At 62.3% G+C, this 55,916-nt stretch carries 46 protein-coding genes (1 of these 46 only partly in view); 34 read left to right on the top strand and 12 right to left on the bottom strand.

Features of this window, described 5'->3' with window-relative positions:
• Window positions 1–129: 129 nt before the first annotated feature.
• Window positions 130–1,155, bottom strand: coding sequence for an alpha/beta fold hydrolase (locus CNQ84_RS14855; protein ID WP_096005624.1), 1,026 nt, complete (start codon window positions 1,153–1,155; stop codon window positions 130–132).
• 151 nt (window positions 1,156–1,306) lie between these two features.
• Here CNQ84_RS14855 and glnT point away from each other — a divergent pair, with 151 nt between their 5' ends.
• From glnT to CNQ84_RS14840, 3 genes are all read left to right on the top strand, one after another.
• A complete protein-coding gene (gene glnT / locus CNQ84_RS14850; protein ID WP_096005623.1) occupies window positions 1,307–2,668 on the top strand; it encodes a type III glutamate--ammonia ligase in 1,362 nt (453 codons plus the stop codon).
• 93 nt (window positions 2,669–2,761) lie between these two features.
• Window positions 2,762–3,856: a putative urea ABC transporter substrate-binding protein gene (locus tag CNQ84_RS14845; protein WP_245841417.1), complete on the top strand. Its 1,095-nt coding sequence runs from the start codon at window positions 2,762–2,764 to the stop codon at window positions 3,854–3,856.
• A 51-nt stretch (window positions 3,857–3,907) separates the two neighbouring features.
• Window positions 3,908–4,519 carry a TetR family transcriptional regulator gene (locus tag CNQ84_RS14840; RefSeq protein ID WP_096005622.1) on the top strand — a complete coding sequence of 204 codons (612 nt, stop codon included), beginning with the start codon at window positions 3,908–3,910 and terminating at the stop codon, window positions 4,517–4,519.
• A 62-nt stretch (window positions 4,520–4,581) separates the two neighbouring features.
• On the opposite strand, the gene CNQ84_RS14835 is transcribed toward CNQ84_RS14840, so the two are convergent.
• The gene (locus CNQ84_RS14835; RefSeq protein WP_096005621.1) at window positions 4,582–6,546 is read right to left on the bottom strand and encodes an alkyl/aryl-sulfatase; all 1,965 of its coding nucleotides are present in this window, start codon (window positions 6,544–6,546) and stop codon (window positions 4,582–4,584) included.
• A gap of 274 nt (window positions 6,547–6,820) precedes the next feature.
• Here CNQ84_RS14835 and CNQ84_RS14830 point away from each other — a divergent pair, with 274 nt between their 5' ends.
• Together CNQ84_RS14830 and CNQ84_RS14825 are read left to right on the top strand one after the other, a co-directional pair.
• A complete protein-coding gene (locus CNQ84_RS14830) occupies window positions 6,821–7,918 on the top strand; it encodes a carboxynorspermidine decarboxylase (RefSeq protein ID WP_096005632.1) in 1,098 nt (365 codons plus the stop codon).
• 47 nt (window positions 7,919–7,965) lie between these two features.
• Window positions 7,966–9,204 (top strand): saccharopine dehydrogenase family protein, encoded by a 1,239-nt coding sequence (locus CNQ84_RS14825; protein ID WP_096005620.1) that lies wholly within the window; start codon window positions 7,966–7,968, stop codon window positions 9,202–9,204.
• A 48-nt stretch (window positions 9,205–9,252) separates the two neighbouring features.
• Here CNQ84_RS14825 and CNQ84_RS14820 read toward each other — a convergent pair whose 3' ends face one another.
• Window positions 9,253–10,941: a VOC family protein gene (locus CNQ84_RS14820; protein WP_096005619.1), complete on the bottom strand. Its 1,689-nt coding sequence runs from the start codon at window positions 10,939–10,941 to the stop codon at window positions 9,253–9,255.
• Window positions 10,942–11,168: 227 nt separating this feature from the next.
• Between CNQ84_RS14820 and CNQ84_RS14815 the strand changes: the two genes are divergently transcribed.
• From CNQ84_RS14815 to recD, 4 genes are all read left to right on the top strand, one after another.
• Complete coding sequence (locus CNQ84_RS14815) at window positions 11,169–12,518, top strand: glutamine synthetase family protein (RefSeq protein ID WP_096005618.1); 1,350 nt, start codon at window positions 11,169–11,171, stop codon at window positions 12,516–12,518.
• 71 nt (window positions 12,519–12,589) lie between these two features.
• Entirely contained in the window at window positions 12,590–16,072 is a 3,483-nt protein-coding gene (recC, locus tag CNQ84_RS14810) for an exodeoxyribonuclease V subunit gamma (protein WP_096005617.1), read from the top strand.
• On the top strand, window positions 16,069–19,704 hold the full coding sequence (gene recB, locus CNQ84_RS14805; RefSeq protein ID WP_096005616.1) for an exodeoxyribonuclease V subunit beta: 3,636 nt from the start codon (window positions 16,069–16,071) through the stop codon (window positions 19,702–19,704). The genes recC and recB overlap by 4 nt, the downstream gene beginning before the upstream one ends.
• Window positions 19,694–21,757 carry an exodeoxyribonuclease V subunit alpha gene (gene recD / locus CNQ84_RS14800; protein ID WP_096005615.1) on the top strand — a complete coding sequence of 688 codons (2,064 nt, stop codon included), beginning with the start codon at window positions 19,694–19,696 and terminating at the stop codon, window positions 21,755–21,757. Before recB ends, recD begins: the two co-directional genes overlap by 11 nt.
• On the opposite strand, the gene CNQ84_RS14795 is transcribed toward recD, so the two are convergent.
• Together CNQ84_RS14795 and CNQ84_RS14790 are read right to left on the bottom strand one after the other, a co-directional pair.
• Window positions 21,758–22,348, bottom strand: a complete 591-nt coding sequence (locus CNQ84_RS14795; RefSeq protein WP_096005614.1) for an NADPH-dependent FMN reductase — start codon at window positions 22,346–22,348, stop codon at window positions 21,758–21,760. It lies immediately after the preceding gene.
• Complete coding sequence (locus tag CNQ84_RS14790) at window positions 22,345–23,199, bottom strand: sterol desaturase family protein (protein ID WP_096005613.1); 855 nt, start codon at window positions 23,197–23,199, stop codon at window positions 22,345–22,347. The genes CNQ84_RS14795 and CNQ84_RS14790 overlap by 4 nt, the downstream gene beginning before the upstream one ends.
• A 70-nt stretch (window positions 23,200–23,269) precedes the next feature.
• Between CNQ84_RS14790 and CNQ84_RS14785 the strand changes: the two genes are divergently transcribed.
• From CNQ84_RS14785 to CNQ84_RS14740, 12 genes are all read left to right on the top strand, one after another.
• A complete protein-coding gene (locus tag CNQ84_RS14785) occupies window positions 23,270–24,220 on the top strand; it encodes an AraC family transcriptional regulator ligand-binding domain-containing protein (protein WP_096005612.1) in 951 nt (316 codons plus the stop codon).
• 90 nt (window positions 24,221–24,310) lie between these two features.
• Window positions 24,311–24,508, top strand: a complete 198-nt coding sequence (locus CNQ84_RS14780; protein WP_245841415.1) for a helix-turn-helix domain-containing protein — start codon at window positions 24,311–24,313, stop codon at window positions 24,506–24,508.
• Window positions 24,505–27,363 carry an SNF2-related protein gene (locus CNQ84_RS14775; RefSeq protein ID WP_096005611.1) on the top strand — a complete coding sequence of 953 codons (2,859 nt, stop codon included), beginning with the start codon at window positions 24,505–24,507 and terminating at the stop codon, window positions 27,361–27,363. The genes CNQ84_RS14780 and CNQ84_RS14775 overlap by 4 nt, the downstream gene beginning before the upstream one ends.
• Window positions 27,360–28,607: an RNA-binding domain-containing protein gene (locus CNQ84_RS14770; RefSeq protein WP_096005610.1), complete on the top strand. Its 1,248-nt coding sequence runs from the start codon at window positions 27,360–27,362 to the stop codon at window positions 28,605–28,607. Before CNQ84_RS14775 ends, CNQ84_RS14770 begins: the two co-directional genes overlap by 4 nt.
• Window positions 28,604–30,010, top strand: a complete 1,407-nt coding sequence (locus CNQ84_RS14765; protein ID WP_096005609.1) for a DUF6880 family protein — start codon at window positions 28,604–28,606, stop codon at window positions 30,008–30,010. Before CNQ84_RS14770 ends, CNQ84_RS14765 begins: the two co-directional genes overlap by 4 nt.
• Window positions 30,011–30,180: 170 nt before the next feature.
• The gene (locus tag CNQ84_RS20805; protein WP_228246972.1) at window positions 30,181–30,297 is read left to right on the top strand and encodes a nucleotidyl transferase AbiEii/AbiGii toxin family protein; all 117 of its coding nucleotides are present in this window, start codon (window positions 30,181–30,183) and stop codon (window positions 30,295–30,297) included.
• A 169-nt stretch (window positions 30,298–30,466) separates the two neighbouring features.
• On the top strand, window positions 30,467–30,736 hold the full coding sequence (locus CNQ84_RS20800) for a hypothetical protein (protein ID WP_245841414.1): 270 nt from the start codon (window positions 30,467–30,469) through the stop codon (window positions 30,734–30,736).
• A gap of 18 nt (window positions 30,737–30,754) precedes the next feature.
• A complete protein-coding gene (locus tag CNQ84_RS20795; RefSeq protein ID WP_228246973.1) occupies window positions 30,755–30,970 on the top strand; it encodes a hypothetical protein in 216 nt (71 codons plus the stop codon).
• Window positions 30,967–32,427: a DUF3375 domain-containing protein gene (locus CNQ84_RS14755; RefSeq protein WP_096005608.1), complete on the top strand. Its 1,461-nt coding sequence runs from the start codon at window positions 30,967–30,969 to the stop codon at window positions 32,425–32,427. The genes CNQ84_RS20795 and CNQ84_RS14755 overlap by 4 nt, the downstream gene beginning before the upstream one ends.
• 8 nt (window positions 32,428–32,435) lie before the next feature.
• Complete coding sequence (locus tag CNQ84_RS14750; RefSeq protein WP_096005607.1) at window positions 32,436–33,290, top strand: DUF4194 domain-containing protein; 855 nt, start codon at window positions 32,436–32,438, stop codon at window positions 33,288–33,290.
• The gene (locus CNQ84_RS14745) at window positions 33,290–36,664 is read left to right on the top strand and encodes an ATP-binding protein (RefSeq protein WP_096005606.1); all 3,375 of its coding nucleotides are present in this window, start codon (window positions 33,290–33,292) and stop codon (window positions 36,662–36,664) included. The genes CNQ84_RS14750 and CNQ84_RS14745 overlap by 1 nt, the downstream gene beginning before the upstream one ends.
• The gene (locus CNQ84_RS14740) at window positions 36,657–37,895 is read left to right on the top strand and encodes a Wadjet anti-phage system protein JetD domain-containing protein (RefSeq protein WP_096005605.1); all 1,239 of its coding nucleotides are present in this window, start codon (window positions 36,657–36,659) and stop codon (window positions 37,893–37,895) included. Before CNQ84_RS14745 ends, CNQ84_RS14740 begins: the two co-directional genes overlap by 8 nt.
• Here the strand turns inward: CNQ84_RS14740 and CNQ84_RS14735 are convergent.
• Entirely contained in the window at window positions 37,858–38,529 is a 672-nt protein-coding gene (locus CNQ84_RS14735; protein ID WP_096005604.1) for a gamma-glutamyl-gamma-aminobutyrate hydrolase family protein, read from the bottom strand. The two genes, CNQ84_RS14740 and CNQ84_RS14735, sit on opposite strands and share 38 nt — an antisense overlap.
• On the bottom strand, window positions 38,526–39,521 hold the full coding sequence (locus tag CNQ84_RS14730; RefSeq protein ID WP_096005603.1) for an amidoligase family protein: 996 nt from the start codon (window positions 39,519–39,521) through the stop codon (window positions 38,526–38,528). The genes CNQ84_RS14735 and CNQ84_RS14730 overlap by 4 nt, the downstream gene beginning before the upstream one ends.
• 191 nt (window positions 39,522–39,712) lie before the next feature.
• Here CNQ84_RS14730 and CNQ84_RS20405 point away from each other — a divergent pair, with 191 nt between their 5' ends.
• The 9 genes from CNQ84_RS20405 to CNQ84_RS14685 all read left to right on the top strand — a co-directional run bounded on the left by CNQ84_RS20405 (window position 39,713) and on the right by CNQ84_RS14685 (window position 48,106).
• A complete protein-coding gene (locus CNQ84_RS20405) occupies window positions 39,713–39,901 on the top strand; it encodes a hypothetical protein (RefSeq protein ID WP_118131527.1) in 189 nt (62 codons plus the stop codon).
• A 14-nt stretch (window positions 39,902–39,915) separates the two neighbouring features.
• Window positions 39,916–40,569, top strand: a complete 654-nt coding sequence (locus tag CNQ84_RS14720; RefSeq protein WP_096005601.1) for a TetR family transcriptional regulator — start codon at window positions 39,916–39,918, stop codon at window positions 40,567–40,569.
• A gap of 244 nt (window positions 40,570–40,813) precedes the next feature.
• Complete coding sequence (locus tag CNQ84_RS14715; RefSeq protein WP_096005600.1) at window positions 40,814–42,481, top strand: BCCT family transporter; 1,668 nt, start codon at window positions 40,814–40,816, stop codon at window positions 42,479–42,481.
• Window positions 42,482–42,708: 227 nt separating this feature from the next.
• Window positions 42,709–43,293 carry a TetR family transcriptional regulator C-terminal domain-containing protein gene (locus CNQ84_RS14710; protein ID WP_217350108.1) on the top strand — a complete coding sequence of 195 codons (585 nt, stop codon included), beginning with the start codon at window positions 42,709–42,711 and terminating at the stop codon, window positions 43,291–43,293.
• A gap of 109 nt (window positions 43,294–43,402) precedes the next feature.
• Entirely contained in the window at window positions 43,403–44,338 is a 936-nt protein-coding gene (locus CNQ84_RS14705; protein WP_096005598.1) for a PDR/VanB family oxidoreductase, read from the top strand.
• Window positions 44,339–44,362: 24 nt separating this feature from the next.
• Window positions 44,363–44,836 (top strand): RidA family protein, encoded by a 474-nt coding sequence (locus tag CNQ84_RS14700; protein ID WP_096005597.1) that lies wholly within the window; start codon window positions 44,363–44,365, stop codon window positions 44,834–44,836.
• Window positions 44,836–45,684, top strand: a complete 849-nt coding sequence (locus tag CNQ84_RS14695; RefSeq protein ID WP_096005596.1) for a creatininase family protein — start codon at window positions 44,836–44,838, stop codon at window positions 45,682–45,684. The genes CNQ84_RS14700 and CNQ84_RS14695 overlap by 1 nt, the downstream gene beginning before the upstream one ends.
• A 42-nt stretch (window positions 45,685–45,726) precedes the next feature.
• The gene (locus CNQ84_RS14690) at window positions 45,727–46,728 is read left to right on the top strand and encodes an ABC transporter substrate-binding protein (RefSeq protein ID WP_096005595.1); all 1,002 of its coding nucleotides are present in this window, start codon (window positions 45,727–45,729) and stop codon (window positions 46,726–46,728) included.
• A gap of 28 nt (window positions 46,729–46,756) precedes the next feature.
• Window positions 46,757–48,106: an FAD-binding oxidoreductase gene (locus CNQ84_RS14685; protein ID WP_096005594.1), complete on the top strand. Its 1,350-nt coding sequence runs from the start codon at window positions 46,757–46,759 to the stop codon at window positions 48,104–48,106.
• A 1-nt stretch (window position 48,107) separates the two neighbouring features.
• On the opposite strand, the gene CNQ84_RS14680 is transcribed toward CNQ84_RS14685, so the two are convergent.
• The 3 genes from CNQ84_RS14680 to CNQ84_RS14670 are packed head-to-tail and all read right to left on the bottom strand — an operon-like array spanning window position 48,108 to window position 51,736.
• Window positions 48,108–48,839 carry a 3'-5' exonuclease gene (locus CNQ84_RS14680; RefSeq protein WP_096005593.1) on the bottom strand — a complete coding sequence of 244 codons (732 nt, stop codon included), beginning with the start codon at window positions 48,837–48,839 and terminating at the stop codon, window positions 48,108–48,110.
• Window positions 48,836–50,749, bottom strand: coding sequence for a DUF294 nucleotidyltransferase-like domain-containing protein (locus CNQ84_RS14675; RefSeq protein ID WP_096005592.1), 1,914 nt, complete (start codon window positions 50,747–50,749; stop codon window positions 48,836–48,838). Before CNQ84_RS14675 ends, CNQ84_RS14680 begins: the two co-directional genes overlap by 4 nt.
• A gap of 54 nt (window positions 50,750–50,803) precedes the next feature.
• The gene (locus tag CNQ84_RS14670) at window positions 50,804–51,736 is read right to left on the bottom strand and encodes a LysR family transcriptional regulator (RefSeq protein WP_096005591.1); all 933 of its coding nucleotides are present in this window, start codon (window positions 51,734–51,736) and stop codon (window positions 50,804–50,806) included.
• 86 nt (window positions 51,737–51,822) lie between these two features.
• On the opposite strand from CNQ84_RS14670, the gene CNQ84_RS14665 reads away from it, so the two are divergent.
• The 4 genes from CNQ84_RS14665 to CNQ84_RS14650 are packed head-to-tail and all read left to right on the top strand — an operon-like array spanning window position 51,823 to window position 54,198.
• Entirely contained in the window at window positions 51,823–52,278 is a 456-nt protein-coding gene (locus CNQ84_RS14665) for a DoxX family protein (protein WP_096005590.1), read from the top strand.
• Window positions 52,279–52,300: 22 nt separating this feature from the next.
• Window positions 52,301–53,110: a DODA-type extradiol aromatic ring-opening family dioxygenase gene (locus tag CNQ84_RS14660; protein ID WP_096005589.1), complete on the top strand. Its 810-nt coding sequence runs from the start codon at window positions 52,301–52,303 to the stop codon at window positions 53,108–53,110.
• 47 nt (window positions 53,111–53,157) lie between these two features.
• Entirely contained in the window at window positions 53,158–53,919 is a 762-nt protein-coding gene (locus CNQ84_RS14655; RefSeq protein ID WP_096005588.1) for an SIR2 family NAD-dependent protein deacylase, read from the top strand.
• A 12-nt stretch (window positions 53,920–53,931) separates the two neighbouring features.
• Window positions 53,932–54,198 (top strand): DksA/TraR family C4-type zinc finger protein, encoded by a 267-nt coding sequence (locus CNQ84_RS14650; protein ID WP_096005587.1) that lies wholly within the window; start codon window positions 53,932–53,934, stop codon window positions 54,196–54,198.
• A 41-nt stretch (window positions 54,199–54,239) separates the two neighbouring features.
• Here CNQ84_RS14650 and CNQ84_RS14645 read toward each other — a convergent pair whose 3' ends face one another.
• Both CNQ84_RS14645 and CNQ84_RS14640 read right to left on the bottom strand, forming a co-directional pair.
• Window positions 54,240–55,121: a cache domain-containing protein gene (locus tag CNQ84_RS14645; protein WP_096005586.1), complete on the bottom strand. Its 882-nt coding sequence runs from the start codon at window positions 55,119–55,121 to the stop codon at window positions 54,240–54,242.
• Window positions 55,122–55,377: 256 nt separating this feature from the next.
• On the bottom strand, window positions 55,378–55,916 hold the 3' portion of the coding sequence (locus CNQ84_RS14640; RefSeq protein ID WP_096005585.1) for an AraC family transcriptional regulator. The gene runs 256 nt beyond the window's last position; the window shows 539 of its 795 coding nt (coding positions 257–795); the start codon falls outside the window, past its right edge; it ends in the stop codon at window positions 55,378–55,380.

Here is a 55,916-nt window from a genome sequence, read left to right as displayed (position 1 = left end):
CAGGGTGTTCTTCTTTGTGCGTGCGGAAAAGACTCTCCGACGCAGCAGTGGGTTTCACGCTTGCGCTATCGGACGTTTTGCTCTGCTGTGGGCTGGCCGGGTGCTGACGGCGCCGACAAATACCGGTTTTCACTCTTCAGCCATTAATGCTGCCAGAGAAGCCAGAATCATCTCAGTATCAGCGGCGTTACGCCCAGGTGCTCCGGCGCAATGCCCCCAATCTGATTCCAGAGGTGTGAACCTCGCATTGGGTATTTGCTTCGCTTCGGTGCTGGCATCCTCAGCAGTGAAGTAGAGGTCAGTGCTGCCTGGCATGATCAGGCACTTGGCTTTAATTCCGCTCAACGCTGCGCTGAAGTTGCTATTCCAGACGGCGTTGGCGCTGATATCACCATGCTGCCACGTATGCAGGACGCTCAACAGGTTGTTGGCGTCCTGTTCCTGGTGGTCGTCTTCCCAGTACTGCAGCAGCGCATCGATGGAGTCGAAGCCTAGCTCCCGATACAGCTCTCGGCGAAAGAACGCCTGGCTATAGGCCCAGCCGGCATAGACTCGTCCGAATGCTCCCAGCCCTGTGGTCGGGGGAGAAAGATAGCGCCCCTGTTGCCAGGCGCTGTCGCACATCAGTGCCGCTTTAACACCCTCCAGAAATACGTAATTGTGCGGCCAGCAACGCGCTGTCGCGCAAATGCTGGCAACCCTTTTTACTTGCTGCGGAAACAGGCAGCCCCATTGCAGGGCCTGCATGCCGCCCATCGACCAGCCAGCCACCAGCTGGATCGTCGCCCCCTCAAAGCACTGCTCAATCATCCGGCGCTGCAGCATAACGTTGTCGTAAAGCGTGACGGATGGAAACTCCGGGCCGCGCTGGCTCTCGTGCGCGTTGCTGGGTGACGTCGACTGGCCGCTCCCCAGCAGGTTGGGTATCAGGATGCAGTAGCGTTCCGGGTCGATCGGGCCGGGCGCACCAATCAAGGGCAGATTACCGCTGTGTGTTCCACCGTAGTACGTGGGTAGCACGATCAGGTTGTTCCGTGACGGGTTCAGTTCACCTATCTGCAGGTACTTCAGGCAGGTGTCGCGTAGCACCTTACCACTCTGCAGGATCACATCTCCTGCCCGGAAAACCTTCTCAACTGCTTGATATTGCGACATGTGAGCCTCGTTGGCGGCTGTATTCGGCCGAATAGATCAGGCGCAAGTAACGCCGGCGAAATAGTTAAATATGCATGCTGGCATGTATGTTGAATGAAAGATTCATACCAAGCGCCGCAGCGGGTGCGGACAGAATCAGCGGAGTAGCAACATGAGTCAGCAAGTGAGCACCGAACAACTGAAGCAGTCCCTGCAGGACAAAGGCGTTAAATATGCGTTGGGTGGTTATGTGGATCTGCATGGCGTGATCAAGGGCAAGTTTGTACCGCTCAACCATCTGGACCGGATGATGAAGGGCTCCGAGCTCTACACCGGGGCTGCGCTGGACGGTGTTCCACAGGACATCAGCGACAATGAAGTGGCGACCATGCCCGATTCTGCGACTGCCACCATCTGTCCGTGGAATCCTGAGCTGGCCTGGTTCGCCAGTGACCTGTACCTGGACGGCGCGCCCTTTGAAGCCTGCTCGCGCAATATCCTCAAGCGTCAGGTGGCGCAGGCCGCCGATATGGGCCTGACCTTCAACCTGGGGATCGAGACCGAGTTCTTCCTGTTTCGTGATTCAGAGGATGGCGGGTTCGAGCCGATCAGTGCCCGCGATACCTTGGCCAAACCCTGCTACGATCCACGCGGCCTGATGGACAACATGCCCATCGTCGGCGAGCTGGTCGAAGCCATGAATGCCATGGGCTGGGATGTTTACTCCTTTGACCATGAAGACGCCAACGGCCAGTTTGAGACCGACTTCACCTACACCGACGCCCTCGGCATGGCTGACCGCTTGGTGTTCTTCCGTTTGATGGCGAACGAGATTGCGCGCAAGCACGGCGCTTTTGCCAGCTTTATGCCCAAGCCGTCGGCTAACCGCACCGGCAGCGGTGCGCACTACAACATGTCGCTGGCGGACCGCGAGACCGGGCGTAACCTGTTTGATCCTGCCAATGGTGAGGACACTCACGGTTGCGGCGTCACGCAGATGGCCTACCACTTCATCGCCGGTGTGATGAAGCATGCCAAGGCGATCAGCGCGGTGATTGCGCCGACGGTTAACAGCTACAAGCGCCTGGTGCGCAAGGGCAGCATGTCCGGCTCTACCTGGGCGCCGGTGTTTGTCTGCTATGGCAATAATAATCGCACCAACATGCTGCGCATCCCGTCGCAAGGCGGTCGGGTCGAGTGCCGTGCGGCAGATATCGCCTGCAACCCCTATCTTGGTGCCGCGATGATGCTGGCTGCCGGTCTGGAAGGCATCCGGGAAGGCATGGACCCCGGCAAGCCGCACCGCGAGAACATGTACAACTACACCGACCAGCAAGTTCGCGAGATGGACATCGAGCTGCTGCCGCAGACCCTCGGGGAAGCCATTGATGCCTTTGAGGCGGACCCGCTGGCTCGCGCGGTATTCGGTGATGCGATGTTCGACAGCTTTGTCAGCTTCAAGCGCCAGGAGTGGACCGAGTATCACACCCACGTCTCCGACTGGGAGCTGCAACGCTACCTGAAGTTTTTTTAGGTTGGTGCCGCGCCGGCGACGGCGCGGTTCTTGCTGCTGCGTTCTTGCCAAGACTTCACCTCACTGCCAATGAAAACCATCTGGAGTTGAACCATGAAAAAGTCCGTTCCTTTTGCACGACGTTTCAAGCAGGTTGTTTCAGGCGCCATGATTGCACTGGCGGCATCGGTTGCCGTGATTCCCGCAGCCCAGGCTGAAGAGAAAGACAGCTTCAAACTGGCCTGGAGCATCTACGCTGGCTGGATTCCGTGGAAGTACATTGACGAGTCAGGTCTGATGAAAAAGTGGGCCGACAAGTACGGCATCAGCGTCGAGATCGTGCAGATCAACGATTACATCGAGTCGATCAACCAGTACAGCGCCGGTCAGTTTGATGGTGTAGTAGCTACCAGCATGGACGCGTTGTCTATCCCCGCTGCCGGTGGCGTGGATACCACCGCGCTGATCGTTGGCGACTACTCCAATGGCAACGACGGCATTGTCATGAAGGACAGCACCAGCGTCGCCGATATGAAAGGCCAGCAGGTCAATCTGGTTGAGCTGTCGGTGTCGCATTATCTGCTGGCCCGCGCGCTCGACTCGGTTGGTCTGAGCGAGAGCGATGTGACCGTGGTTAACACCAGCGACGCCGATATGGTCGCTGCTTACAACACTGAAGACGTGCGTAACGTGGTGACCTGGAACCCGCTGCTGGACGAAATCCTCAGCCAGCCGGGTGCCAACCGTGTGTTCGACTCCAGTCAGATTCCGGGTCACATCAAGGACCTGACCATCGTCAACTCCGAAACCCTGCGCGACAACCCCGCGCTGGGCAAGGCGCTGGTCGGTGCCTGGTTCGAACTGATGACGGAAATGGGCACCGACAGCGAAGCGGGGCAGAAGGCCAGAGCGTTCCTCGGCGAAGCTTCTGCGACCGATCAGGCCGGGTATGAAGCACAGCTGGCCGGCATGAAGATGTTCTGGCAACCGGCTGACGCCGTCGCCTTTATTGGCAGTGATGAGGCCTACGAGGCGATGGACAGCGTTCGCCAGTTCTCGTTCGAGAAGGGGTTGCTGGGCGAAGGTGCTGACTCGCCTGACTTTGTCGGCATCGCGATGCCTGATGGCAAGACCCTAGGTGATACCGCTAGCATCAAGCTGCGGTTCGATACCGAGTATATGCAGATGGCCGCTGACGGCGCTCTCTGAGTTGGTTTATCGCTGCGGGAGTACGCTCCCGCAGTTCTTGCTGGAACACCCATGCGCAGAACCAAAGAAGACGCGGAAAAAACCCGCCTTAAAATTATAGAAGCCGCGCTGACGCTGTTCAGCCGCAATGGCTACTCGAACACCACTCTGGCGATGATTGGTACCGAAGCCGGTTTCAGTCGTGGCCCCATTTACTGGCACTTCAAGAACAAGGATGACCTGTTCGAAGCGGTGCTGGCCTACTCGCAACAGCCGCTGGAGCAACTGGTTGCGCAGGCGCGCAGCGCCGGCACCTCAGCGCTGGTGCGTATCGACGCCTTTGTTCGTGACTGGTTTGCCCTGCTGGTGGAGGACGCCTGGTTTCGGCAGTCCTTTGAGATTCTGCTGAACAAGACCGAGTTGACTGACGCCATGTCGACCACGCTGGAGCGTGAGCGGCGGCTGACTCAAAGCATGATCGAGACCCTGCAGGGCCTGGTTGAAGACGCCCAGCAGCAGGGCGACATCCCCGCGGATCGGTCAGCCGGGCAACTGGCGCTGATGATTTACACCCAGTTGATGGGCGTAACCCAGACTTGGCTATTTGCGCCGGGCTTGTTTGACTTGAACGAACAGCGAGACTTTTTTGCCGAGCGCGTTTTGCGAGCTTTGCAGCAGCCTTGATGAAAAAGGCCCCGGTCGCCTGAAGCGAGCGGGGCCAGAGGGGGACGCGATGCGTTTGCGGGTTAGTTGCTGACCGGCGTCACGATCGGGAAGTCTCCCGAGGGCACTTCCAGCATTTGCAGCAGACCGAAGAAGGCATTCGGCTCGCCGCTGATGCTGATTTGCCCAGCCTTGACCGCTTCCGGGAAGCTGGTGCGGCGCAGCAGGATCTGGTCCAGCGTATCGCGGGTCATGCTGACCGTTGCCTGTGCGTTGTCATCCTGAGTATCGGCGCGATAGGTCAGCGTCGAGTGCTCCAGGTTCAAGCGGTAGTTCTCGTCGGTGTCTGTCAGCTGCCAGTTGATTACCAGATGCTTGCCTTCGGCCTTAGCTGCATCCAGGCGTACGCCCATCAGGTCGAAGAACATCCCGGTATCCAGCGCTTGCAACACGTCCGGCGACAACGAGCCGACGGTCGGCGGCAGGGTGCCGTTACGCAGTTCCTGAGCGCCCATCAGGTAAGCTCCGCGCCAGGTGCCGGCTTCAGCCTGATATCCCAGTTGTTCCAGTGCATCGGCGCCCAGCTCGCGGGCGGCCTGATTGCTCGGGTCGGCAAAGACCACCTGATTCATGACGCTGGCGACCCAGCGATACTCGCCGTTGTCGTAATCCTTGCGTGCCTGCTCGATCACCTTGTCGGCGCCGCCCATGTAGTCGATGGTTTTGGCGGCGTTCTGTACCGGTGGCAGCGGGTTCAGGTTGGCCGGGTTGGCGTCGTACCAGCCCATGTAGCGCTGGTAGATGGCTTTGGCGTTGTGGCGCAGGGTGCCGTAGTAGCCGCGGGCGTACCATTGCTGGTCCAGACTGGCTGGCAGTTTCAGCTGCTCGGCGATATCGCCCGGCAGGTAGCCCTTGTTGATCATGCGCACGGACTGATCGTGCAGGTATTTGTACATGTCACGCTGTACCGACAGGAAGCGTTTGGCATCTTCCTGGGTCCAGATTGGCCAGTGGTGCTGACCCACCACGATATCGGCGCGGTCACCGAAACGTTCCAGCGCTACATCGATGTAGTGGGCCCAGGCGCTGGCGTCGCGCACGGCAGCACCGCGAATGGTATACACGTTGTGCATGTGCTGGCTGGTGATTTCCGCGGTGTTCAGGACCTTGAATGCCGGGAAGTACATCATCATCTCGGACTCGGCCTCGGTGCCGTGAGCCATCTGAAACTCGATTTCTACACCATCGATGGTCAGAGTGCCGTTGTCCGGCACGGTATCGGTCGGTGCGATCAGTGAACGCTCGCCCTTGGACAGCGCCTTGCCCAGACCGGTGTCGACGTGGCCGCGTTCGCCCGGCGGCAGCATGGCGCCGAACTGGTAGATTGCGCGGCGACTCATGGCCGGTCCGGCAATGACATTCTCGGATACGGCGTGTTCCATAAAACCGGCCGGCGCATAGATATGGGTTTTGCCCGCCGCGACATCCTCATTGCTGGTCACGCCCTTGACGCCGCCCCAGTGGTCGACGTGGTTGTGGGTGTAGAGCACGGCGACGACCGGCTTTTGCGGGCGGTTCTGGTAGTACAGGTCCAGACCGGCCTTGGCGGTGGACGGGGAAAGCAGCGGGTCAATGATGATCAGGCCGGTGTCACCTTCAATGATGGTCATGTTGGCCAGATCCATGCCGCGGATCTGGTACATGCCTTCGGTCACTTCAAACAGGCCGTGTATGGCGTTGAGCTGGGCCTGACGCCACAGGCTGGGGTTGACCGTGGCGGGTGCGGTTTCCTGATCAAGGAAGTCATATTCACTCATGTCCCAGGCGACCGAGCCGTCGGCGTTGGTGACCTTGCCATCAGGTAATTGAGCAATAAAGCCGCGACGGGCGTCTTCAAATGCCTGCCGGTCGGCGAAGGGCAGGTTGTCCAGCACGGCATGGTTGGTAGCCGCCGTGGTGTCGGTTGCAGGATTGGGACTGGGGGCGGCGGTGACGGTCAGGCTGATGGCAGCGGCCAGCGCCCCGGATAGAAAGTGGCGTGTGCGCATTGGGGTCTCCCGGTTGGGCGGCGTTGTTGTTGTATGGGCCGTAGATGACGGCTACTCATCACTATAGAAACAGAGAGAGGGATTTGGCTAATGCATTTTTGTTGGTCTATCAATGCATTGTGTGCATGGCGTCGCCCGTTGACGTGAAATTGAAGCATTGCCGTTGTAGGCTGAAGTGGTCGTTTCTTCTATCGACGCAGAGAACGTTAATTTATAATTTCGCGCTTTCACTTGCCCGGGCACCGGGCGTTGGCAGCTGGAGGGTATGACCGAATTGATCAAAACGCCGTACTATCTCATCGACAAGAGCAAACTTGAACGCAACATGGAGAAGATCGCCTACGTGCGTGAACACTCCGGCGCCAAGGCCCTGCTCGCACTCAAATGCTTTGCTACCTGGTCCGTGTTCGACTTCATGAGTCAGTACATGGACGGCACTACCTCCTCCTCCCTGAATGAAGTGAAACTTGGCAAGATCAAGTTCCCGGGAGAGACGCATGCCTACAGCGTGGCCTATGCCGATGACGAGATTGACGACGTCCTGGCGCATTCGGACAAGATCATCTTCAACTCCATCAGTCAGCTGACCCGTTTCAGCGAGGTCTCGGCCGACACCGTGCGCGGGCTGCGCCTGAACCCCGGCGTCAGCAGCTCGGACTTCCTGATTGCTGACCCGGCCCGTCCGTTCAGCCGTCTGGGCGAGTGGGACGCCGCCAAGATCGAGGCCGTGTTGCCTTTGATCTCCGGCTTCATGATTCACAACAACTGCGAGAACGGCGATTTTGAGCTGTTCGACCAGATGCTCGGACAGATCGAAGAGCGTTTCGGCCACCTGCTTGAGCAGGTGAGCTGGGTCAGTCTGGGCGGCGGTATCCACTTTACCGGCGAGGGTTACCCGCTGGATCGTTTCTGCGCCCGCCTCAAGGCATTCTCCGAGCGCTACGGCGTTCAGGTTTACCTGGAGCCCGGCGAGGCCGCCATTACCCTGAGCACTTCGCTCGAAGTGACTGTGCTCGACACCCTCTATAACGGCAAGCAGCTGGCCGTGGTCGACAGCTCGATCGAAGCACACATGCTCGATCTGCTGATCTACCGTCAGGAGGCCAAGATGGAGCCCTGCGATGGCCCGCACCAGTACATGGTGTGTGGCAAGTCGTGTCTGGCTGGCGACATCTTCGGCGAATTCAATTTTGACAGCGAGCTGAAGATCGGCGATCGCCTGTCCTTTATTGATGCGGCCGGTTACACCATGGTCAAGAAGAACTGGTTCAACGGCGTCAATATGCCCGCCATTGCAATCAGGGAGCTTGATGGCTCGGTGAAACTGGTGCGCGAGTTCGGATTCCAGGATTACCTGGACAGCCTCTCCTGAGGCATAACCTACCCAGCCTTTCCAAGGAGGCGTTTCGAGGAAGAGAAATGAAGAAAAACGTTCTGATTATTGGTGCCGGTGGTGTGGCCCAGGTGGTCGCACACAAATGCGCCCAGCACAATGACGTGCTGGGTAACATCCATATCGCGTCGCGTACCGCCGAGAAGTGTCAGGCCATCGTCGACAGCGTGAAGGAAAAGGGCAGCCTCAAGGTTGCCGGTGAATTGCAAGCCCATGCCCTGAATGCCCTCGATATCGAGGCCACCAAGGCGTTGATTGACAAGACACAGTCGCAACTGGTGATCAATGTCGGATCGGCTTTCATCAATATGTCGGTACTGCAGGCCTGCATCGAGACCGGTGCTGCCTACCTGGATACCGCCATTCACGAAGAGCCGGACAAGATCTGTGAAACCCCGCCGTGGTACGCCAACTACGAGTGGAAGCGCAAGGAACTGTGCGCCGAGAAGGGCATTACTGCGGTGCTGGGCGTGGGGTTTGATCCGGGCGTGGTCAATGCTTACGCCGCTGTTGCGGTGAACGAGTACTTCGATAGCGTCGATGAAATCGACATCATCGATATCAACGCCGGCAGCCACGGCAAGTACTTCGCCACCAACTTCGACCCGGAAATCAACTTCCGTGAGTTCACCGGGCAGGTGTGGTCCTGGCAGAACAGCCAGTGGACCAGCAACAAGATGTTCGAGGTCAAGCGTACCGACGATCTGCCGGTAGTGGGCTCGCAGACCAGCTATATGACCGGTCACGACGAAGTGCACTCGCTGTCGCAGAACCTGGGCGTGCCAAACGTGCGGTTCTGGATGGGCTTTGGCGAGCACTACATCAACGTGTTCACCGTGCTGAAAAACCTCGGTCTGCTGTCCGAACAGCCGGTCACCACTGCCGAAGGCCTGGAAGTGATTCCGCTGAAAGTGGTCAAGGCCGTGCTGCCCGATCCGTCGTCACTGGCACCCGATTATGCCGGCAAGACTTGCATCGGTGATGTGGTCAAAGGTAAGAAGGATGGCAAGGATAAGGAAGTGTTCATCTACAACGTAGCCGATCACGCCGAAGCCTACGCCGAAGTCGGCAGCCAGGGTATTTCCTACACTGCCGGCGTGCCGCCGGTTGCCGCAGCCATCCTGATCGCCCAGGGCACCTGGGATGCGGGCAAGATGGTCAACGTCGAAGAGCTGGACCCCAAGCCGTTTATCAATCTGCTGAACGACATGGGTCTGCCCACCAGGATCAAGGATGAGCAGGGCGATCGCGCTCTGAGCTTCTGAGTCGGTGAGGTAAGTGAAAAGGCCAGCTGAAAAGCTGGCCTTTTTTCGTTACGGCGCTGTTTGCCCCCAGGGCGCGAGCAGCACCTCCAGCACAGTGCCGTCGGCATCACGGGCGTAGCCGACCAGCTCGTCGTCTCGAGTAGCATCTTCCGCTACCGGCTGATCAACCCGTTGGCCCGCCTCGTCGATGGTTTCCAGAAAGCCTTCCGGTGACAAGCTGCCGATTTCCAGCTTCACCGGGTTGTCGGTGTAGTTGCGCGGGCTGCCGTTGGTCCAGTTCATCAGTACCAGCGCCGAGCCGCCATAGCCCTGCAAAATGTACTCGTTGTACTGGCCGGGAATCGGCAAAAACAGCGAGACCTTGAAGCCCAGCGTGTCGGCGTAGAAGGCCTTGGCTGCTGCCAGATCACTGACACCGATGCCGAAGGCGCCGAACCAGGATTCGGTGGCGGCGTTGTCGCCGACAATCTCGATCAGGTTGTTGTCCAGGTCGCGACCAAAGCCGACCACGGCGTTACCCAGGGCCGGGCCCTGATCCACGGGCTCAACCAGAATCACGCCGCCGGCATCGCGGATAGACTGCGCAAAGGCGTTCGGGTCGCGGGCGTAGAACACCAGTTTGCCAGGGTTGCGTTGGTAGTCTCGCGGCTCGCCGTCGGTAAAGCCCATCAGAATGATCTGCGAGCCCTTGTTGTCGGCCGAGCGCAATACCACTTCATCGCGGTTGTCGCGGCTGCGGCGCGTCACTTCCTGCATACCCAGTGCATCCTGGTAGAAGGTGACGGCGGCCTCCAGATTGTCGACGCCAATAGCGGCGCCGGCCAGGTAGGGCCGAATCGAGCGGCGCAGTTCCAGCAGGGTGCCGTCGGCATCTTCGGCATAGCCAACCAGGGCGCCGTTCAGGTCTGCATCGGTACTGGGCGCAGGCGCCTGGTTGACCGGCAGGTTGGCGTCTTCAATGCCGTCGGCGAGCTGCGCGGGGTCGGCGCTGGCCAGCTCCAGCTTGATCGGGTTGTCCTGATAGTCATAGGGCGCGCCGTTGGTCCAGTGCATTAGCACCAGGGCGGAGCTGCCGGGTACGGGCGATGTCAGGATGTACTCGTCGTATTGACCGGGGATGGAGAGAAACTGGTCCTCCTCAAAGCCGAAGGTGTCGACGTAGATATCGCGCGCCGCTTCCAGATCGGATACGCCGATACCGATAGCGCTGAGATAGGAGTGGGCGGCGTCGGCGGGGCCAACGATTTCGATCAGGTTGTTGTCTTGATCCCGACCAAAGCCGACGACCACGTTGCCGACGCTGGGTTGCGGTGCCGGCGGCACGACGATGCGTCCACCTGCGGTAGCAAAGGCGGTGGCAAAGGCGGCCGGGTCCTTGACGTAAAACGCCAGCTTGCCGGGGTTCTGCTGCACATTGCGGCCGACGCCGTCGGTGAACTGCATCAACACCACCAGTGAACCGCGCTTGTCGGCAGACTCCATGACCACCTCGAGGCGATTGTCGCGGGTCAGGCGCTGGCGTTCGGTCATGCCCAGACCATCGCGATAAAGCGCAACAGCAGCATCGAGATCGGATACGCCAATACCGATTGCCTGCAGGTAGGCCGGGTTTGCCCGGCTGGCGCTGGGCTCGGTGGGGGCAGGTGCGCTACCGCCGCCACCGCCGCTGGACAGGCAGCCGCTGATAAGGGCGAGAAGCGCGCACATAAGCGCGGCGCGAAGGCACTGCTGGAACATGCCGGACTCCTTGATTGTTATTGTCTGATCGGCTGAATCGCTGTGCAGCGCCGCGGCGGTAAACGCGTGCAGGGTCGCTACAGTATTAATTGTGAATGAATGTTCGTTCAATTTTCAAGCGGTATTCATCGCCAGCATGCTCGGTTATCGGCTGCGCGTTCTAATACAGCGGATGGGGTATGATCCGCCAACGCCATAATGGCCTGAACCAACACAGGTAGTAGCGCATGAACGCCCCCGCATCCCTTGGAGCCCTTGCCGAACGTCTTGCCGGCGTTGGCGACGTCGAGTGTGTCACCCCGGACCTGAACGGCATTCCCCGTGGCAAGGTCATGACCGGCGAGGGCTTTTTGGCCGATCGCCGTTTGCAGTTGGCGCGTGGGGTGCTGCTGCAGTGTGTGATGGGTGGCTACCCGGAGGCGCAGTATTACGGCAGCGACGATGGCGATCTGGTGTTGCGCCCGCTGCTGGATCAGGTGCACGTGCTGCCGTGGATCGAGCGCCCGCGTGCGCTGGCGATCTGTGAAGCGGTGGAGCTGGACGGCCAGCTGTCCGGCTTGTCGACTCGAGCGCTGCTGAGCCGTGTAGTCGAACGTTACGCCGAGCGCGGTTGGGCGCCGGTGGTGGCGACCGAGCTGGAATTCTTCCTGTTTGAGCCCAACCGTGACGACACCCAGCCGTTCCAGCCACCGGTGGGGCTGGATGGCCGCCGCGAAGCCGGTTACGGCGCGTTCAGTGTCAGCACCAGCAGCGGCCTCAAGCCGTTCTTCGACGAGCTGGCCGACACCATGGCGGCGCTGGGCATTCCCCGCGATACCTTTATGCACGAGATGGGCGTCAGTCAGTACGAGATCAATTTTGTCCATGGTGATCCGCTGCTGATTGCCGATCAGACCTTCCTGTTCAAGCATGCTCTGCATGAAGTCGCGCTCAAGCACGGGCTGATTGCCGTGTGCATGGCCAAGCCGCTGGCGCGGGTGCCCGGCTGCTCGATGCACATTCACCAGAGCGTGGTGGAGCAGGGGAGCGGCAACAATATCTTTACCGATGCGGCGACCGGCGAGGCCACGGCGCATTTCGGGCACTTCATTGGTGGCTTGCAGCAGTGCATGGGCGAGCTGACGTTGCTGATGGCGCCCTACATCAACTCCTACCAGCGTTTCTTCCACGCGTACGCATCGCCAAACAACCTGTGCTGGTCGCACGACAACCGCTCCGCCGGCCTGCGCATTCCGGCCAGCGGCCCGGAAGCGCGCCGTGTCGAAAACCGGCTGCCCGGCGCCGACGCCAACCCCTATCTGAGCGTGGCTGCTTCGCTCGCGGCGGGACTGTATGGCATCGACAACCAGTGCCAGCCATCTGCTCCGGCGCAAGGCGAGTTCGAGGCGCCGGACGAGCTGACCCTGCCCGGCACGTTGCACGACGCCATCCTGCGGCTGGATCGCAGCACGCTGGCGCGTGAGCTGTTCGGCGCCGAGTTTGTTGACGGCTTCCTGGCCAGCAAGCGCATGGAGCTGCAGAGCTTTATGGATGAAATTACGCCGTGGGAGCGGCGCTTTCTCGGCAGCCAGGTTTAGACGAGCAGCTGCGACCGCGCCTGTCGCAGTGCGGTGATAGACTGCGGTCTCTTCACCTATAAGGAGCTTCCATGCAGGACGCCAACGGCCTCGCACCCGGTTTGATGATCATCCACGGCAACCGCCTGGAGACCCTGCGCGAGCTGGCGGTGGACTGGATGCGGGCGCACCCGCTGGCGCCGCTGGAAAACGAAGTCATCCTGGTGCAGAGCAACGGCATCGCCCAATGGCTGCAGATGGCGCTGGCTGCCGACCCGGCGCAAGGCGGCTGCGGCATCGCCGCGGCGCTGGATGTGCAGCTACCGGCGCGGTTTCTATGGGACAGCTACCGTGGCGTTCTGGGGCGCGATAGCGTGCCCGAGCAATCGCCGCTCGACAAGCAGCCGCTGACCTGGCGGCTGATGCGGCTGCTGCCTGCATTGCAGGATCAGCCCGATTTCGCCCCGCTTAAACGCTTTCTCGCCGATGACCACGATTGCCGCAAGCGTTACCAACTGGCGGTGCGGCTGGCCGACCTGTTCGACCAGTATCAGGTTTACCGCGCCGACTGGCTGAATGACTGGGCCGCCGGGCGCGACCATATCGGCCTGGCGCGAACCGGCGCGCGGCCTCTGGATGATGAGGAACGCTGGCAGCCGGCGCTCTGGCGTGCGGTGCTGGCCGACGTGGGTGCCGAACGTCTGAGCGACAGCCGGGCGGGCATCCATCCGCGTTTTGTCCAGCACCTGCTCGACTGTGACAGCCGGCCAGCCAGCCTGCCGCGGCGGGTGATCGTATTTGGTATCTCGTCGTTGCCGGCGCAGACGCTGGAGGCGCTGGCGGTGATCGGCCGCTTCTCGCAGGTGCTGCTTTGCGTGCTCAACCCCTGTGAGTACCACTGGGGCGATATCGTTGCCGATCAGGACCTGCTGCGCCACGAGTACCGCCGTCAGCAGCGGCGGCCGGGTACGCCTTTGCAACTGGACGAGAACACCCTGCACCAGCACGCCCATCCGCTGCTGGCCGCCTGGGGCAAGCAGGGCCGCGACTATATCAACCTGCTCGACCAGCACGACGAGCGCGCCAGTTACGAAGCGCGCTTCGCCAATATTGCCGGTGGCCGGGTTGATCTGTTTGAAGCGCCTGCCGGCAACACGCTGCTGCAGCAACTGCAGCAGGACATCCTGCAGCTGCGGCCGCTGGCCGAGTCCCGCGCATTGTGGCCGGCGGTCGACACCGCACGGGATCACTCCATCCGCTTTCACCTGGCGCACAGCCCGCAGCGCGAAGTCGAAGTGCTGCACGATCAGCTGCTGGCCGCCTTTGCTGCCGACCCGGACCTCAAGCCGCGCGACATCATCGTCATGGTGCCGGACGTCAACCTCTACGCAGCGCATATTCAGGCGGTGTTTGGTCAGCACAGTGGCGACGATCCGCGGGCCATTCCCTTTACCCTGGCTGATCAGGGCCAGCGCGGTCAGGAGCCGCTGCTGATTGCACTGGAACATCTGCTGCGCCTGCCTGACAGCCGGCTGCCGGTCAGTGAGGTGCTGGACCTGCTCGATGTGCCGGCGCTGCGCAGTCGCTTTGGTTTGAGTGAGGCTGACCTGCCTACCCTGCAACGCTGGATCGAGGGCGCAGGCATCCGCTGGGGGCTGGATCAGCAGCGCCGCGCCGCTCTGGGTTTGCCAGACGGGCTGGAAGCCAACAGCTGGCGTTTCGGCCTGCGCCGGATGCTGCTGGGTTACGCCAGCGGCGGTGCCGAGGCCTGGCAGCAGATCGAACCCTATGACGAGATTGGTGGGCTGGACGCGGCGCTGATCGGCCCGCTCAGCGGCCTGCTGGATGCACTGGACCGCCACGAAACGCAGCTGGCCAGTGCGACCGTGCCGAGTGAATGGGGCGAACGCCTGCGTCAGCTGCTGGATGACTTCTTTATCGCCGAGAGTGATCGGGATCAACTGCTGCTGGCGCAGCTGCACGAGGGGCTGGCCGACTGGCTGGAGTTGTGTGACGGCGTCGCGCTGGACGTGGCGCTGCCGCTTAACGTGGTGGCCGAGGCCTGGCTCGATGGCGTTGGCCAGAGCCAGCTCAGTCAGCGTTTTCTCGCCGGCGCGGTCAACGTCTGCACGCTGATGCCGATGCGCGCCATTCCGTTCAAACGCATCTGCCTGCTGGGCATGAACGACGGCGACTACCCGCGCGCGCAGCCACCGCTGGATTTCGACCTGATGGGCCGTGATTACCGGCCGGGCGACCGCTCGCGCCGCGAGGACGACCGCTACCTGCTGCTTGAGGCGCTGCTCTCGGCGCGCGACGCCCTGCATATCAGCTGGGTCGGGCGCAGTATCCGCGACAACAGCGAACGGCCGCCGTCGGTGCTGATCGGGCAGCTGCGTGATCATCTGGCCGCCGGCTGGCACACGGCTGATGGCGCTGATCTGTTGCACGCGCTGACCGTCGAGCATCCGCTGCAGCCCTTCAGCCGCGCCTATTTCAGCGCCGATTCCGCGCTGTTCAGCTATGCCCGCGAGTGGCGTCAGCTGCACGACTCCCGTGCTGGCGATGATGCAGACCAGCCGCTGGCGCCGGTCACGCTGGAGGCGCCCATCGAGCTGCTGGCGCTGCAGCGCTTTCTGCGTAACCCGGTTGAGCACTTTTTTGCCGCCCGGCTGAAGGTCTGGCTGCAGGAGCAGCACAGCACCAGCGAAGACGACGAACCCTTTGCACTCGACGGCCTGCAACGGCACCAGCTCAGCCAGTGGCTGCTGGAACAGGTGCAGCAGGCCGATTTGCAGGATGACTGGCAGGCCCTGCTGCTTGAGCAGGCCAGCCGCCTGCAGCAGCGCGGCAGCCTGCCACTGGCCGGTTTTGGTGAGTTGACGCTGTCCCAGTTGGTCGAGCCGCTGGGTGGTCAGCTTGAGCGCTTCCGTGAGCAGCTGCTGTTGTGGGATCAACCGCTGGAAAATCCGTTGCTGTTGCAGGCGTCTGCGCGTACGGCAGAAGCGAACATTGAGGTGGTCAGTTGGCTCGCCGGTGTGCGCCGCTGCGCTCAGCTGGACGGGCTGATGCGGGTGCAGCTGGTCACCGGCAAACTGCTCGGCAAGAAAGACGTGCCGCGTTGGCGCAAGCTGCTGAGTGAGCTGTGCCAGCATGTCTTGGCTGCGGCTTCGGGGCATCGACTCACTACCTGCCTGATCAGCGCCGACGCCAGCATTCAACTGCTGCCGCTGGAGCAGGAGCGTGCCGAGCGCATCGTCAATGACTGGTTGCTTGGCTACCTCCAAGGCCTGAAGCGACCGCTGCCGGTGGCAGTGGAAACCGCCTTTGCCTGGCTGACCGAGGGCAAGGACGAGAAGCGCCTGGGTGCTGCCAAACTCTGTTATGAGGGCAACGACTTCAGCCGTGGCGAGGTGGACGGCAGCCCGGCACTGCAACGCAGCTATCCAGACTTTGCCAGCCTGCAGGCGAGCGATGAGTTTATCGGCTGGGCGCAGTCGCTCTATCAACCGCTGGCGCAGGCGATTGAGGATGAATGGCTGATGATTACGCAGGCATCGGAGGGCGACGCATGAGCAACCAACGCCCCCTGGCCCTGCGTTGCCCGCTGCGTGGCAGCCGTCTGATTGAAGCCAGTGCCGGTACCGGCAAGACCTTCACCATCTCGGCGCTTTACCTGCGGCTGGTACTGGGGCATGGCGATGGCGACAGTGCCTTCAGCCGTGAACTGCTGCCGCCGGATGTGCTGGTGGTGACCTTTACCGAGGCCGCGACCCAGGAACTGCGCGACCGCATTCGCGCACGGCTGGTGGAGGGGGCGCAGGCGTTCCGCGGTGAACTGACTGAACCGGACCCGATTCTCTCCGGCCTGCTGGCGGATATCCCCGAAGCCGAGCACGCCAGCGCCGCGCGCAAGCTGGATATCGCCGCCCAGTGGATGGATCAGGCCGCGGTATCGACCATTCACAGCTGGTGTCAGCGCATGCTGCGCGAGCACGCCTTCGACAGCGGCAGCCTGTTTACCCAGACGCTGGAAACCGACCAACGCGACCTGCTGGCCGAGGTCGCGCGTGATTACTGGCGGTTGCATTGCTATCACCTGCACGGCAGTGCGCTGGCCTGGGTGCAGTCCGGTTGGGGCCAGCCGGACGCCTTGCTGGCACAGGCGCGCCGCTTATTCGATCCGACAGCCGCTGCGCCTGCTACCGAACTGCAGACGTTGCTGGAGCAGGTGCTCAACCAGCGTGATGCCGAACTGGCCGCGCTCAAGGTGCCCTGTGTGCAGTGGGCCGATGAGCTGGAAGCGTTGCTGGATCAGGCGGTCGAGCAGGGCGTGGTCGACAAGCGCAAGATTCAGAAGCGCTACTACGCGCCCTGGTTCGAGACCTTGCGCCAATGGGCGCTGACGCCGGAGCAGATAAAGCTCGAACTGCCACCGGCAGCCTGGGCCCGGCTCAGCGAAGACGGCCTCGGCGAGGCCTGGAAGAAGGGCGCCGTGCCCGATCATCCGGCGCTGCGCGGCTTGCCGCAACTGCGCGAGGCGCTGGCTGCGCTGCCGAATCCGGACAGCGATGCGCTGCGTCATGCGGCGGACTGGATGTCGGTGCGATTTGAGGCGGAAAAGCGCCGCCGTGCGCAAATGGGCTTCGACGACATGCTGACCCGGCTCGATGCGGCGCTGCAGGGCCCCAATGGCGACCGGCTGGCCGAGGTTATCCGTCAGCAGTTTCCGGTCGCGCTGATCGACGAGTTTCAGGATACCGACCCGCTGCAGTACCGCATCTTTGATCGCATCTATCGGGTAGCGGAAAACGATCAGGACTGCGCGCTGCTGCTGATCGGCGATCCCAAGCAGGCGATCTACGCCTTCCGCGGGGCGGATATTCATACCTACCTGCGCGCCCGTGGCGACACCGCCGGGCGGCACGAGAATCTGGACACCAACTTCCGCTCCAGCCAGACGATGGTCACGGCGGTCAATCGGGTTTTCGAGCAGGCCGAGCAGAACTTCGCCGCTGGCGCCTTTCTGTTTCGCAAGGCTGATGACAACCCCATGCCGTTTCTGCCGGTGCAGGCACGCGGGCGAAAAGAGGTCTGGTGTTGCAACGGTGAGCCCGCGCCGGCCTTGACTGCCTGGTTGCTGGAATCGGAAGAGCCATTGAGCGGTGATGTCTACCGCCGGGAGATGGCCGAGCGCTGCGCTAGCGAGATGACGGCGCTGCTGCAGGCGGGCCAGCAGGGGCGTGCCGGCTTTGCCCGTGACGGAGAACCCTTCGCCGCTGTACGTCCGGCAGACATGGCGGTGCTGGTGCGCACCGGTCGCGAGGCGCAGCTGATTCGTGATGCGCTGGCCGCCCGCGGCGTGCGCAGTGTGTATCTGTCCGACAAGGACTCGGTGCTGGCAACCCAACAGGCGCAGGATGTGCTGCGCTGGTTGCGCGCCTGTGCCGAGCCCGGCAACGACCGCCTGCTGCGCGCGGCGCTGGCCAGCCACAGCCTGCACCTCAACTGGCAGGCGCTGGATCAGTTGAATCAGGACGAGCGCCTTTGGGAGCAACGGGTCGACCAGTTCCGTGATTACCGGCGCATCTGGCAGCGCCAGGGTGTGTTGCCGATGCTGCACCGTCTGCTGCACGACTTTGAACTGCCGGCACGGCTGCAACAGCAGGACGATGGCGAGCGCGCGCTGACCAATCTGCTGCATCTGGCCGAGCTGTTGCAGCGCGCCGCCCGCGAGCTGGATGGCGAGCAGGCGCTGATTCGCCACCTGGCAGAGCTGATTCGGCAGGCTGACGAGGGGGCTGCGGATGAGCAGGTACTGCGGCTGGAAAGCGACGCCGAGCTGGTCAAGGTGGTGACCATCCACAAATCCAAGGGCCTTGAGTACCCGCTGGTGTTCCTGCCCTTCATCTGCCTGAGCCGCCCGGTGCGGGCCGACCAGCCGCTGCGTCTGAGCGACGGCTGGGTATTGAAGCCAACCACCGATCAGGTGGCCGAGGCTGACCGCGAGCGGCTCGGTGAAGACCTGCGCTTGCTCTATGTGGCGCTGACCCGTGCGCAGCATGCCTGCTGGCTGGGCATGGCCGACCTCAAGAGCGGCAATAACAAGCAATCGGTGCTGCACCGCAGTGCCATTGCCTGGCTGCTGGGCGGTGGCGCGGCGCTGGAATCCTCTATTCAACTGAAAGACTGGCTGACCCGCTGGCAGCCGGACGGCGAGGTAGTCGCGCTGCAGGCAGCGCCGGAGCCGCGTGATGATCGGCTGCCGCTGCTGGATGATGGCCCGGCATTGGTCGATGCCCGCCGCCCGGCGCACGGTCGCTTCGATGCATGGTGGATCGGCTCCTACAGTGCGCTGGCGCTCAGCGGCGAAAGTACCGACAGCGCGCTGGCCGAGTGGATTGCCGACGACGAGCGCCAGAGCCGCTTTGTGCCACTGCGTCGTGGCGAGCAGCCGAGCATTCACCGCTTTCCGCGTGGCCCCCAGCCAGGCACCTTTTTGCATGGTCTGCTGGAGCTGGCGGCGCAGGAGGGCTTCTCGGCGTTGCAGGATGCCGAGCGTTGCCGGCGCTGGCTGGCACCGCGCTGCCAGCGCCGTGGCTGGGGTGAGTGGAGTGAGTGTCTGGGCGATTGGCTGGGGCAATTGCTGCAGCGTCCGGGCCTGGTGCCGGAGAGCACGCTGGCGCTGGGTGAGCTGCCGCCGTCGCGTTACCAGAGCGAAATGGCCTTTATGTTTGCCGCCAGCAAGGTCGACGTGCAGCAGATCGATCGGCTGGTCACGGCGATGACGCTGGACGGGCAGCCGCGTCCGGCGCTGCAGCGTGACCGTCTGAATGGCCTGTTCAAGGGCTATATCGACCTGGTGCTGGAGCACGAGGGGCGCTATTACGTGCTCGACTACAAGTCCAACTGGCTGGGCGCAACGGCGGCCGATTACAGCGAGGCGGCCATGAGCCGTGCGCTGCTGGAGCACCGTTACGACCTGCAATACGTGTTCTACCTGCTGGCGCTGCACCGCCAGTTGCAGGCGCGGCTGCCGGACTACGACTACGACCGTCATATCGGTGGCGCGCTTTACTGGTTCATGCGGGGTGTGGACGCGGAAAACGGCGGGCTCTGCCATCAGCGCCCGCCGCGCGAGCTGATTGAAACGCTGGACCGCCTGTTCGCCGGTCAGCCGGTTGAGGAGATTGACCATGCAGGGTGATCAACTGGATCTGCTCGGCAGTCTCGACCGCTCCGCCGCGCAGCTGGATAGCGCAACCGCGCTGCTGCAATTGCTGGATGACTGGCTGGCCAACGGTTGGCTGCGGGCGCTGGACCGGGCCTTCGCCGGGTTTCTGCTGGAGCAGGCGCCGGAAACCAGCCCGGCAGTGCTGCTGGCGGCGGCGCTGGTCAGCCACCAGTTGGGCCATGGGCATGTTTGCCTGGATCTGGCCGCCACGCTGTCCGAACCGGATTTTGCCCTGTCGCTGCCGCCGGAAGGGGAGAGCCTGATCGATACGCCGCTGCCGTCGGCGATACTGGCGGGCGTTACGCTGGACAGCTGGCGTGGGGCGTTGCAGGCCAGCCGGGTGGTAGACAGCCAACTGCCGGAGCAGGGCAGCTGCCCGCTGGTGCTGGTTGGCCAGCGTCTGTATCTGCGTCGCTACTGGCAGCACGAGCGGCATGTTGTTTCGACCCTGCATCAGCGCCTGCAGCACCCACTGCAGGTTGCCGGGGATCTGCCTGAGCGGCTGGATGCCCTGTTTGCCGGCAGTCAGCAGAACCCGGACTGGCAGCGCATTGCCTGCGCACTGGCGGCGCGCGGGCGTTTCAGCATCATTACCGGCGGCCCCGGTACCGGCAAGACCACCACGGTGGTGCGGCTGCTGGCGCTGCTGCAGACGCCGGCAGTGGAAGCGGGCAAGCCGCTGCGTATCCGCCTGGCCGCACCGACCGGCAAGGCCGCTGCCCGACTGACCGAGTCGATTGGCCGTCAGGTCGGCGCGCTGCCGGTCGCTCCGGCGGTACAAGCTGCCATCCCGACCGAGGTCAGCACGCTGCACCGCCTGCTCGGCAGCCTGCCGGACAGCCGCCACTTCCGCCATCACGCCGGCAACCCGCTGGCGCTGGATGTGCTGGTGGTGGACGAGGCCTCGATGATCGATCTGGAAATGATGGCCAACGTGCTGGCCGCGTTGCCGCCGCAGGCGCGACTGGTATTGCTCGGTGACAAGGATCAGCTCGCCTCGGTGGAAGCCGGCGCGGTGCTGGGTGATCTGTGTCGACGCGCCGACGCGGGTTGCTACTCACCGGCCACGGTCGATTGGCTGCAGCAGGTCAGCGGTCAGTCGCTGGCAGGCAGCGGCCTGCAGCCCGGTGACGAGTCGACCCATCTGCTCGAGCAGCAGACCGCCATGTTGCGCCATTCCCACCGCTTTGGTGCTGACAGCGGCATCGGTGAGCTGGCCCGCGCGGTTAATCGCTGCGACGCGACTGCTGCGCGTGATCTGCTGCAGCGGGGGCAGTTTGCCGATATTCACAGCCGGCGCCTGCCGGACCTGCGCGACCCCGGGTTTGCCGCGCTGGTGCTGGGCAGCGAGGGTGGCCTGCCGGGCTATGGCGCCTATCTGAGCACCCTGCAGGCGCAGCGCCCGGGCGCGGATGCGATGGCCGATGATCCCTGCTGGCAAGCCTGGGCGGGCGATGTGCTGCGCGCCTTCGACCGTTTTCAGCTGCTGTGTGCGGTGCGCCGCGGCGACTGGGGCGTCGAAGGCATCAATCAGCGTGTGGCGGATCTGCTGAGCCGTCGTGGCCTGCTGCACGCCGACAAGCTCTGGTATGAAGGGCGCCCGGTGCTGGTCACCCGCAACGATTACAGTCTGGGCTTGATGAATGGCGACATTGGCATAGCGCTGCGCATCCGTGAGCCGGCGCTGCACGCAGGGGAGCCGGAGACCGAGGCGCTGCGCGTCGCCTTCCCGCGCAACGATGGCAAGGGCGGCATTCGCTTTGTCTTGCCCAGCCGTCTGCCGGAGGTGGAAACGGTGTTTGCCATGACCGTGCACAAGTCGCAGGGCTCGGAGTTCGAGCACGCCGTGCTGGTACTGCCGGAGGCGCGCAATCCGGTGCTGACCAAGGAGCTGGTCTACACCGCCATTACCCGCGCGAGCAAACATTTCAGCCTGCTGGAAAGCCGCCCCGGCGTGTTTGAGGCGGCGGTGCAGACGCCGGTGCGGCGGATCAGCGGGCTGGACCTGGGCGCGGCCGCCAACTGATCACATCCCGTTCATCCAGTCCGCTGGCGGGCTGCGGTGGCGCTCGTGCAGCGGGGCCATCGCGTCGGTGTAGTCCAGCAGCAGGTCCATGGCCCAGTCGGCGCGGGCGCGGATACGCTGATCGTCTTCGCTGGTCGGTTCGCCTGGATTCATGACCTGCTCGACGTGGCGCACGATCAGGTGTTCCGGCAGGTAGCAAAGGCGGCAATTCTTGTAGCTGGAAGCGCGCAGCTCGGCCAGCGGGTAGCTGCCGCCCTGTCCGCCTGATACGCCCACCAGCAGTGCCGGTTTGTGGGCCAGCTCGCGGCGTCCGGCATACATGAACAGGTTTTTCAGTGCGGGGCTGGCCATGCCGTGCCACTCCGGGCTGATCACCACCAGTGCGTCGGCGCTGCGTAGCGTTGCGGACAGTTCGGGCCAGACGCCCTTATCGTCGGGCTCCGGCCACAGCGGCAGCGGTAGCTGGCCGAGCGCAATGACACTGGTTTCACTGCCCCGGCGTTGCAGGCTGGCGGCCAGCCAGTGCGCCACCTTGGCGCTCTGACTGGTCTGCTGGCTGGAGCCGGCGATCAGGGCGATATGACGGCTCATTGGGCCACCTCGGGTTTCAGGACCGGTTTAGCGGCCTTCTTCGGTTTGCGTACCAGCGGCCAGAACAGCTCCTGCGTCCAGCTGACCGGGCCGAGGTTCTCGATACCGTACTTCGGCGGACGGCGACGGGTGATCTTGGCGGTGCCGAACAGAATGTCCCAGAAGAACAGCAGGTTGCCGAAGTTGCCCTTGTAGTTGGTTACGCCATCCTCGGCACTCAGTCCGTGGTGAGCAGAGTGGGTGGAGGGGGTGGAGATGGTGCGCTCGACGACCCACATGACCGGCTTCAGCCACTTGATCTGATACAGCTTGGCGTCCCACGGCACGCTGCTGTGGGCACCGAAGATCACGCACATCTTGAGAATCAGATACACAAAGTAGACGTGTGCCAGGCCCAGATAGATGAGGATGCCCGAGAACCAGATACCGGGCATCAGCAGGTAGTAGAAGCTGTTGTTGCGGTAGACGATGCGGATGCTCATGTACTTGGCCGAGTGGTGCGCGCGATGCAGGCTGTAGAGGAAGGGCACCTTGTGCGCGAGCCGATGCCACCAGTATTGGGTCATGTCGTCGAACAGCAGGAACAGGGCGAAGCCGGCCAGCCACGGAATCCCGCTCAGAGCACCTTTCCATTCGGGGGCCAGTGTGCCCATGATCGCGCCGCTGGCGAAGGTAATGAACGGAACGGTTACGCCGAGCAGCAGCGTTGAACCGATGATCTCGATCAGCGCGTCACGGCGCTGACCGGCCGGCTGGAAAAAGCGGCCGAGGATGAGTTCAAGCAGGATGAAGGAGAAAAATATCCCGGCGACGATGACGGCGGGGTTCAGGCTTGTTGTTATTGTTTCCATGCTAACCTCTGCGGGCGGTTTGATTGACTCGACTTCCAGCCAATAAGAATCCAAATCGGATCGGTCCAACATGCGTGCAGAGGACAAAAACAGGGTTGAATCGGCCAAGGTGTCGATTCAGCGCTTTCATCACGGCCCACTTGGCAAGGTCTTGCAGCGTTTCCTGCACGAGCGTGGCGACCGTGACGATTTCGATCTGGTGGCGCTTGAGCAGCTCTGGCACAGGGCGGCAGAGCATGATCCGGCCATTGGCCTGCATCTGTTCTCGCTGTTTACTCCGCAGGACTGGCATGTGCTGGCCTGCCTTGGTTTCTACGCAGCCAACCCGCAGCAGTCGCTGGACTGCTGGGTACGCTACCAGTCACTGGCCTCGTCCATGGACTCGATCCGGTCGGTGAAGACCGACGGCATGACCGGGGTCAGCATTCGGGTGCATGCAGCAGCCGGGCTGGAGCGCTATCTGGTCGAGCACTACATGAATATGGCGGTAACCCAGATGCGGGCAGCGGCTCAGATCGCGCTGACGCCGGTACGGGTGTGTCTGCGTCACCGGAAACCGGACTATCACGAGGCCTATCGGCCGGTGCTGGGCGAGTGCGTGGAGTTTGCCGCTGCCGAGAATCAGTTGTGGTTTAGCGACGCGGACATGCAGCACGCCCATCCCGGTGCCAACCGGGCGATGTTTGAGCTGGTGTGTTGCGAGCTGGACCGACGCCTGGCGCAGCAGCAACAATTTGGCGGTACGGCCGGGCAGGTGGCGGCGCTGGTTCGTCGTGGTCTGCTGGACGGGGTGCAGGTGTCGCTGGAAGAGGTCGCGCCGGCTTTGCATCTGAGCACTCGAACATTGCGCCGACGTCTTCAGGATCAGGGCCTGAATTTTCGTCAGTTGCTGGACCTGGTGCGCGCCGAACTGGATCAGTACCTGGCCCTGCAGGGGCTGACCCGGGCGCAGATTGCGGACCGGCTGGGTTATGGTGACACCGCCGCCTACCTGCACGCGCGCAAGCGCTGGCAGAAATGATGCCCGGCGCCACGGCAGACGGTTGCACGCGGCAATGCTCTGGCCGATACTCCATTACCTGCTAAATACTGTTAAAAACCAGAGCCCACAGTGAACGACTCCAACCCCAGTCAAGTCATGACCCTAGACGAACTGGCGACCTATCTGAAGCTGCCCAAGTCCACCCTGTACAAACTGGTGCAGCAAGGCCGCGTGCCGGGGCAGAAGTTGGGCAAGCAATGGCGTTTTGGCCGCGCAGCAATTGACCGCTGGCTGGATGCTGAGCAGCAAGGCGGAGATCACAAGTGAGCGTTTTCACACCTTACCAAAGCGCCTACTTCGCCTACTGGCTGACTCAGACTGACCGGCTGGAAAATCAGGTATCTCGCACCATGGCCGCTGCGCGGGTTGACTTAAACCCGCACCAGATCGCGGCCGCCTGTTTCGCGCTCAAGTCGCCGCTGGCCAAGGGCGTGCTGTTGGCAGACGAAGTGGGGCTGGGGAAAACCATTGAGGCGAGTCTGGTCATCGCGCAAAAGTGGGCCGAATGCAAAAGGCGTATTCTGCTGGTGACCCCGGCGTCGCTGCGCAAGCAATGGAGCCAGGAGCTAGTCGACAAGTTCGAGCTGCCGTCTATCATTATCGACAGCAAGGTCGCGCGCGAGCAGCGCCAGCTGGGCCGCGTCAACCCCTTTGATCAGCCAGACCATATTGTCATTTGCTCTTACGAGTACGTGGCCGCGCAAAGAGATCGGGTAGGGCTGATTGATTGGCATCTGGTGGTGTTTGATGAAGCGCACAAGCTGCGCAACATCTATAACCCCAAAGGCAACAAACGCGCCAAGGACGTCGTGCGCGCCACTGCGCGCGCCGAATCGCGGGTGTTGCTGTCTGCCACGCCAATACAGAACAACCTGATGGAGCTGTATGGTCTGGCCAGCGTGATCGACCCGCATTACTTTGGCGACGCCAAGTCTTTTCGCAGCCTGTACGTTAACCGGCAAAAGAGCGGCGACGCACTGGACGACCTCAAGCAGCGCATTGAGCCGCTGTGCCACCGCACACTGCGTAAACAGGTACAGCAGGAAGGCGGCATTAACTTCACCAATCGTTATGCCATTACGCAGGACTTCACCCCGAATGAAGCCGAGTGGGAGCTCTACCAGAAGGTCTCCAGCTACCTGCAACGGCCCGATTTGCAGGCCATTTCCCAGCAGGCGCGGCATCTGGTTAGCATTGGCCTGCGCAAGATTCTGGCCTCCTCCAGCTTTGCCATCGCCGAGACGCTCAAGGGTATGGTTGAACGGCTGCGCGACCAACAATTGCTGACCGAAGATAGCCTTGGCGATTTGGAGGAAGCTGACGACTGGCTAGATCAGTTTGGTCAGGTTGATGGCGACCCAGAGCCGCCACCAGAGCAAGGCAAGCAGGCGCGTTTGGCCGAAGAGATCGCGCTGCTGAGTGAATACCAGCAGCTTGCTGCCAGCATCACCGATAATGCCAAGGGCGATGCTCTGCTGGTGGTGTTGCAGCGCGCGCTGCAGATGACCGAGAACTTGGGCGGGCAACGCAAGGCGGTGATCTTCACCGAGTCCTGTCGTACCCAGCAGTATCTGGACCGTCACCTGCAGGCCCACGGTTACGCCGGCCGTACCGTGTTGCTCAATGGCAGCAACAGCGACAGCAGTTCCAAACAGACTTACCAGGCCTGGCTTCAGCGCCATGCCGGCAGCGGTCGCATCAGCGGCTCGCGTCCTGCCGATATGAAGGCTGCGTTGGTTGAGCATTTCAAGAGCGACCAGGCCGACATTTTGATCTCCACCGAGGCGGGTGGGGAAGGTATCAACCTGCAGTTCTGCTCAGTGCTGATCAACTACGACCTACCGTGGAACCCGCAAAAGGTCGAGCAGCGCATTGGCCGCGTGCACCGTTACGGGCAAAAGCACGATGTGGTGGTGGTCAACTTCGTTAACCGCAAAAATCCTGCCGATCAGCGAGTGTTCCAATTGCTGAACGACAAGCTCAAGCTGTTTGAAGGAGTGTTTGGCGCCTCCGACGAGATTCTTGGCGCTATTGCCGACGATATCGACATTGAACGGCGTATCTACGATATCTATCAGCACTGCCGTACCGACGCCGAGATTGAGGCCCATTTCGACCAGCTGCAAAGCGACATGGAGGCGATTCTCCAGGTGCGTGAAGAGCATGCTCGGCAAACCCTGTTAAGTCATTTTGACCGTGACGTCGTTGCCGCCCTGAAGAATACGCGCGACAGCAGCCAGGACTTTCTCTCCAGCCACGAGCAGGTGCTGCTGGACTTGGCCCGCGCCGAGCTGCCGGGGGCGCAGGTTGAGCGTAACCATTTTGTCTATCAGGGGCAGCGCTTTGACCTCAGTTGGCCGTTGGTGCAGGCTAACGATTCCGAGTTTTTCCGCCTGCAAACCACCGAACATTATCTGGCCTGGGAGCTGGTTAAGCGCGCCAAGGCGCGTCCGCTACTTGATGCTCATCTGGTGTTTGACTACGCAGACCTCCAGGCGGGGCAGTTTGCCGCGCTGCGTCCTCTGATCGGTCACAGTGGGCTCTTGCAGCTGGTGCAATTGACCTTCACCTTTGCCAATACCCAGCGTCGGCACCTGCTGGCGCTTGCCGTCTCTGACAACGGTGAGGTGCTCAGCCGCGAAAATGCCGAGCACTTGCTGTGCGTGCCTGCCCGCATAGACAGCGCCCCGGTGCAGTTGGATACCCGGGTTTTTCAGCCGCTATTGGAAGAGGCCGTGGCCGAGCAGCAGGCGCTTACCGAGCAGCAACTGGCAACCTACTTTGAGCAGGAGACGACCAAGCTCGAACGTTGGGCTGAAGATCGTCGCCAAGCGCTGTCGCTACGCGTGCAGGAGCTGGATGAAGAGATCAGAGCCTACAAGAAACAGGCTCGGCAGCTCGCCTCCACCGCTGAGAAGGTGCAGGCCAAAAAGGGCTTGCGCAGTCTGGAGCGTCAGCGCGATGACGCCCTGACCGAATACCACGAAGCAAGAAAGCAGATTGAACAGCAGGAAGATGCCTTGCTTGACGAGATCAGCGGCAAGCTGGAACTAGACACCCAAACCACTACCCTGTTCAGCATCCGCTGGACACTGACCGACCACTCGCAGGTAAGCGCATGACCAAAACGGACTTGGCCAGAGAGCTGCTGTTTCATATACGCCTGGGTGAAGACTCCAGCATCGAATTCAAACAGGTGGTGTGCGATGGCACACGTATTATCGGCCCGCATAAGGACAAGATGGCGCTTGAGATTGCCGCCTTTGCCAACAGCCAGGGTGGGCGCATCGTGCTGGGCGTGGATGACAAAACTCGTGAGGTGCTGGGCATTGCTGACGAGCAAGTGGCCAGAGTGGAGGAGTGGGTGGTCACACTCAGCCAGCAGGCCATCAACCCGCCGGTGCCCCTGCACACACGTTTGCTGCAATTGCCGGATCGGGCGGGCATGGCGAAAACGGTTATTTATGTTGAGATTCCCCGAAGCATCATGGTGCACGCCAGCAATGGGCGCTATTACCAACGCGTTGGATCCACCAAGCAAGAGATGAAACCCGAGGTGCTGATGCGCCTGTTTCAACAGCGCAGTCAGTCGCGGCTGATTCGCTTTGATGAAACCCTGGTACCCGCGACCACCCTGGATGACCTCGACCGCAGCTTATTGCAGCGTTTCCTGCGCGCCGACACCCCAGAAGCCGACCAATTGCGCAAGCTGCACCTGAGCGCTAGCGAGCACGGCCAGCTTGGCCTGTCTATCAGCGGCGTATTGCTGCTGACGCCAAACCCGACCCAGTGGCTCGGTAATGCCTATGTGCAGTGCGTGTGCTACAGCGGCACCGAGCGCGATGCTCATGACCAGTTGGACGCCGCTGACTGCACCGGCCCGCTGGACCAGCAAATCAACGATGCCCTGGCCTTTGTGCGTAAAAACATGCGTCTGGCGGCCACAAAAACCATCGGCCGACAGGACCTGCCCCAATACGATCTGGGTGCGGTGTTTGAAGCCATCGTCAACGCCGTCGCGCACCGCGATTACTCCATGACCGGACGGCGCATCCGCCTGCACATGTTTGCCGACCGCCTGGAGCTTTACAGCCCCGGCGCTCTGCCCAATAGCCTGAGCCTGGATGGTCTGATGGAAAACACCGTCACCCGCAATGAAACCATCGTCAACTTGCTCAGCCGTTACTACAACGCCCGCGAAGAAGCGGGGCGCCAGGCGCTGATTGAGCGCCGTGGTGAGGGCGTGCCCAAAATCATCAAAGCCAGCGAAGCGCTTAGTGGTAAACGACCGGAATATCGGCTGGTCGATGATGACGAGCTACTGCTGATCATCTATGCCGCCAGCAAGGATGTTCAGGACGAATGAGCATTGTCAAACAACTGCGCGCTATGCCAACGCCAGCATTGATTGCTCTGGTGGATGACCTGTATGGCCGTAATGCCGATATCGACAAGACCATCGAGAAGCACCTGGGGCAGCAGAGAGATGCACCGGAGCCGCTGCCGAATCTGCTGCCCTATTTGCAAAGGCAGGTCAGTCAGGTGACCAGCAGTCATGAGTTTATTGATTACCACATCGCCCCCAGTTTTGCTCAACGGCTTGAGCAATTGTTGGTGGATATCTGCGAGCTGGCCGACGCGGATGCGGACCAAGCGCTGGCATTGCTTGATCAGTTGCTGGAACGCCATAGCGATATGGTTGAGCGGGTCGATGACTCCGACGGTTGCTTGGGCGAGGTGCTGGGCACCGCGGTGGAATTCTGGCTAGAGGTTGCCAGCAACTTGCGCCGCCAGCAGCCGCAAGCCCGCGATTGGGTCGCCGCTGTCTGCGCCCTGTATGACAACAATGACTACGGTTGCTTTGATGACTTGCTGAGGTTCAGTCACACCCTGCTGACCCCGCAGGAACTGCACTCTCTGGCAGCCGGCTTTACCCAGACCGCCCGCAGCGCAATCGCCACCCACAAAGGTGATGATTACAATCACCAGGCCGCTGATGCCTGTATCGGCTTGCGTTCGGTCGCAGAGGCATTGGGGGACATCGATCTTTATGAGCAGGCAATCCTGCTCACTAACCCGCAGCCTAACCCACTGCAACTGCAACAGCTGGTCGAGTTTGCCCTGCGTATCAACGCTCTGGAGCAGGCTGAGCACTGGTTGCAGCAGCCCCAGTGGCAGGCTGATCTGCGCCGTAAGACGCAACTGCACAACCAATTGCTCAAGCTTCAGGGTAACCTGGACCAGCTCAAGCACAACCTGCTGCAGACATACCAGCAAAGCCCCAGCCTGTTTAATCTTGAAGCCTACTGGGAGTATGCCGACCCCGCTGAGCGGCAAGCTCTGAGCCAGCAGATCAAGCAGCAGCTCAGCGCTGAGAGTGACCCCAGTGCAACTATCCAGACGCTGCTGTTTATTGATGCGGTGGACTTGGCTGCCGAGCATCTGATTGCCCAGCATGCTCGCCTGCAAGGCTGCTGGTACGGCACGCTGCTCAATTGGCTGGAGCACTTTGAGATTGCCGGGCAAACGCTGGCCAGCATTGTTTGCTACCGACTGTTGCTAAACGACCTGCTCGACCGTGGTTACAGCAAGGCCTACCACCATGGCGCACGCTACTTTCGTGACCTCCTTGAGCTGGACAAGACGCAGCCCGATTACCGTGGCTTGGAGAACGCTCAGTGCTATATCGCCACTTTGCAAAGTAAGCACTGGCGCAAGCGCTCCTTCTGGGAGGCTGCCGGCCACCCGAACAAAGCCCTAGCCCGCTGATTGGCACCCGCCAACACGGAATACCTGCAATCACCTATGGACAAGGGCATGCCTAACATCCTGCATGGCGCCTCCCTTGATATCAGGTGATCGCTTGAATCCAACTTACTGCATCACCTTGCCGGCGGTTCTGGATCAGCAACTGGTATGCCGAGAGTGTTCAATTACTTGTGGATATCCTGCCGCTGTTGGCCTGTGAAGCAAGCTTTGCCCTCAAGGGTGGGACGGCTATCAATCTCTTTGAGCATTACTTGCCGCGCCTGTCGGTGGGTATTGACCTGACCTGACTGCCCACTGGCGACTATGAGGATGATTCGCGGGAGCTTAAGCCTGCCCTGGAGCAACTTGCCAAGGGGCTGGCGGACGCGTCATTGCGCCTGCGGGTGGAAACATCGGCTACGCGAAGCATCAGAAGGATAATGTGATTAATCGCCAGCCGATCTTTATGTCGGCAAGATGGCTACCGCGCTATCTCGACAGCGTCCGCGTGACGTGTTTGACCTCGGGGCCATGCTGCAAGACCATGCAGTCGGCGAGCAGCTATGGGGCACCTTTCTGGTGTATCTTACCTGCAGCCCAAAACCGGCTTGGAAATTGCCGGAGCCGATTGATCCGCCTGATTTTGACGCAATCATTGTGTCGCATTTCAATGGCATGAGCACACAACCCATCAGGGTTGGCGCCCAGCTGAAAAAACGCGAACGGCTTCTGGCATGCATGGCGTAGTGGCTGGATACCGACTCAATGGCCTTTATTGACTCCATGGAAAGCGAACGCCCCGAGTTTGCTCTGATCGGCTTGCCGCAGGCCCTGGCGCTACCCGCTGTACAGGGAAAGCTGCGCAACCTGCGGCGGCGTTCTGTGGCGAAGCACGCGGTGGATCGGCTACAGCATGATGAGATCCTGGCGCGGATAAAGTCGCGCTCTGACAGCTTGCCCGGAGGTAAGCCGACCCTATGAGTTTTCACGAACTGCAAGCACGCTTTCGTCGGCTGTACGGTGAAAGCGCTGCGTGGAAGCTGCTGCGGGCCGATAATGCGCCCTATGTCTTGGCGTTTATCGCCGACCTGTTCAGCGAGGAAGGTGAGGTGCCGTTCAGCCGTGCGCGAGTGCGGCTGGATGCCGAGATAGAGCGCTTGCGTGAATTGGGTCAGTGGCAGACCGAAACGCCGGCCGGTACCTACCTCAATCAGTGGATTGCCGCCGGCTGGCTGCGCGAGTTGGATGATCAACTGAGCAAGACCGATGCCTGCGAAACCGCGCTGCGTTTTAGTCGTAGCCTGGATGAGCGCAGTACCGGCACCAGCGCATCGCACCTGCGTATTGTGCAGGAAGCCGTGCGTGATCTGGCCGTGGCGATCAGCCCGAATGTGGATGAGCGCGTTACCTTGCTGGAGCAGCGTAAGGCGGAGCTGCAGCGCGAGATTGATGAGCTCAAGGCCGGCGTGGTGCGTGAGCTAAGCGAGCAGCAGCAGCGCGAGCGTATTCGCGAGGTCTACCAGTTGGCCTCGGTGCTGACCGGGGACTTTCGCCGGGTCGAGGATGAAATTCGCCAGTTGGATAAAGACCTGCGCGTGCAGTTGATTGAGGGCGGTAATACCCGGGGTGAGGTGTTGTTGTCGGTGATGGAGCGCGAAGCGCTGCTGGCGGCGACTGACGCGGGCAGCGCCTTCGAGGGCTTCTTCCAGCTGCTCTGTGATCACAACCGCTATACCGAACTGAGTGAGCAGTTGCGCAGTATTCTGGCGCGCCCCATCGCCCAGCAACTGACCGCCGCGCAGCAACAGTTTCTGGCGCAGTTGATGCGTGAACTGAGCCGTGAGAGCGAGCGTGTGTTTCAGGTACGGCGGCGCACAGAGGAAGGGCTGCGCGCGTACATTGAAAGCGGCGCAGCGAGTGAGAACCGCGCGGTAGAGCAATTGCTGGCGCAATTGGAGAAGGCCGCTGTGATCCTGCGCGATGGCGGTTGCAGCCTGCGCAGCGAGACTCGGCTCGATCTGCCTGTCGGTGCGCTGACGCTGTTCTCGCCAGACAGCCTGCGCTTGCGCAGCCCGGACGAGAAACTCGATACACGGGGTGTGCAGGCGCAGACCAATAGCCGTGAGCCAAGTGCGCAGATACTGCAGAGTCTGGAGTCGGTGCGCGTGCGCGAGGTGGCAGAAAAGGTGTATCTGGCGCTCTGCCAGCGCGGCCCGCAGACCATCGCGGGGTTGCTTGAGGTGTTGCCGGTTCAGGCCGGTCTGGAGGAGTTGGTGGCCTACGTGCGGGTGGCCAAGGCGGTCAACGCGGCCACCCTGGAGCGCAGTGAACAGGTCATCATTGTTGATCGCAGCGGCGCGCAGCTACGGGCAACTGTCCCGGCGCTGTTGCTGAGCGCGGAGTTGTTCCCGGACAATCTGGATGAATTGGTGCTGTAGGAGCAGGTATGGCAGAGTATGACGGCGAGGGCGGCGCGGATAACAGCTTTTTCAGTATGGTCAGTGGCGTGCCGCTGCAGCAGGCTCGGCCCGAGGCAGAGCAGGCTGGCAGCGCCGAGACCGATGAAGCAGAGATAAGCGAGAGCAGCGCCGAAGACACAGGTGATGGCGCCGAGATGCCCCATGAGGCGCGCCGGGTGCTGGTCTACCTGATGCGCCAGGGCGCTATCATCGCGGCGCAAAAGGGCAAGTTGTACGAGGCCTTGTGTCGCCATCAGGGCGTGATTCGCCGCCATCTGGCCGAAGTGTATCTGCGTCTTGTGTTGGATGAGCGCGCGGGTCTGGGTTTTGTGGCTCGCTTTGATAGCGACGATGAAGCGGGTGACGAGTCAGACAGCGAAAACGACAATGACAGCACCGAGTCTTTTGTTTCGCTGATCACCCGGCGCACCCTGTCACTGTACGACACCTTGTTGCTGTTGGTGCTGCGCCGCCATTATCAGGAGCGAGAGGCTGCCGGGGAGCAGAAGATTACCGTGGACATTGAGCGGCTGGAGTCCTATCTCACGCCCTTTTTGCCGCTGACCAATCACGCCAGCGCCGACCGCAGAAAGCTCAATGGCGCGGTGAAAAACATGAAAGACCGCAAACTGCTGGCGCCGCTGCGTGGCAGTGACGACCGCTTTGAAATCACCCCGCTGATTCGCTATGTGGTGGATGCCGCCTTCCTTGAAACCATGCTGGCCGAGTATCAGCGGCTGGCCGCTGAGGATGAGATTGCGCTGCCGGCCCCACCGGTCAAGCCGTCAAATACACCCGCCCCCACTGCCAGCCAGGGTGACCTGCTGGGAGGCAATGACTGATGAGGGATAACGCAACGAGCGCAGCGGAGCTATTCCAGCACGGGCAGATTCGGCTCAGCGAGCTGACAGTCTACAACTGGGGCTCCTTTGACGGGCTGCACAGCGCCAGTATTGACCCCTTCGGCACGCTGATCACTGGGGACAACGGCGCAGGCAAGTCCACCTTTGTTGATGGCCTGATGGCGCTGCTGTTGCCCGCGGGCAAGGCCACATTCAACGTGGCGGCAGCCCAGGGCGACCGCGCTGACCGCACTTTGCTGTCTTATATGCGCGGTAGTTTCGGCGCGGCCCACGAGGGCGCCGGTACGCGGGTTAAAAGCAAACGGGAAAAGGCCGTAGTGACCGGCCTGCGGGCGCTTTACCGCGCCGATGACGGCGCCGAGATTACTCTGGCAGCGCTGTTCTGGACCACACAAGCCAGCAACGCACTGAGCGATGTCAGCCGGGTGTACGTGGTGGCCAAGCGCAATTTGGCGCTCAAGGACATGCTTGATGCCTTTGGCGAGGGCAATGCCAGGCAGCTCAAGCAGTGGTTGCGTGATGACCCGCGCATCACCTGTTGTGACGAACACTTTGCCGAGTACCAGGAGCTCTACCGCAAACTGCTGCACATGGATAACCGCAATGCCCCGGCGCTGCTGTCACGGGCGCTGGGTCTGAAAAAGATTGATGACCTGACCCGCCTGATCCGCGAGCTGGTGCTGGAACCCAGCGCCGTGCGTGAGGACGCGCGCGAGGTGGTCGACGAGTTTGCCGATCTGGTGGCCATTCATGACCGTCTGAGCGATGCCCGCGCCCAAGTTGAACATTTACAGCGCTTGCCCGAACTCGCCGCCAGCATTCAGCGCGCGGAGCAGGCACTGCAGCAGCTCTGGCTGGAGAAGCATGACCTGCGTAGCTACTTTGCCGAGGCGCAGGCGCAGCTGTGGGCCAAGCGTATTGCTGTCGTTGAGGCGGAGTTGGCTGGGGTGACGCGGCAGCTCGAGGCGGCTCAGCGGGCCCTGGACGACGCTGCTCAGCAGGCCGAGGGTCGGCATGAGGCCTATCTGCAACACGGCGGTAATCAGGTCGAGGCGCTGCGCAAGGAGCTGGTGCATGCTGAAGCTCGCTTGAGGGATATTGCCCGCAAGGCGTCGCAGTATCAGCAGGACATGCGCGCGCTGGGTTTGCCGGAGGCTTTGCAGCAAAGCCAGTTTGTCGAAAACCAGCGCCAGGCTGACAGCGCCTTGCAGGCTATCGACCAAAGCCGCGAAGACAGCCAGAACCGCTTTGCCGAGGCCAGTGGCCAGTTGAGTCAGGCGCAGCAGCAATTACGCGAGACGGTTGAGCAGATCCGCGAGATCGAAGCGCGGCCCAATTCCAATATCGAGCCGGCCTACCAGCGCCTGCGTGATGAACTGGTTGCGGCGCTAGAGTTGGATGCTGAGCAGTTAGTGTTTATCGGCGAACTGCTCGATGTGAAGGATGAAGAAACGGCCTGGCAGGGCGCTATCGAGCGCGCGCTGGGTGGCCTACGCACCACGCTGCTGGTGCCCGCGCAGGGCTATTCGATGGTTACCCGTTGGCTGAATGCGCGGCATACCGGCCTGCATGTTCGGGTGCAGGTGGTGCGCTCGGCGGGTTCAACTGCGCCGCCGTCGTTCTGGGATGACGGTTTTTTACGCAAGTTGGTCTGGCGTCAGCACCCCTACCGCGACTGGCTCAAGCAGCACCTGAGCCGGCATGACCTGCACTGCGTAGATAGCACCGAGTCGCTGGACGCCACGCCTTTTTCGACCACCCGTGAAGGTCTGGTGCAACGCGAGCACGGTCGTTTCGAGAAGAAGGACCAGGCGCGGGTGGATGACCGTCGGCGCTGGTGCCTTGGGTTTTCCAATACCGCGCGCCTGGCGCTGCTGAATGGCGAGCGAACCCACCTGCAGAGCAGTGTTGGCACCCTGGAGCGCGAGTTAGCAACGGCACGCACGGCAATGGACGAGGTGGCCGGCCGACAACGCGTGCTTGAGCGGGTGCTGGCTTATCACTGGGATGAGCTCGATGCGCCCTACTGGGAAGGGCGTCAGAGCACGCTGAAGAGCGAACTGCAAGCGCTGGAGTCCGCCGATGGCGACCTGGCCAAGGCGCTGGCACGCTGGCAGCAGGCAAAGGATGAGCATGCCAACTGCGGGCGGCGGCTCGGTGAGCTGCAGCAGGCCAAGGGCAAGGTACAGGGCCAGTTGGAAAGTGCGCAAAAGGCTCATGCGCAGGCCGCCGAACTGGCCGCTCAAGGTGTTAGCGACGAGGGGCGTGCCTTGCTGGCGCAGCGCGTCGGCGCTGTCACCCTGGAAGACGGTGAGCGGCAGGCGGCGGTAGAGCGCGAACTGGACCGGTTGATCGAGATCGAGCATGGGCGCAAGGGCACTGCTGAGAATACTGCCAACGGCATCATGGGTGGCTTTCGCCTGAAGGATCAATGGGCGTCCTTGGTGGTTGACTGGCCGACAGGGCTGGCTGGGCTGGAAGACTTTCTCACGCATTTGCAGGCATTGCAGCGCGAGGGGCTGCCGGCGCTGGTGGAACAATTCCGCGAGCGCCTCAACCGCCATGCCACCCAATCGCTGGCGCGTATCCGCAACAAGCTGGACGCCGAGCGTGAGCAGATTCTGGAACGCATACAAACCATCAACGCAGTACTGCGGCGTACCGAGTTCAAGGCCGGCAGTCACCTGCGGTTGGGCTCGCGACGCGAGCAGTATCCGCATGTGCAGGACTTTCAGCGCAAGCTCAACCGGGCGCTCAGCCAGATCAACAGTGATGAGCACGAACGGCGTTTTCAGGCCCTGTCCGAGGTAGTGGCGATACTCGACAAGGCCAGCGCCACTGGTACCGCTGGTACCTTGGAAAGCCTGCGTCTGTTGGACCCGCGCTATCAGATGACCTTTTACGCCGAGGAGGTCGACAGCGTCACCGAGGATGTGCGTGACGTGCTCAACTCCTCCAGCGGTAAATCCGGTGGCGAGAAAGAATCGTTTGCCGGCATGGTGGTGGCGGCCAGTCTGGCTTACGTGCTGACGCCCGACGGCCATGACAAGCCGGTTTACTGCACGGTGTTTCTCGACGAGGCCTTCTCCAATACCGCCGAGTCGGTCAGCCGGCGCGTTCTGCGGGTTTTCCGCGAGCTGCACATTCACGTCAACCTGATCACACCCTACAAGAACCTTAACCTCGCCAGAGAATCGGCCCGTTCACTGCTGATTGCCGAGCGCGACGCGGATAGCCACGAGAGCCACCTGTGCGAGCTGACCTGGGAGGAGATTGACCAGCGCATGGCGCAGGCACGTGAGGCTCACTTGCAAGACCAAGCCGCTGAGCTGGGTGTGCAGGTCGATGGCTGAGCCGCGCTGGGGGCTGTTACCTGCACAGGCCTTGGCGCTGCTGCAGCGCCGTGAGTGGGACAACCGGCGGCGTCTCAAGGCGCGACTGACAGGTGAGTTACCGTTTCCCGCCAAGATTCCTCTGAGGCCGCCTAAAGGCTCGGCGGCACTGGGTGAGCTGGCGCATTTCAATGCTTTTGTGCAGGCGTGGCGTGACTTCGCCCTGCCGCACGCGGTGTGCTGGGGCAAGACGACCTATCGACACTTGGGTAACCAGCCGGTGCCCACCCATCTGGTTGCACAGGACCCGGCCATGCTAGCCCGTTTGCTTGGCCCGGCGGCTGAGCAGGCCTTACAGGGTTGGCAGCAGCGCATCAGCCGGTGCCTGTCGGTGGCATGGCTGCAGGACGCTACGTTGCAACGCTCGATGTTTGCGCTGCTGGTCAGTCAACTGGAGGAGCTGGAGCGCCTGAGCGATAACGATCTGGAGCTGCTGCTTGCGCTACTGCCTCAGCTACGCCCTGGCATGGGCGGGGGCGCTTATTTGCGTGCCCTGCCGCTGGTGCAGGTGGACACCAAGTTTGTCGAGCAGCACCAGCGCCTTATCGAACTGATGCTGGATGTGCTGCAGCAGGGCGCGATCAGCGACGCAGGCGGGCTGTTGAGCTGGCTCAATTGTCAGGCCAATCCACGCGGCTGGCTGTGGGTGCGTCCGCTGTGCGAGTCCAGTCGCGCGGCGCTGGGCGGTCTACCGCTGCTTCAGTTGTCGACCGACACTCTGCTGACAACGGCGCTGCCCGCCGGTCGCATTCTGGTGGTAGAGAACGTGCAGTCCGGCCTGGGCTTGCCGGCGCTGGATGATTGCATTGCGGTGTTCGGCGGCGGCAAGAATCTGAGCTGGCTACAGGCCGAATGGTTGCAGAGCAAACAGGTGGCCTACTGGGGCGATATCGACTCTGAAGGCCTGACCATGCTTGCTGACGCCAGAACCAAACTTCCGAATATCGAGCCGCTGCTGATGGACCAACAGACCCTGTTGCAGCATCAGGCGCGCATGGTGCCTGAGCCTGCCTCTGTTGTAGCTGAGCCGGCAGCGCTGACCGCTACCGAAGCGCAGCTGTTCCGCGATTTGCGTGCTGGCCGGTTTGGCCTGGCGCGGCTGGAGCAGGAGCGGCTGGCGCCAGACTGGGTGTGTGCGGTGTTGGAGGAGTGGACTACCCCAGCTCCCGCGCGGCCGACACCAGTGCCTTGAACAGCCGGCGCTGGCTCGGCAGAAACAGCAAAAACTCCGGATGCCACTGCACGCCCATGACAAAGCGTCGGCCAGGTGCTTCGATGGCCTGGGTGATCTGATCGAGGTCGCGGGCGCTGACTACCAGCCCTTCGCCAAGCTGGTTGATTGCCTGGTTGTGCAGGCTGTTGATGCGCGCGCGTTGCACGCCCAGCAGTCGCGCCAGGTGGCTGCCGGCGTCCACGCAGAGGGTCTTCAAGGGCAGGATGGTGCGTCGCTTGGAGGTCAGTTTGCGGCGCGAGCGCAGATCCTGAAACAGGTTGCCGCCGCAGCGTACGTTAAGCAGCTGGGCTCCCCGGCAGATGCCCAGCAGCGGCAGGCCGCGGCTCAGGGCGTCATCAATGACCGCGGCTTCGAGGGCGTCGCGCGCGGTGTCGTAGCGCGGTTTGACCTCGGGTTCGGCGGCGTAGAGCACGGGGTCGACGTCGTGCCCGCCAGTGACTACCACGCCTTCATAGGTGGGTAGCTTGCGCTCATCGCCGGGCCCCAGCTGGACCGGGACGCCGCCGTAGTAGCGGATCGCGCGGGCGACCAGAAAGCGCGGCCCAAAGGCGCCGCGTCGGGGGCCGGTAATGGCAATGCGCGGGCGTTTCATTGGGCGTCGCTGCTGAGCCAGTCGCGTTCCACCTGCCTTGGCCAGCTCTCCAGCAGCCGGCCAAGGCCCTGGTGCAGCCATTGCTGATAGGCCTCGCAGCAGCGTTGCAGGCGTTCGCGGTCGCAGGCCAGCCGCTCAATCTGCAGCCAGTCGTTCCAGGCGGGGGTCATGTCCCATCCTGGCTCGTCGATGCGGCAATCGGGCAGGCGGTAGTGAAAGGTCGGCCGCGCCTTGATCAGCGGGTCCGGTGCGCGGGCCAGCACCCGTTGTTCATCCAGGTGACGAAACAGCGGCAGCATGTCCAGGGCGCGGTTGCGGGTCGGATTGTGCTCCAGATAGTCATCAATCAGCCGCGCCTGGTCGGGCCAGTATTCGGGCGTGGTGACGCGCTTGACGTAGGCGGCCGGAAACGGGTCGACATAGGTGGTGATGCGCCGCGCCAGGTTCACCTCTGTGCGCTCGGCCAGCCAGTCGTACAGGCACAGGAATGCCTTCAGGTAGGCGGTGATGGTATCGGCGCGGTCATCCGGAATCTCCGGGTTGAACTGCATGCCAAAGGCATTGGTCAGGCGGTCGCCGGTGCCCTTGGCGCCAGCCTCGCGCAGACGAGTAATCAGTGCGTTGACCTCATCCAGCCGGTTCAGTGGCAGCGGTGGGCTGACCAGTTCGGCGGGTACCAGCGCCTCGGCTACCCAGATAAGCGCGTCTTCGGCGGAACTCATCAGCTCGGCCGAGCGCGGGTCTTCCGGACGGGGTTTGCGGCCAAGGCGTTTGACCAGGCTGGAGTCCAGCTCGACCACCCAGTCGCCGGCGTCGTCGCCGGTCAGGCGGCGCTCGTAGCGACCGGGCTTTTCGATCTGGTAATGGCCGTCGCCGGCGACCAGCCGGCTCAGGCTGTCGATATCGATGCCGTTCATTTCCAGCTCGATGCCTACGCGGCGCAAGGCGCCGTCGCTGGTGCGGGTACGTGGTGGCATGACGAGGGTGGACATAGGGGCCTGTCTCCTGCGGCGTGAGCAGCGACGCGTCGACGGGCATGCTGCACTTGGGTGCATACCCGGCGCGTCGCTGGTGTAGAATCCTTTGGCAAGCGCTGGCCTTGCGGGGCTCCGCCCAGAGTGCCAGAGGGCATGCGGCGTCAATCAGCACTTCCTTAACAACCTTTTTTGCACACAGGTATGACATGAGCAAGCTTTCGGAGTTTCGCGCCGCTGAGCGTGAGTTGGCCGCGCAGTTGGAGCACCTTGAAAAACTCAAGCAGGACAGCGGGTTGCAGAAGGAGCTGGCGTTTAATGAGGAGCTTAAGGCGTTGATGGACAGTTACGCGATGACGCCCCGTCAGGTGCTGTCTATCCTGCGCTCGGCGCGATAAGCCCACCCTCCCTCATGAGCGTCGACCCGCCGGGCAAACGAGCTCTATTGGATGCTGCCGAGCGTTTGGCTTCCAGCAGCCGCTGCCTGACCAGTCTGGGCTTGCGCGAACTGGCCCGCGAAGCCGGGCTAAATCCCAATACCTTCTACCGGCACTTTCGCGATATGGAAGACCTTGGCCTGCAGCTGCTGCGCCAGTCCAAGGACGAGCTGCGAGCGGCACTGCGGGCTCTGCGCCGGCAGGCTGCCGGGACGGTGGAGCAGGGCGCAGGTGAAGTCGGCGTCAGCAAGGGGCGCGCGGTGTGCCGTCAGACCCTGCGTCTGTACTTCGATTATGTGCATGCTAACCGGGCGCGCGTGCTGATTGCCGTGCGCGAGCTGCACGGCCCTTCGCAGGTGCTGCGCACCGAGCTGCAACGGCAGATGGACGAGTTTGCCGATGACATGGCCCAGGACATCCATGAACTGGGCCTGATGCCTCCCCAGGTGCCGGCTCTGCAGGTCCGTCGGATAGCCGGCATGGTCAATCGCAACATGTTGTTCCAGTCCCTGGATTATCTGGGTGAGCCGGCCCGGCGCAGCGAAATTCTGGCGCTGGCCGAGGAACAGGTGATGATGTTGTTTACCGGCGCTGTCACCTTGCAACTGCGCGGGGATCTGCGTTCCTGAGCGCCGCTGCCTGGGGGCGGCAATTTCACTAATGCCCGGCAACTGGCTATCATTAGCGCGCGTCGACTGAAAAACACAGTGACTGAATCTGTCTTTTTGGGCTAACAACAATGTCGCCGCCGCGCGCCCAAAGGGGCGCTCTCGCGTCCCCTCGGGGACTCATTTTGGTGTCCCGTCTCGCTGTGCGGTTCGGCTGACACGTCACCGGGCTTACTGCCCGCACTGAAGTATCGGAGCATCTCAGATGGCGAAAGAACCATTGAATGAGCACGACCCCGCGGCCTCTCAGGCCCCCCACGATGGCATCCCGGCGCCGACCGGCGACGCCAACCTGATCGACACCGACTATGTGATTGGTCAGGACAACATTTCCGGCAATTTTGTTTTCAGCCTGGATATTCACGGCAAGGTATTCACCATCTCGGCACTGGCTGTGGTGCTGTTCGTGGTGTTGACCCTGGCACTGCAAGCCGAAGTGGCACCGCTGTTCTCGGCCCTGCGCGACTGGCTGACTGGCAACCTGGCGTGGTTTTTTATCGGCGCCGCCAATATATTCGTGATCCTCTGCCTTGGCCTGATTGTGTCACCGCTGGGCAAGGTGCGCATCGGTGGTATGGAAGCCAAACCTGACTATGGCTACCTTGGCTGGTTTGCCATGCTGTTTGCCGCCGGTATGGGTATCGGCCTGATGTTCTACGGCGTATCCGAGCCGATGTCGCATTTCTCTTCTTCGCTCGGCGGTGTGACCGTAGGCGACGACGGACTGCGTACCGACTGGGCACCGCTCGGCGCGGCTGCTGGCGACGCTGAGGCGGCCCGTCGTCTTGGTATGTCGGCAACCATCTTCCACTGGGGCCTGCACCCTTGGGCAATCTACGCCGTGGTTGCACTGGCGTTGGCGCTGTTTTCCTTCAACAAGGGCCTGCCGCTGACCATTCGTTCGATTTTCTACCCGATTCTGGGCGAGCGCGTCTGGGGCTGGCCGGGGCATATCATCGACACCCTCGCGGTGTTTGCCACCCTGTTTGGTCTGGCGACCTCGCTTGGTTTTGGCGCCGAGCAGGCGACCGCCGGGTTGCACTATCTGTTCGATATCGGCACCGGTAACGTGACCAAGGTGCTGCTGATTGTCGGCATCACCGGCCTGGCATTGCTGTCGGTGGTTGCCGGTCTGGACAAGGGGGTCAAGCGCCTGTCCGAGATCAACATGGTGCTGGCCATCTTGCTGATGGGCTTCGTCATCATTGTTGGTCCGACGGTGGCGATTGCCACGGGCTTCTTTGACAACCTGCTGGCTTATGTCACCAACCTGCCGGCGCTGTCCAACCCGATAGGCCGTGAAGATGCCAACTTTACCCAGGGCTGGACTGCCTTCTACTGGGCCTGGTGGATCAGCTGGTCGCCCTTTGTCGGCATGTTCATCGCCCGCGTCAGCCGTGGCCGTACCGTGCGTGAGTTCCTGATTGCCGTACTGCTGGTGCCTTCAGTGGTGTCGGTACTGTGGATGACGGCTTTTGGCGGTACCGCGATCGGTCAGTTTGTCGCTGACGGTTTCACCGGCGTACAGGACGCGGCACTCGAGCTGAAGCTGTTCGTGATGCTGGGTGAGCTGCCGCTGACCGCCATTACCTCCTTTGTCGGTATCGTGCTGGTGATCGTGTTCTTCGTCACCTCCTCGGACTCCGGCTCGCTGGTCATCGATACCATCACCGCCGGCGGCAAGGTCAATGCGCCTGTGCCGCAGCGCGTGTTCTGGGTGATTGGTGAAGGTGTGGTCGCCATTGCGCTGCTGTTGGGCGGTGGCCTGGCAGCGTTGCAGGCCATGGCGGTATCCACCGGGCTGCCGTTCACCATCGTCCTGCTGGTCGGTTGTATCGCCATCATCAAGGGCTTGATGAGCGAACCGCGTTAAGTCTGGTTGCGTGACAGAAGGGTCGCACCGCTCCGGCGTGCGACCCTTTTTTGTTTCCGGTTATGCTGCGGCGACGGGCAGGGTAGGATAGCCACCTGCCTGCGCAGCCCGGCACATCAAGGGGCCTGCCAATGGTGCAACGGGTATCTGTCATTCACTGAAATGGTGCAACTGTGGCAAAAGTAGACATGCGAACGGAGCGCTCGAAGCAGAGCCGCCAGGAAATCATGCGCAAGATTCTGGATGCGGCCATTGCCGAGTTCAGCCAGCATGGATTTCAGGGGGCATCGACTCAGGCGATTGCCGAGCGGGCACAACTCAAGAAGTCGCAGCTGCACTACTACATCGAAGACAAGGAAGCCCTCTACTCCCAGGTATTGGGCATGGTGCTGGACAGCTGGCGCAATTTCTTTGTGTTCGACGCCGAACCGGAGCTGACGCCGCGCGAGGCGCTGAGCGACTTTGTTCGGGTCAAGCTGGATTACGCGCTGGAGAACCCGGAGCTGTCGCGGATCTTCACCATGGAGGTGCTCAGCGGCGGCGCGCGGTTGGAGAACTATTGGCCAGGCGCGATGGAGGCAACCCACGCCAAGGTGGCCAGGATCAACAGCTGGGTTGCCGACGGCGCTCTGCGTCCGCTTGATGGGCGGCTGCTGATCATGCACATCTGGGCGTTGACCCAGTATTACTCCGACTACACCCTGCAGGCCGAAATGCTGCTTGAATCATCGCTGACAGCCCCCGAGGTGCGGCAGAAGATCGAGCAGGAGCTGATTCAATTCGTTCTCTCGGGTGCCGGCCTGCGGGCCTGAATTCCTCCCTGAAATACCTCTGATGGTCGTCTGAAGGATCGCATTGGCGACCGGCTGGCATGTGTTATGCATTTAGTTTGACCAAGTGTACGGTCTACTTGGTCAATTTATGTTTTCAGTCCAGTTCAGTCCCCTGCGTGTTACGGCCTGCGAGATGTTGACGCCGGATGTCATGCGCCTGCGGCTGCAGCATCCGACAGGCAGGCGGCTGCCGCCTTTCGAGGCCGGGGCGCACCTGCAGATCCAGATCAGTGAGCAGCATCGCCGGGCCTACTCGCTGTGCAGTAACCCGAGCGACCTGAGTCACTACGAGATTGCCGTGAAATGCGAGCACGCCGGACGCGGCGGTTCACAGGCGCTGCATGCGCTGGCGCGCCCGGGCATCGAGCTGGCCGCCAGCTTGCCCTGCAACCTGTTTGCACTGGCGCCCGAGGCCGAGCACCACCTGCTGGTCGGCGGCGGTGTCGGGCTCACCCCGTTGATGGCGATGGCTTATCAGCTGGCTGCCCAAGGGCGGGCGTTCAGCTTTGTGGTGGCGGTCTCCAGTGCCGGTTCCTCACCCTTTGTCGATCAGCTGGCCGCGTCTGGCTGGCCTGTCGAGCTGGTCGATAACCCGCGACAGAAGCTGGACCTGAGGTGCCGGCTGGAAGGGTTGCCGGCCAATACCCACGTTTACTGCTGCGGCCCGGCAGGGCTGATGCAGCGGGTCCGCGAACAGTGCGCCGATCTGCCCGGCGACCAGTGGCATGAGGAAGCCTTCGCCGGCAGCGAGACCAGCGTGCAGACCGGCTTTCAGCTGCACCTGAGTGACAGCGGCCTGGATATCGAGGTGCCGGCCGGAGGCTCGATGCTCGCGGCCCTGCGCCAGGCCGGCGTGGCCCCGGACACTAACTGCGAACAGGGCATCTGTGGCAGCTGTGTGGTGGCCTGGAGCGACGGTGAGCCGCTGCATGGTGATCAATGCCTGGATGACGACGATCGCAGCGAATACATCGCTGTGTGCTGCGGCAGCTGCCGCTCAGCGCGCCTGACGCTGGCGCTTTGAACCCTTTCTATCTGGAGCGAGTTGATGAGCAACGAGACAACCAATGGCGCGCCGCTGGCGCGCTACGCCGCCGCCAAGCGGGTGGGCGACTTCCTCTTTCTGTCGGGCGTGATCGCGGTCGATCCGGCGCGCCGGATGATCGTCCGCGGCTTTGACGACATTCCAGACGAGGCCGCCGAGCGCCTGGGGCGTACCGGCGAGTTCTCCAGCGACATCAAGCAGGGGCCGATCCTGGCGCAGAGCTGGTATGTGCTGGAGGCGATCCGCCAGATCATCGAGCGTGAGGGCGGCCAGATGAGCGATGTGTTCAAGCTGGTGCAGTACTTCCGCAACCTCGACCACTTTCCGGCCTACAGCCAGGTGCGCCGACAGTTTTTCCCCGGCGAGCCGCCGGTCTCCACGGTCGTTGAGGTCAGCGCCATGCTGCCGACCGACGACATCCTGATTGAAGTTGAAGCCACCGCCTACCTGCCGCTGGGCGGCACCAAGGAGTCGTGATGTTGCACGGTTATACCCCGGCAGACCGTTTTCTGCCGTACCTGAGCTGGACCGATATCGATGCGCTGGCGGACAAGGCCAATACTGTCATCGTGCTGCCGGTCGGCGCGATTGAGCAGCACGGCCCGCACATGCCCTGCGCGGTCGACTCGATTGTCGCCGCCGGGGTGGTCGGCAAGGCGCTGGCGCGTTTGCCGGCGCAGATTCCGGCCTACGCACTGCCCGCCATTACCTACGGCAAGTCTGATGAGCATCTGCACTTTCCCGGCACCATGACGCTGACCGGTGAGCTGTTGCTGCACACCATTCAGGAGATCGGCGAGTCGGTTTATCGCGCCGGCTTTCGCAAGCTGATTATGGTCAACGCCCATGGCGGGCAGCCTCAGCCGCTGGAGATGGCGGCACGCGAGCTGCGGCTGCGTCACGGCGATTTCATGGTTATTCCGCGCTCGGCCTGGAGCGTGAAGTTTGACAGCAGCTTCATGCCCGAACAGGAGCGCCAGCTGGGTATGCACGCCGGCCACGGCGAGACCGCATTGCTGATGCAGCTGGCGCCCGAGACCCTGCGGATGGAACGCGCGGAAGCGAATTATCCGCCGCCGTTTCCCTGTCCCACGTTGTCCAGCACCCGGCCGGCCGCAGCCTGGGCCGCCCGTGACTTCGGACCGTCCGGGGTGATTGGCGACCCGACCGGCGCGACCCCGGAGCAGGGGGCTCAGCTGCTGGAGCAACTGAGCAGCCAGTGGGCGCAGGCGATCACCGAAGTACACCAGGCGCGCTGGGTCGAGCGCGAGGTGACGTCCTGGGGGCGCGGCCAGTTCAGCGGCCACATCGAGTCACGTCACTGAGTTTTGTCAGGTTCATATTGTTCAAGCAACAGGAGATGAGTCATGCAAGCAACAGGCAACACGCGTAACCCGGTTAGACATATCGCCGCATTGAGCGCACTGCTGGCCGCCGCGGGCTGCGCCAGCGCGCAGGCGGCAACGCCGATCACCTTTATCACCAACTGGTACGCACAGGCCGAGCACGGTGGTTTTTACCAGGCACTGGCGGACGGGCTGTACGCAGAGAAAGGGCTAGATGTCAGCATCCGCATGGGCGGGCCGCAGGTCAACTCGGCGCAGTTGCTGGCCGCGGGGCAGGCCCAGTGCATTATCAAGGATGACATCGGTACCGTCATGGCGCGTCAGCAGGGCATTCCACTGACCATGGTCGGTGCCAGCTTTCAGTATGACCCGACCGTGATTATCACCCACAAGGACGTCAACTCGCTGGCTGAGCTGGGCGGCCGCAAGGTGCTGATTTCCTCCAGTGCGCATTCGTCCTGGTGGCCTTGGGCAAAGAGTCAGTACGGCTTCACCGATGCCATGAGCCGCCCGTACACCTTCAACGTACAACCCTTCATTGCCGACAACTCGCTGGCGCAGCAGGGCTACATGAGTTCCGAGCCCTTTGCGCTGCAGCGCGAAGGCGTTGAGTTCAACGTTTTTTCTCTGGGGCAGGAGGGCTACCCGCCCTACGGCAACTCGATTGCCTGCAGCGACGAGCTGATCGAGCAGCACCCGGAGCAGGTACAGGCCTTTCTGGATGCCTCCCGTGAGGGCTGGAAGCGCTACATCACGGACCCGAGCGGCGGCAATGCAGTGATCCAGCAGGAAAATCCGGATATGACCACCGAGCAGCTGGCTTTTGCCCTGGAGCGTCTGCGCAGCAGCGGCATGGTTGCCGGGGGGGATGCGGCGACCCAGGGGATCGGCGTGATTACCGATGCGCGCATGCAGGCGACCTGGAACATGCTGCTGGAAAACCAGTTGGTGGATAGCGACAAGGTTGCGCTGCAGGACGTCTACACCACCGAGTTCATCACGCAGAACCCGGTTCTGCCCTGAGCGCAGGCCCAACCCAATGGAGCATGAGATGACGTCAACAGACACGCTGGGCAGCCTGCAGCAGCGCCTGCCCGAGCTGGACTGGATTACCTCCAAGGTGCATATCAAGCGCTTGTCCCGGGACTTCTACTGGTTCAGCCCGATGCTGGTGCCGCAGCTGGCGGACAAACTGGCTGACCTGGTGGTCAAGCCGCGCAACGAGGCCGAACTGAGTGCGCTGGTTGGCTGCTGCGTTGAACTGGGTGTGCCGATGACGGTGCGTGGTGGTGGCACCGGCAACTACGGCCAGGCGGTGCCGCTGGCAGGGGGCGTGGTCATCGACATGACCGCCTGCACCGACCTGCAGTGGCTGTGTGACGGTCTGGTCCGTGTTCAGGCCGGGATGAAGATCGGCGAGCTGGAAACCCGTGTGCGCGAGCAGCGCTGGGAGCTGCGCTGCATGCCTTCGACCTATCGCGCGGCCAGCATCGGTGGCCTGTTTGCCGGTGGCTTCGGCGGTATCGGCTCGATCAACTACGGGCCGATCTCGACCTCGGGAACGGTGCAGGCGATCCGCGTACTGACGATTGAACAAACGCCGCGGGTGCTGGAGTTGCGTGGCGAAGAACTGCTGACCTATCACCATACCTATGGCACCAACGGCATTTTGCTTGATCTGGAACTGGCGCTGGCCCCTGCGCGAGACTGGGATGAATATCTGCTGGATTTTGCCACTATCGAGACAGCCTATGGCTTCTGTCGCACCCTGCTGGATGCGGCCGGTATCGAGAAGCGTGAACTGTCGCTGTACGACAGCAAGGCGGCATCCTACTTCCGCGATATCCCCTTTGAGCAGCCTGACGGGCACTACCTGGTGATGGCGCTGGTGGCGCCGCACAATCGCCAGCCGCTGGCGCAATTGCTGGCAGAATACGGCGGTGAGCAGCTCTGGATGCAGACCTTCGCCGAAGCGCAGGCCTCCGGCCTGACACTGATGGAGCACTGCTGGAACCACTCAACCCTGCAGGCGCTGAAGCACGATAAAAGCGTCACCAACCTGCAGACCAACTACGCTGCTGAGCGGGTGCTGGAGCAACTGGCAGACCTCAAGGCGCTGGTTGGCGATGAGGTGCTCACTCATCTGGAGTTTATCCGTCTGGGCAACGGCCAACCGCTGATCACCGGGCTGCCGCTGGTGCGCTACAGCTCCGATGAGCGGTTGCACGAGGTTATGGCGCTGCATGAGTCGCTGGGCATCAAGATCAACAACAGCCACACCTTTATGTTGGAAGACGGCAAGCATGGCGGCTCGTTGAGCCCGGCAATTCTCGCCAGCAAGGCGGCGAACGACCCGCATTCGTTGCTGAATCCGGGCAAGATGCGTTCGCTGTCGGTCTGACTCAGTACCAGAGGTCCCGCAACGGGGTCTCTGGCTGATAGTGAGTCAGCACCTGCGCCTGCAGCAGTTCGGCGGTCGCCACCGCATCGGTCAGGGCGTGGTGGGCGCTGTAGTGCGGCAGGCCGTAGCGCAGGCGGCTGTCGGCCAGACGAATGGATTCCACCTTGCGGCCAAATAGCCGGGCCAGCCAGCCGGGCTGCGCGCTGCCCCGGTGCAGGCGGGCCTCGAGCTGCATGGTGTCGATCACCGGGAAGGTCAGCGACTCGCCCAGGTGCTGTTGTACCGCCCGATCCAGAAAGGCGCGTTCAATGGCCCGGTAATGCACCACCATGATCTTGCCGGCCATGGCCTTCAGTACCCGGTCCAGTACAGCGGCCATTGGCGGCGCCTGGCGGATGTCCGAATGGGTAATGCGGTGAAAGGTGATGGACTCTTCGCTCAGCGGGGTGTTGGGCTTGACCACCTCGTAGAAGGCGTCGCGGCAACGAATGCGCTGCAGGTCAAAGGGCACCAGGCCGATACTGACGATGGCGTCCCGGCGTGCATCCAGGCCGGTGGTTTCGATGTCCAGGGCGATCAGCTGCGCCTGTTCCAGCGGCGTGTCGCCACTGGCACAACCGGCTTGGTAAAAGGCTTGCAGCGCCGGATGGCGGCTGCGCTCGGCGCGCCGTGCCAACTCGCTGGTCCAGTCGATGGCGGGGCCGCCGGGGGCGGCCGGGGTAAAACGAATCATAGAGTCCGGGTAACGGGCAGGTGCGGGTAGCGAAAGCGCAGAAACTTCTGGGCGTTGCTGAGCACCTGGAACGCTTCCTTGAGGTTGTGTCGTTCGGCGGCGGGGATGTTTTCCGGCTCAACGTCGTTGTCCGGGTCCATGCCGTCTTCCAGATCGACCGCCTGGTGGCGTATGCGTACCAGTGACAGGAACTCCAGCGCGTAGCGCAGGCGTTCCAGCGCTTCGGGAGGCATCAGCTTGGTCGCAGCAATGGCGTCCAGGCGGTCAAAGGAATTTTGCGCCCGCGAGCCGCAGGCCAGGGCGTGCACGCGGATCAGGTCGGTCAGCGGCGCGGTGCCGCGGCGCTTGAGGTTGATGACGTTCTTGTGGCGGCCGTCTTTTTCCATCACGAAGGTACGGAAGAAGCCCAGCGGCGGCGTGCGGTTGAGTGCGTTGCGTGCCAGCGCGGCGAGGAACGGCTCGTTGCTGCTGGCGCGTTCGGCCAGCAGTTCCTGCAGCTCTTCAACCAGCGCGCTTTCTCCGTAGACCGCATCCAGATCAAAGAAGATGCAGCTATTGAGCAGCGCCTCGGGTTTGGGGCGGTCGATCCAGTCATTGAAATAGCCGCGCCAGACCGACAGCGGCTGACGCCACTTGGGATTGGTCGCCATGATGCCGCCCTTGCAGTAGCTGTAGCCGCAGGCCGCGAGGCCGTCGCTGACGATGGTCGCCAGCTGGAAAAAATAATCGTCGTGCTGCGCCGGATCGAAGCGATCATCCAGTACCAGCGCGTTGTCCTGGTCGGTGACCACCAGCTGCTCATCACGGGCCATTGAACCCAGCGCCATGAAGGCATAGGGCACCGGCGGCGGGCCGAGCTGGTCTTCGGCCAGCTCCAGCAGCCGCTGGGTAAAGCTGCGACCGATGCCGGACATGGCGCTGCCGATCATGTGGGCGCTGGCTTCGTCGCGGGCCATGCGCACAAAGGTGGCACGCACGTCCGGCAGCAGGCTTTTCAGCTCCTCTGCCGACTGCTTGTTATAGATGGCGCTGACCAGATAGAGGCTGCTCTGGGACTCGTACTTGATGATGTCGCTGAGGTTGATCAGGCCGATCGGACGCCGCCGGGTGACCACCGGCAGGTGGTGGATGTTGTTGCGCAGCATGCTGAGCATGGCTTCGAACACGGTGTCATCGCCCTGCACGGTAATCGGGTTGGGCGACATGACGTCGCTGACCGGGGTGTCCAGCGGCAGCCCTTCGGCCAGCACCCGGGTGCGGAAGTCGCGGTCGGTGATAATGCCGACCATGACGCCGTGGTGCGGCTCGGCAACCGGCACGCGATCCGGGTTGGGCCACTGGCTGTGCGGGTCGACCACGACCAGCGAGGATACGCTCTGGCTGGTCATCACCTGGGCCGCTTCCTGCACGCTGGTGGTCAGCGGCACGGTCACCGGCAGGCGCGAGATCAGCTTGCGCACCTTGATCTTCATCAGCTCGCTGGCGCGGCCGTTCTCGACTGCCGCCTTGAGCCGTGACTGGCCCTCGGCCTCGACAAAGTCGGCAAAGTGCTCGTATTGCTCGCACAGCTGATCGAACAGGGTGCCGGGTATGTAATACAGCAGCGTGTCTTCGATGGCCTTGGCGGGGAAGCGCACGCGGTTGCGTCGCAGCAGGCCGAAATGGCCAAACACATCGCCCTCGGTCAGGCGGTTATAGAGGTCGCCATTGCGCCGGAAAATCTCCACCGCGCCACTGCGCACATAGTGCAGCTCGTGGATTTCCTGGTTGAAGGTGAGGATCTGGGTCCCGGCCTTGCAGTAGCCGATTTCCACCTGTCGGGCGACCTCATCCAGCACGTCCTCGGGCAGTTCGTCGAAGGGGGGGAAGCGGCTGAGGTGGTCGCGAATCTCGATCAGTTCAATCTGCATGTCACATCCGGTCCGGGGGATACGCTTTCAGTGTAATGGCTAGAAGGGCGTTGGTCAGGTCTGTTGCTGCAACGCGCTCAGTTCGCCGCGCAGAAACTCGCGGAACAGCCTCACCCGTGCTGGCGCCTGCGCACCGCTGAGGCTGATGGCATACAGGGTACCCGGCGCGACCTGCCAGTCCGCTAGTATCGGCAGCAGCGCACCGTCGGCCAGGCTGCGGCGGGCGATCAGGTCAGGCAACGGGCCGATGCCGACACCGCTGCACAGCAGTTGGTGGGCGCTGGCGTAGTCGCTGGTGCGCATCACCGGCTTGAGGGTGAGATTGGCCTCCCGGCCGCGGGCGTCGCTCAGCTGCAGCGTGGCAGCGCCGACCATCTCGCGGCAGGCCAGTAGCTGGTGTTCGACCAGTTGGGCCGGCCGCAGGGGCGGCTCGCGCCCGGCGAGATAATCGGGTGCGCAGTACAGCGCGATACGAAAATTGATCAATGCCGAGGCCCGGTAGCTCATGTCCGGCAGGTTGCCCGGTGTGGCTCTCAGCGCGAGGTCGATCCGGTGGGCGCTGAGATCCAGCGGTGTGTCGGTCAGCAGCAATTCAATGTCGATCTGCGGATACAGCTCGCGGAAACGCGCCAGCAGCGGCGGTAGTACGCCAACGCCAATATCCAGTGGGGCGGTCAGCCGCAGGTGTCCGGCGGCGATCTCCTGAGCGGCGCGCGCGCTGGCGCTGGCGTCGGCCAGCAGGGTAAGGGCATCGCGGGCCTTCAGATAAAAGGCCGTGCCTTCCTCGGTGGCCGATACCGAACGCGGTGTGCGCGCCAGCAGGGCCACGCCGAGGCGTTGCTCCAGCCGCGACAGCCGACGACTGATGCTGCCCTTGGTTTCACCGCGCTCGCGGGCGGCGGCCGAGAGTGTGCCGAACTCGATAACCGCGCAAAAGGCATAGAGGTCTTTCAGTGACCCGCCTAGGGTTTCCGATTCGTTAACCATGGGTTCCTTATCTGCAGTCTTATGTAAATTTGGAAACCAGCATAATCTGCTCTCCATCAACTCAACGCAACGTCTGGAGACACATCATGAGCAACCAAAACACTGTAACCCCTGGCCTGGCCATCTTCGAGCGCCTGGCGCCGCTGGGCTATCCGCTGATCCGCATTACCGCTGGCCTGATGCTGATGCCGCATGGCGCGCAGAAGCTGTTTGGCTGGTTTGGCGGCTACGGCCTGGAAGCCACCGGCCAGTTCTTTGAAGGCTCGTTGGGCATGTCCCCCGGCATTCTGTTTGCGCTGTTGGCGGGCCTGGTGGAGTTCTTTGGTGGTCTGGCGCTGGTTCTTGGTTTGCTGACCCGTCCGGCGGCGCTGGCGGTCACCTTCATGCTTGGGGTGGCGCTGACAGTGCACACGGCCAACGGCTTCTTCTGGACCAATGGCGGAATCGAATACCCGCTGCTGTGGGCCCTGACGGCCTTCGGTATCTTCCTGCGCGGTGGTGATCGCTTCTCGCTGGACCGTCGTTTTAACCTGCCGTTCTGATATTGACCAAGGAGGATTGAGCATGTCTGCCAATCGACTGCCGACGGTCTTTCTTCCCCATGGCGCCGGTCCCTGCTTCTTCATGGAGTGGGAACCGGCCGACACCTGGCAGGGCATGGAAGCCTGGTTGCGCAATCTGCTGCCGAGCCTGAATGTGGCTCCCCGCGCCCTGCTGGTGATCTCCGCCCACTGGGAAGAACCGGTCTTTACCCTGAATACCCAGGCCGCCCCCGGCCTGTTGTTTGACTACTACGGCTTTCCGCCGTACACCTACCAGCTGACCTGGCCGGCGCCTGGGGCGCCGGAGCTGGCTGGCGAGGTTGCGGAGCTGCTTGAAGATGCCGGGTTCAGCACCGCGCGTGATAACCGGCGCGGGTTTGATCATGGAGTCTTTATCCCGCTCAAGCTGGTGCGGCCCGAGGCGGATATTCCGGTGCTGCAGTTGTCGCTGCGGGCCGATATGGACCCGCAGGCGCATCTGGAACTGGGACGTGCCCTGGCACCGCTGCGCGAGCAGGGCGTGCTGATCATCGGCAGCGGCATGAGCTTTCACAATATCCCATTGATGCGCGCCAGCCTGGCGACGCCGGCCCCGGCCATCGACGCCTTTGATCGCTGGCTGCGGGAAGCGGTGGTGCTGCCGCAGGCCGAGCGCGATGCTGCGCTGGCGGACTGGCAGCAGGCGCCGGGCGCGCTGCTGGCGCACCCCGATGCCGAGCATCTGCTGCCGCTGCATGTGGTGGCAGGCGCGGCAGCTGACAGCCCCGGACGCACTGACTTTCATCAGGTGGCGATGGGGGTACCGCTGGCCGGTTTTGTGTTTGCCGACTGACTTCGCGCTGGTGCAGGATGAGGGCAACGGGTTATGGAGGCGCGGTGATGACGTTTGATCAGGGTTTGCTGGCGCAGCTGCGCAATGCACGGCATGGGGTGGTGTTTACCGGGGCCGGAGTGTCGGCGGAGAGCGGTATTGCCACCTTTCGTGATGCGCTGAGCGGGCTCTGGTCGCGCTTTGATCCGATGCAGTTGGCGACCCCAGAGGCGTTCGCCGCCGACCCTGAGCTGGTTTGGGGCTGGTATGAGTCGCGGCGCAGGCAGGTGCTGTGCAGCTCACCCAACCCCGGCCATATCGCCATCGCCGAATTGGCCAAACGGCTGCCGCAGCTGACGCTGGTTACCCAGAACGTCGATGATCTGCACGAGCGCGCTGGCAGCCGCGATGTGTTGCACCTGCACGGCAGCCTGCATTACCCGCGCTGTAGTCGCTGCGCGGCGCCATTCGAGCTGGCTCCGGTGCCACCGGTAGAAGCGACCGAAGGTCGACGCCTGGCGCCGCCACGTTGCCTGCAGTGCGGTGGGGCAGTGCGCCCGGGGATTGTCTGGTTTGGTGAGAGCCTGCCGGTGACCGCGCTGGAAGCGGCCTTCGCTGCGGCGGCTGACTGTGATCTGTTGCTGTCGGTGGGCACCTCAGGTGTGGTCTACCCGGCTGCGCAGGTGCCCGAGATTGCCTTGCACAACGGTGCGACTGTGGTACACGTCAATCCCGACCCGCAAGCGCTGGGAGGCACTGACGAATGGTTATTGGCAGGTGCGGCGGGCGAGATTTTGCCGGCGTTGCTGCAGGCGGCTTTTCAGGATTGAGCGGGAGGCATCATGGCCAGTGGCTGGGCACAGGACGGGGCGGTACAGGAGCAGATCGATGCGACACGCGACTCGGCGGTTGAGCGCGCCCGGCAGGATCTGCCCAAGGGCGAAAGCCTGAGTCATTGTGAACACTGTGGCGAGCCGATTGCCGAGCGCCGTCGTCAGGCGCTGCCGGGTGTGCGCCTGTGTCTGGCCTGCCAGGCAGAGCAGGAGAAAGACGCCCGGTTCGATTCCGGCTATAACCGCAACGCCAGCAAGGACAGCCAGCTGCGCTAGCTGCAAGCGGGCTGATGGCGAGCGCCACCAGCCTGTCAGGCTTACTCGGTCACCGGTTCCTGGTAGTAACCCACCGCGACCAGATAGTTGCCGACCTTGCGGATCAGGGTTTTCTTCTCCTCCGGGCGTTCGGTCACCGGGTTGGGCCAGCTGTAGGTCACGCTGTCTTGACCCGCTTCGACGGCATCAAGAATCTGTTCACCGACACGTGCACCGTCGCGGTTTTTCAGCTCGGGGAAGTGAATGTTCAGCAGACGACGACTGTAGCCGTGGGCAACCATGCTCATGCTGTCCATATCGACCACGAACACATACAGATCATCGCGGTTGAATTCGGGGTCCAGACGGTTGATTCGATTGATGGTCGCGCTCGGGTCCGCCTCGATGGCGGCGGCAGCATCATCCAGCAGCGCCTTGGCGGCGGCCTCGCTGGAGCGGGGCAGGTAGTAGCCCACGGCGAAGGTCTTGCCGTCGACCTTCTGATAGAACACGTGCTTGCGTTCGACCTTGCCGTCGTTCCAGTTCATCCAGCGATATTCGGCGCTGGAGACGCTGTCCGAGTCGGGCTGCTGCAGCGCCGAAGCAAAGGCTTCCTGCAGTTCCGGGTCAAGCAGGGGGCGGATGTCGCGACCGATCAGTGCGGCCGAGGGGCCGCCGCTGGCCAGCATGTAGCCGTTCTCGTCAACCACGTAGACGTATTGGTCGCCATCAACGAATTCGCCCTGGCGGCTGAAGCGAGCAAAGGCGGCGCTGCCTTCCTCGCGGTAGGCGGCAACCGCCTTGTGCAGCAACTGCGCAGCGCTGGCCGCCTGCTGCTCGTAGCCAGGTTCGCTGGGCGGGGTCGGGGACGTGGCCTGTGCTGCGGTCGTGAACAGCGCTGCCATGGTCAGAGCAGCAATCATGACCGGTTTCTTGAAGTTCATAAGCATTCCTCTGCGGGATGTTGTTGTCGCTTGGACGTGGTTGTCCTCTCTTAGCTTAGGAGGATACTGGGCGCTGTCTAGCATGTTGGTATTGTCCGGGATCAACGCACAGCCAATGGGATAGGCCGGCTTTTTGCCCCGATGACTTATGACATGCTCTAGATCGGTCGTTAGCGGCGCTGAGGGCGGTCTTGGGGGATACGGTATTCAGGGCGTTGATAGTCTGACGTAGGTCGCCAGCCTGTGGCCCAGATCGCTATTGGCGGCTGGCAAACTGGCTGGGCGTCATGCCGATCTGCGTGCGAAACGCAGCGATAAAGGCTGATGTGGAGTCGTAGCCGCAGGCCAGCGCAATGTCGGTGACCCGCTCGCCGCGTTCCAACATCGGCAAGGCGCTGAGCAGACGCAAACGCTGGCGCCAGGCCCGGAAGCTCAGGCCGGTGTCGCGCTGGAACAGGCGGGTCAGGGTTTTCTCGGAACAGCCGAGCTGTCCGCTCCAGTCGCTAAGCGTCAGCGTCAGTTCGGGGTTGTCGAACAGCGCCTGACACACCTGCTGCAGGCGTGAGTCATCCGGCCAGGGCAGATACAGGCCGGTATCGCGGGCGGCGGTCAACTGGTCGAGCAATACCGCGACCAGTCGCCCGTCGGCACCGCTCTCGTCGTACTCGACCGGAATGCGACCGAACTGGTTGATCAGTTCGCGGGTCAGCGGGTTGATCTCCAGCACCGCGCACTGCCCGGCCTGCCACGGCATGGCGTCGCGCTCGATGTAGAGGCTGCGCATCTCGGTGTCGG

Origin of the sequence: Pseudomonas abyssi, from assembly GCF_002307495.1 — a bacterium.
Classification (GTDB): domain Bacteria; phylum Pseudomonadota; class Gammaproteobacteria; order Pseudomonadales; family Pseudomonadaceae; genus Halopseudomonas; species Halopseudomonas abyssi.
The sequence above is the reverse complement of the archived record's forward strand: the minus strand, read 5'-3'. Positions and strand labels throughout refer to the sequence as shown.

Bases quoted from the DNA above. Each gene is read 5' to 3' on its own strand.
- CNQ84_RS14855 (WP_096005624.1), bottom strand. From the start codon at position 1,155: ATGTCGCAATATCAAGCAGTTGAGAAGGTTTTCCGGGCAGGAGATGTG.
- glnT (WP_096005623.1), top strand. From the start codon at position 1,307: ATGAGTCAGCAAGTGAGCACCGAACAACTGAAGCAGTCCCTGCAGGAC.
- CNQ84_RS14845 (WP_245841417.1), top strand. From the start codon at position 2,762: ATGAAAAAGTCCGTTCCTTTTGCACGACGTTTCAAGCAGGTTGTTTCA.
- CNQ84_RS14840 (WP_096005622.1), top strand. From the start codon at position 3,908: ATGCGCAGAACCAAAGAAGACGCGGAAAAAACCCGCCTTAAAATTATA.
- CNQ84_RS14835 (WP_096005621.1), bottom strand. From the start codon at position 6,546: ATGCGCACACGCCACTTTCTATCCGGGGCGCTGGCCGCTGCCATCAGC.
- CNQ84_RS14825 (WP_096005620.1), top strand. From the start codon at position 7,966: ATGAAGAAAAACGTTCTGATTATTGGTGCCGGTGGTGTGGCCCAGGTG.
- CNQ84_RS14820 (WP_096005619.1), bottom strand. From the start codon at position 10,941: ATGTTCCAGCAGTGCCTTCGCGCCGCGCTTATGTGCGCGCTTCTCGCC.
- CNQ84_RS14815 (WP_096005618.1), top strand. From the start codon at position 11,169: ATGAACGCCCCCGCATCCCTTGGAGCCCTTGCCGAACGTCTTGCCGGC.
- recC (WP_096005617.1), top strand. From the start codon at position 12,590: ATGCAGGACGCCAACGGCCTCGCACCCGGTTTGATGATCATCCACGGC.
- recB (WP_096005616.1), top strand. From the start codon at position 16,069: ATGAGCAACCAACGCCCCCTGGCCCTGCGTTGCCCGCTGCGTGGCAGC.
- recD (WP_096005615.1), top strand. From the start codon at position 19,694: ATGCAGGGTGATCAACTGGATCTGCTCGGCAGTCTCGACCGCTCCGCC.
- CNQ84_RS14795 (WP_096005614.1), bottom strand. From the start codon at position 22,348: ATGAGCCGTCATATCGCCCTGATCGCCGGCTCCAGCCAGCAGACCAGT.
- CNQ84_RS14790 (WP_096005613.1), bottom strand. From the start codon at position 23,199: ATGGAAACAATAACAACAAGCCTGAACCCCGCCGTCATCGTCGCCGGG.
- CNQ84_RS14785 (WP_096005612.1), top strand. From the start codon at position 23,270: ATGCGTGCAGAGGACAAAAACAGGGTTGAATCGGCCAAGGTGTCGATT.
- CNQ84_RS14770 (WP_096005610.1), top strand. From the start codon at position 27,360: ATGACCAAAACGGACTTGGCCAGAGAGCTGCTGTTTCATATACGCCTG.
- CNQ84_RS14765 (WP_096005609.1), top strand. From the start codon at position 28,604: ATGAGCATTGTCAAACAACTGCGCGCTATGCCAACGCCAGCATTGATT.
- CNQ84_RS20800 (WP_245841414.1), top strand. From the start codon at position 30,467: ATGGCTACCGCGCTATCTCGACAGCGTCCGCGTGACGTGTTTGACCTC.
- CNQ84_RS20795 (WP_228246973.1), top strand. From the start codon at position 30,755: ATGGCCTTTATTGACTCCATGGAAAGCGAACGCCCCGAGTTTGCTCTG.
- CNQ84_RS14755 (WP_096005608.1), top strand. From the start codon at position 30,967: ATGAGTTTTCACGAACTGCAAGCACGCTTTCGTCGGCTGTACGGTGAA.
- CNQ84_RS14750 (WP_096005607.1), top strand. From the start codon at position 32,436: ATGGCAGAGTATGACGGCGAGGGCGGCGCGGATAACAGCTTTTTCAGT.
- CNQ84_RS14745 (WP_096005606.1), top strand. From the start codon at position 33,290: ATGAGGGATAACGCAACGAGCGCAGCGGAGCTATTCCAGCACGGGCAG.
- CNQ84_RS14740 (WP_096005605.1), top strand. From the start codon at position 36,657: ATGGCTGAGCCGCGCTGGGGGCTGTTACCTGCACAGGCCTTGGCGCTG.
- CNQ84_RS14735 (WP_096005604.1), bottom strand. From the start codon at position 38,529: ATGAAACGCCCGCGCATTGCCATTACCGGCCCCCGACGCGGCGCCTTT.
- CNQ84_RS14730 (WP_096005603.1), bottom strand. From the start codon at position 39,521: ATGTCCACCCTCGTCATGCCACCACGTACCCGCACCAGCGACGGCGCC.
- CNQ84_RS20405 (WP_118131527.1), top strand. From the start codon at position 39,713: ATGAGCAAGCTTTCGGAGTTTCGCGCCGCTGAGCGTGAGTTGGCCGCG.
- CNQ84_RS14720 (WP_096005601.1), top strand. From the start codon at position 39,916: ATGAGCGTCGACCCGCCGGGCAAACGAGCTCTATTGGATGCTGCCGAG.
- CNQ84_RS14715 (WP_096005600.1), top strand. From the start codon at position 40,814: ATGGCGAAAGAACCATTGAATGAGCACGACCCCGCGGCCTCTCAGGCC.
- CNQ84_RS14710 (WP_217350108.1), top strand. From the start codon at position 42,709: ATGCGCAAGATTCTGGATGCGGCCATTGCCGAGTTCAGCCAGCATGGA.
- CNQ84_RS14705 (WP_096005598.1), top strand. From the start codon at position 43,403: ATGTTTTCAGTCCAGTTCAGTCCCCTGCGTGTTACGGCCTGCGAGATG.
- CNQ84_RS14700 (WP_096005597.1), top strand. From the start codon at position 44,363: ATGAGCAACGAGACAACCAATGGCGCGCCGCTGGCGCGCTACGCCGCC.
- CNQ84_RS14695 (WP_096005596.1), top strand. From the start codon at position 44,836: ATGTTGCACGGTTATACCCCGGCAGACCGTTTTCTGCCGTACCTGAGC.
- CNQ84_RS14690 (WP_096005595.1), top strand. From the start codon at position 45,727: ATGCAAGCAACAGGCAACACGCGTAACCCGGTTAGACATATCGCCGCA.
- CNQ84_RS14685 (WP_096005594.1), top strand. From the start codon at position 46,757: ATGACGTCAACAGACACGCTGGGCAGCCTGCAGCAGCGCCTGCCCGAG.
- CNQ84_RS14680 (WP_096005593.1), bottom strand. From the start codon at position 48,839: ATGATTCGTTTTACCCCGGCCGCCCCCGGCGGCCCCGCCATCGACTGG.
- CNQ84_RS14675 (WP_096005592.1), bottom strand. From the start codon at position 50,749: ATGCAGATTGAACTGATCGAGATTCGCGACCACCTCAGCCGCTTCCCC.
- CNQ84_RS14670 (WP_096005591.1), bottom strand. From the start codon at position 51,736: ATGGTTAACGAATCGGAAACCCTAGGCGGGTCACTGAAAGACCTCTAT.
- CNQ84_RS14665 (WP_096005590.1), top strand. From the start codon at position 51,823: ATGAGCAACCAAAACACTGTAACCCCTGGCCTGGCCATCTTCGAGCGC.
- CNQ84_RS14660 (WP_096005589.1), top strand. From the start codon at position 52,301: ATGTCTGCCAATCGACTGCCGACGGTCTTTCTTCCCCATGGCGCCGGT.
- CNQ84_RS14655 (WP_096005588.1), top strand. From the start codon at position 53,158: ATGACGTTTGATCAGGGTTTGCTGGCGCAGCTGCGCAATGCACGGCAT.
- CNQ84_RS14650 (WP_096005587.1), top strand. From the start codon at position 53,932: ATGGCCAGTGGCTGGGCACAGGACGGGGCGGTACAGGAGCAGATCGAT.
- CNQ84_RS14645 (WP_096005586.1), bottom strand. From the start codon at position 55,121: ATGAACTTCAAGAAACCGGTCATGATTGCTGCTCTGACCATGGCAGCG.